The sequence below is a fragment of the Candidatus Rubrimentiphilum sp. genome, from assembly GCA_035710515.1.
GTDB lineage: Bacteria > Vulcanimicrobiota > Vulcanimicrobiia > Vulcanimicrobiales > Vulcanimicrobiaceae > Rubrimentiphilum.
The window spans coordinates 573004-630218 of the sequence record DASTDE010000001.1 but is presented as its reverse complement, the minus strand read 5'-3'; the positions used below and the strand labels follow the sequence as shown (position 1 = coordinate 630218).

At 60.3% G+C, this 57215-nt stretch carries 56 protein-coding genes (2 of these 56 only partly in view); 31 read left to right on the top strand and 25 right to left on the bottom strand.

All coding sequences use genetic code 11. The annotated features are described in order from the left end of the window. From VFO29_03160 to VFO29_03150, 3 genes are all read left to right on the top strand, one after another. Positions 1-634: the 3' portion of a hypothetical protein gene (locus VFO29_03160; protein HET9392515.1), read on the top strand. The gene continues 200 nt to the left of window position 1, outside the view; 634 of the gene's 834 nt are visible here — the last part of the coding sequence; its start codon lies beyond the left edge, outside the window; it ends in the stop codon at positions 632-634. Positions 635-725: 91 nt separating this feature from the next. Continuing rightward, positions 726-1283 carry a hypothetical protein gene (locus tag VFO29_03155; GenBank protein ID HET9392514.1) on the top strand — a complete coding sequence of 186 codons (558 nt, stop codon included), beginning with the start codon at positions 726-728 and terminating at the stop codon, positions 1281-1283. Then, positions 1259-4081: a CHAT domain-containing protein gene (locus VFO29_03150; GenBank protein HET9392513.1), complete on the top strand. Its 2823-nt coding sequence runs from the start codon at positions 1259-1261 to the stop codon at positions 4079-4081. The genes VFO29_03155 and VFO29_03150 overlap by 25 nt, the downstream gene beginning before the upstream one ends. A 5-nt stretch (positions 4082-4086) precedes the next feature. Here the strand turns inward: VFO29_03150 and VFO29_03145 are convergent, their stop codons facing one another. Continuing rightward, positions 4087-4587 carry a lipocalin-like domain-containing protein gene (locus VFO29_03145; protein ID HET9392512.1) on the bottom strand — a complete coding sequence of 167 codons (501 nt, stop codon included), beginning with the start codon at positions 4585-4587 and terminating at the stop codon, positions 4087-4089. Between the two features lie 116 nt (positions 4588-4703). Between VFO29_03145 and VFO29_03140 the strand changes: the two genes are divergently transcribed. Next, the gene (locus VFO29_03140; GenBank protein ID HET9392511.1) at positions 4704-5123 is read left to right on the top strand and encodes a DUF1036 domain-containing protein; all 420 of its coding nucleotides are present in this window, start codon (positions 4704-4706) and stop codon (positions 5121-5123) included. A gap of 7 nt (positions 5124-5130) precedes the next feature. On the opposite strand, the gene VFO29_03135 is transcribed toward VFO29_03140, so the two are convergent. The 3 genes from VFO29_03135 to VFO29_03125 form a co-directional block, all read right to left on the bottom strand. Then, positions 5131-6690, bottom strand: a complete 1560-nt coding sequence (locus VFO29_03135) for a serine hydrolase (protein ID HET9392510.1) — start codon at positions 6688-6690, stop codon at positions 5131-5133. A gap of 46 nt (positions 6691-6736) precedes the next feature. Then, positions 6737-9871 carry a hypothetical protein gene (locus tag VFO29_03130; protein HET9392509.1) on the bottom strand — a complete coding sequence of 1045 codons (3135 nt, stop codon included), beginning with the start codon at positions 9869-9871 and terminating at the stop codon, positions 6737-6739. 226 nt (positions 9872-10097) lie between these two features. Next, the gene (locus VFO29_03125; GenBank protein ID HET9392508.1) at positions 10098-10289 is read right to left on the bottom strand and encodes a hypothetical protein; all 192 of its coding nucleotides are present in this window, start codon (positions 10287-10289) and stop codon (positions 10098-10100) included. 81 nt (positions 10290-10370) lie between these two features. On the opposite strand from VFO29_03125, the gene VFO29_03120 reads away from it, so the two are divergent. Both VFO29_03120 and VFO29_03115 read left to right on the top strand, forming a co-directional pair. Then, positions 10371-10970: a TMEM175 family protein gene (locus VFO29_03120; protein ID HET9392507.1), complete on the top strand. Its 600-nt coding sequence runs from the start codon at positions 10371-10373 to the stop codon at positions 10968-10970. A gap of 190 nt (positions 10971-11160) precedes the next feature. Further along, entirely contained in the window at positions 11161-11592 is a 432-nt protein-coding gene (locus tag VFO29_03115) for a DUF5069 domain-containing protein (protein ID HET9392506.1), read from the top strand. Here VFO29_03115 and VFO29_03110 read toward each other — a convergent pair. The 5 genes from VFO29_03110 to VFO29_03090 all read right to left on the bottom strand — a co-directional run bounded on the left by VFO29_03110 (position 11589) and on the right by VFO29_03090 (position 18408). Then, the gene (locus tag VFO29_03110; GenBank protein HET9392505.1) at positions 11589-13433 is read right to left on the bottom strand and encodes an adenylate/guanylate cyclase domain-containing protein; all 1845 of its coding nucleotides are present in this window, start codon (positions 13431-13433) and stop codon (positions 11589-11591) included. The two genes, VFO29_03115 and VFO29_03110, sit on opposite strands and share 4 nt — an antisense overlap. An 11-nt stretch (positions 13434-13444) precedes the next feature. Next, entirely contained in the window at positions 13445-14347 is a 903-nt protein-coding gene (locus VFO29_03105) for a FecR family protein (protein HET9392504.1), read from the bottom strand. 46 nt (positions 14348-14393) lie between these two features. Beyond that, the gene (locus VFO29_03100) at positions 14394-14975 is read right to left on the bottom strand and encodes a DUF4760 domain-containing protein (GenBank protein HET9392503.1); all 582 of its coding nucleotides are present in this window, start codon (positions 14973-14975) and stop codon (positions 14394-14396) included. A 53-nt stretch (positions 14976-15028) separates the two neighbouring features. Next, on the bottom strand, positions 15029-17356 hold the full coding sequence (locus VFO29_03095) for a glycoside hydrolase family 88 protein (protein ID HET9392502.1): 2328 nt from the start codon (positions 17354-17356) through the stop codon (positions 15029-15031). A 71-nt stretch (positions 17357-17427) separates the two neighbouring features. Next, positions 17428-18408, bottom strand: coding sequence for an alginate lyase family protein (locus VFO29_03090; protein ID HET9392501.1), 981 nt, complete (start codon positions 18406-18408; stop codon positions 17428-17430). 109 nt (positions 18409-18517) lie between these two features. Between VFO29_03090 and VFO29_03085 the strand changes: the two genes are divergently transcribed. Then, positions 18518-19276 (top strand): NAD(P)-dependent oxidoreductase, encoded by a 759-nt coding sequence (locus VFO29_03085; GenBank protein HET9392500.1) that lies wholly within the window; start codon positions 18518-18520, stop codon positions 19274-19276. Between the two features lie 6 nt (positions 19277-19282). Here VFO29_03085 and VFO29_03080 read toward each other — a convergent pair whose 3' ends face one another. Continuing rightward, the gene (locus VFO29_03080; protein HET9392499.1) at positions 19283-20749 is read right to left on the bottom strand and encodes an aldehyde dehydrogenase family protein; all 1467 of its coding nucleotides are present in this window, start codon (positions 20747-20749) and stop codon (positions 19283-19285) included. Then, positions 20746-21483, bottom strand: a complete 738-nt coding sequence (locus VFO29_03075) for a FadR/GntR family transcriptional regulator (GenBank protein HET9392498.1) — start codon at positions 21481-21483, stop codon at positions 20746-20748. The genes VFO29_03080 and VFO29_03075 overlap by 4 nt, the downstream gene beginning before the upstream one ends. A 141-nt stretch (positions 21484-21624) precedes the next feature. Between VFO29_03075 and VFO29_03070 the strand changes: the two genes are divergently transcribed. From VFO29_03070 to VFO29_03015, 12 genes are read left to right on the top strand one after another with little or no spacing between them, the layout of a single operon-like run. Continuing rightward, a complete protein-coding gene (locus VFO29_03070) occupies positions 21625-22926 on the top strand; it encodes an enolase C-terminal domain-like protein (GenBank protein HET9392497.1) in 1302 nt (433 codons plus the stop codon). A gap of 50 nt (positions 22927-22976) precedes the next feature. Beyond that, a complete protein-coding gene (locus tag VFO29_03065) occupies positions 22977-26279 on the top strand; it encodes a TonB-dependent receptor (GenBank protein ID HET9392496.1) in 3303 nt (1100 codons plus the stop codon). After that, positions 26280-26921, top strand: a complete 642-nt coding sequence (locus tag VFO29_03060) for a dienelactone hydrolase family protein (GenBank protein ID HET9392495.1) — start codon at positions 26280-26282, stop codon at positions 26919-26921. It begins immediately after the preceding gene. A 3-nt stretch (positions 26922-26924) separates the two neighbouring features. Beyond that, positions 26925-28085, top strand: coding sequence for a Gfo/Idh/MocA family oxidoreductase (locus tag VFO29_03055; GenBank protein ID HET9392494.1), 1161 nt, complete (start codon positions 26925-26927; stop codon positions 28083-28085). Continuing rightward, positions 28082-29287 carry a dihydrodipicolinate synthase family protein gene (locus VFO29_03050; GenBank protein HET9392493.1) on the top strand — a complete coding sequence of 402 codons (1206 nt, stop codon included), beginning with the start codon at positions 28082-28084 and terminating at the stop codon, positions 29285-29287. The genes VFO29_03055 and VFO29_03050 overlap by 4 nt, the downstream gene beginning before the upstream one ends. Continuing rightward, complete coding sequence (locus VFO29_03045) at positions 29284-30117, top strand: sugar phosphate isomerase/epimerase family protein (GenBank protein ID HET9392492.1); 834 nt, start codon at positions 29284-29286, stop codon at positions 30115-30117. The genes VFO29_03050 and VFO29_03045 overlap by 4 nt, the downstream gene beginning before the upstream one ends. Then, the gene (locus VFO29_03040) at positions 30114-31358 is read left to right on the top strand and encodes an MFS transporter (protein HET9392491.1); all 1245 of its coding nucleotides are present in this window, start codon (positions 30114-30116) and stop codon (positions 31356-31358) included. The genes VFO29_03045 and VFO29_03040 overlap by 4 nt, the downstream gene beginning before the upstream one ends. After that, positions 31358-32275 (top strand): dihydrodipicolinate synthase family protein, encoded by a 918-nt coding sequence (locus VFO29_03035; protein ID HET9392490.1) that lies wholly within the window; start codon positions 31358-31360, stop codon positions 32273-32275. The genes VFO29_03040 and VFO29_03035 overlap by 1 nt, the downstream gene beginning before the upstream one ends. A 35-nt stretch (positions 32276-32310) precedes the next feature. Next, positions 32311-33291: an EamA family transporter gene (locus VFO29_03030; GenBank protein HET9392489.1), complete on the top strand. Its 981-nt coding sequence runs from the start codon at positions 32311-32313 to the stop codon at positions 33289-33291. Beyond that, on the top strand, positions 33288-34301 hold the full coding sequence (locus VFO29_03025) for a hydroxyacid dehydrogenase (GenBank protein ID HET9392488.1): 1014 nt from the start codon (positions 33288-33290) through the stop codon (positions 34299-34301). Before VFO29_03030 ends, VFO29_03025 begins: the two co-directional genes overlap by 4 nt. After that, positions 34301-35077 carry a TIM barrel protein gene (locus VFO29_03020; GenBank protein HET9392487.1) on the top strand — a complete coding sequence of 259 codons (777 nt, stop codon included), beginning with the start codon at positions 34301-34303 and terminating at the stop codon, positions 35075-35077. Before VFO29_03025 ends, VFO29_03020 begins: the two co-directional genes overlap by 1 nt. After that, a complete protein-coding gene (locus VFO29_03015; protein ID HET9392486.1) occupies positions 35077-36213 on the top strand; it encodes a hypothetical protein in 1137 nt (378 codons plus the stop codon). Before VFO29_03020 ends, VFO29_03015 begins: the two co-directional genes overlap by 1 nt. Here the strand turns inward: VFO29_03015 and VFO29_03010 are convergent. From VFO29_03010 to VFO29_02995, 4 genes are read right to left on the bottom strand one after another with little or no spacing between them, the layout of a single operon-like run. Then, positions 36210-38945, bottom strand: a complete 2736-nt coding sequence (locus VFO29_03010; protein ID HET9392485.1) for a molybdopterin-dependent oxidoreductase — start codon at positions 38943-38945, stop codon at positions 36210-36212. The two genes, VFO29_03015 and VFO29_03010, sit on opposite strands and share 4 nt — an antisense overlap. Continuing rightward, complete coding sequence (locus tag VFO29_03005) at positions 38945-39757, bottom strand: FAD binding domain-containing protein (GenBank protein HET9392484.1); 813 nt, start codon at positions 39755-39757, stop codon at positions 38945-38947. The genes VFO29_03010 and VFO29_03005 overlap by 1 nt, the downstream gene beginning before the upstream one ends. Positions 39758-39772: 15 nt before the next feature. Then, positions 39773-40714, bottom strand: a complete 942-nt coding sequence (locus tag VFO29_03000) for an antibiotic biosynthesis monooxygenase (GenBank protein HET9392483.1) — start codon at positions 40712-40714, stop codon at positions 39773-39775. Beyond that, positions 40711-42858 (bottom strand): multicopper oxidase domain-containing protein, encoded by a 2148-nt coding sequence (locus tag VFO29_02995; protein HET9392482.1) that lies wholly within the window; start codon positions 42856-42858, stop codon positions 40711-40713. Before VFO29_02995 ends, VFO29_03000 begins: the two co-directional genes overlap by 4 nt. Before the next feature lie 320 nt (positions 42859-43178). On the opposite strand from VFO29_02995, the gene VFO29_02990 reads away from it, so the two are divergent. The 3 genes from VFO29_02990 (at position 43179) to VFO29_02980 (ending at position 44727) form a co-directional block, all read left to right on the top strand. Then, entirely contained in the window at positions 43179-43481 is a 303-nt protein-coding gene (locus VFO29_02990; GenBank protein HET9392481.1) for a hypothetical protein, read from the top strand. A gap of 71 nt (positions 43482-43552) precedes the next feature. Next, positions 43553-44047: a hypothetical protein gene (locus VFO29_02985; protein ID HET9392480.1), complete on the top strand. Its 495-nt coding sequence runs from the start codon at positions 43553-43555 to the stop codon at positions 44045-44047. Next, a complete protein-coding gene (locus tag VFO29_02980; protein HET9392479.1) occupies positions 44044-44727 on the top strand; it encodes a YkgJ family cysteine cluster protein in 684 nt (227 codons plus the stop codon). The genes VFO29_02985 and VFO29_02980 overlap by 4 nt, the downstream gene beginning before the upstream one ends. A gap of 9 nt (positions 44728-44736) precedes the next feature. On the opposite strand, the gene VFO29_02975 is transcribed toward VFO29_02980, so the two are convergent. Continuing rightward, on the bottom strand, positions 44737-45354 hold the full coding sequence (locus VFO29_02975) for a hypothetical protein (GenBank protein HET9392478.1): 618 nt from the start codon (positions 45352-45354) through the stop codon (positions 44737-44739). 154 nt (positions 45355-45508) lie between these two features. Here VFO29_02975 and VFO29_02970 point away from each other — a divergent pair, with 154 nt between their 5' ends. The 5 genes from VFO29_02970 to VFO29_02950 all read left to right on the top strand — a co-directional run bounded on the left by VFO29_02970 (position 45509) and on the right by VFO29_02950 (position 48340). Then, complete coding sequence (locus tag VFO29_02970; GenBank protein HET9392477.1) at positions 45509-45910, top strand: hypothetical protein; 402 nt, start codon at positions 45509-45511, stop codon at positions 45908-45910. Positions 45911-45960: 50 nt separating this feature from the next. After that, positions 45961-46317: an STAS domain-containing protein gene (locus VFO29_02965; GenBank protein ID HET9392476.1), complete on the top strand. Its 357-nt coding sequence runs from the start codon at positions 45961-45963 to the stop codon at positions 46315-46317. A gap of 20 nt (positions 46318-46337) precedes the next feature. After that, positions 46338-46643, top strand: coding sequence for a cupredoxin family copper-binding protein (locus tag VFO29_02960; GenBank protein HET9392475.1), 306 nt, complete (start codon positions 46338-46340; stop codon positions 46641-46643). A gap of 81 nt (positions 46644-46724) precedes the next feature. Next, a complete protein-coding gene (locus VFO29_02955; GenBank protein ID HET9392474.1) occupies positions 46725-47183 on the top strand; it encodes an OsmC family protein in 459 nt (152 codons plus the stop codon). 35 nt (positions 47184-47218) lie between these two features. Then, positions 47219-48340, top strand: coding sequence for an MFS transporter (locus VFO29_02950; GenBank protein HET9392473.1), 1122 nt, complete (start codon positions 47219-47221; stop codon positions 48338-48340). On the opposite strand, the gene VFO29_02945 is transcribed toward VFO29_02950, so the two are convergent. Next, positions 48337-48813 carry a hypothetical protein gene (locus VFO29_02945; protein ID HET9392472.1) on the bottom strand — a complete coding sequence of 159 codons (477 nt, stop codon included), beginning with the start codon at positions 48811-48813 and terminating at the stop codon, positions 48337-48339. The two genes, VFO29_02950 and VFO29_02945, sit on opposite strands and share 4 nt — an antisense overlap. An 82-nt stretch (positions 48814-48895) precedes the next feature. Between VFO29_02945 and VFO29_02940 the strand changes: the two genes are divergently transcribed. Continuing rightward, a complete protein-coding gene (locus VFO29_02940; protein HET9392471.1) occupies positions 48896-50392 on the top strand; it encodes a retroviral-like aspartic protease family protein in 1497 nt (498 codons plus the stop codon). On the opposite strand, the gene VFO29_02935 is transcribed toward VFO29_02940, so the two are convergent. Continuing rightward, positions 50389-50949 (bottom strand): thymidine kinase, encoded by a 561-nt coding sequence (locus VFO29_02935; GenBank protein ID HET9392470.1) that lies wholly within the window; start codon positions 50947-50949, stop codon positions 50389-50391. The two genes, VFO29_02940 and VFO29_02935, sit on opposite strands and share 4 nt — an antisense overlap. A gap of 116 nt (positions 50950-51065) precedes the next feature. Here VFO29_02935 and VFO29_02930 point away from each other — a divergent pair, with 116 nt between their 5' ends. After that, positions 51066-52013, top strand: a complete 948-nt coding sequence (locus VFO29_02930; GenBank protein HET9392469.1) for a hypothetical protein — start codon at positions 51066-51068, stop codon at positions 52011-52013. Here VFO29_02930 and VFO29_02925 read toward each other — a convergent pair. From VFO29_02925 to VFO29_02915, 3 genes are read right to left on the bottom strand one after another with little or no spacing between them, the layout of a single operon-like run. Next, positions 52010-52585 carry a hypothetical protein gene (locus VFO29_02925; GenBank protein ID HET9392468.1) on the bottom strand — a complete coding sequence of 192 codons (576 nt, stop codon included), beginning with the start codon at positions 52583-52585 and terminating at the stop codon, positions 52010-52012. The two genes, VFO29_02930 and VFO29_02925, sit on opposite strands and share 4 nt — an antisense overlap. Positions 52586-52594: 9 nt before the next feature. After that, entirely contained in the window at positions 52595-53137 is a 543-nt protein-coding gene (locus VFO29_02920; GenBank protein ID HET9392467.1) for a GNAT family N-acetyltransferase, read from the bottom strand. Further along, entirely contained in the window at positions 53134-53313 is a 180-nt protein-coding gene (locus tag VFO29_02915; GenBank protein HET9392466.1) for a hypothetical protein, read from the bottom strand. The genes VFO29_02920 and VFO29_02915 overlap by 4 nt, the downstream gene beginning before the upstream one ends. 64 nt (positions 53314-53377) lie before the next feature. Here VFO29_02915 and VFO29_02910 point away from each other — a divergent pair, with 64 nt between their 5' ends. Together VFO29_02910 and VFO29_02905 are read left to right on the top strand one after the other, a co-directional pair. After that, positions 53378-53833 carry a hypothetical protein gene (locus VFO29_02910; protein ID HET9392465.1) on the top strand — a complete coding sequence of 152 codons (456 nt, stop codon included), beginning with the start codon at positions 53378-53380 and terminating at the stop codon, positions 53831-53833. 58 nt (positions 53834-53891) lie between these two features. Further along, positions 53892-54299, top strand: a complete 408-nt coding sequence (locus tag VFO29_02905; GenBank protein HET9392464.1) for a hypothetical protein — start codon at positions 53892-53894, stop codon at positions 54297-54299. On the opposite strand, the gene VFO29_02900 is transcribed toward VFO29_02905, so the two are convergent. From VFO29_02900 to VFO29_02885, 4 genes are all read right to left on the bottom strand, one after another. Beyond that, positions 54300-55475, bottom strand: a complete 1176-nt coding sequence (locus VFO29_02900) for a hypothetical protein (protein ID HET9392463.1) — start codon at positions 55473-55475, stop codon at positions 54300-54302. It abuts the gene before it with no gap. Between the two features lie 14 nt (positions 55476-55489). Further along, entirely contained in the window at positions 55490-55831 is a 342-nt protein-coding gene (locus tag VFO29_02895; GenBank protein HET9392462.1) for a cupredoxin domain-containing protein, read from the bottom strand. 77 nt (positions 55832-55908) lie between these two features. Continuing rightward, complete coding sequence (locus VFO29_02890) at positions 55909-57117, bottom strand: hypothetical protein (protein ID HET9392461.1); 1209 nt, start codon at positions 57115-57117, stop codon at positions 55909-55911. After that, positions 57117-57215 carry the end of a cupredoxin domain-containing protein gene (locus VFO29_02885; GenBank protein HET9392460.1) on the bottom strand. Its footprint extends 276 nt past the window's final position, so 99 of the gene's 375 nt are visible here — the last part of the coding sequence; the start codon falls outside the window, past its right edge — the gene reads right to left on this strand; the stop codon is at positions 57117-57119. The genes VFO29_02890 and VFO29_02885 overlap by 1 nt, the downstream gene beginning before the upstream one ends.

The following is a 57215-nucleotide window of genomic DNA, read 5'->3' as shown; positions in this document are numbered from 1 at the left end:
ACCCCTGTGCATTGCGCAGGCATCGCCCGGATGTAAAGTTATCGCACCCGCGCGGAGCGCGCCGAACGCAATCGTCACCGCTTGGCGCAACATCTTCGCGTCGATCGCGTCGCTCTTGCGTACCGCAAAAGACGATCAAGATACCGGCAGCCGGGTCGCTTCTGTCGGACGTCCCGCGGGGCCGGTTTCACCTCCGCCGCTGCTCCAACTGGCCGGCGGTGTTGAGGCGGCGCGCATTGACGGCAAAGGTTTTGCGATCGCTTGGAGCGGCGGCCGCGCCCCGTTCAGCGTGCGAATCATTTCTGCCGGTGGAACGCTCGTTTCCAGTGCCACAAGCAACGAACGCGCGGTCGTCATGAGGGCGCTTACGCTGCCGCCTGGTGCGTACACCGTGAAAATCGTGGATGCGAATGGCGCGTTTGATGATGGACAAGTCGCCGTTGTCGGTCCGCGGTCCATTCCCGCCGTCGCCTGCCCGCCGGACGTCGACCAAACTCTTTGTCCAGTTGTCGAAGCCGCACAGCTTGCGAAACAAGGCAAGCGTTGGTATCTGGCCGCGTATGAAAAACTCGCTCTCGCCCCGCAATTAGGCGACGTGGGCCGGCGGCTCATGCGCTGGCTTGCAAAGGGGTGATGTTCGTAAGACCGAATCGATCGATCGCTTGGAGGTGATTCCTATCACTGCTCGTCCAGTATTGTCTTTATTCATCGCATTTATCGTAGCATTGCTACTCCCCACTCCCGCGCACGGCGCTGCAACACCCGACGTTCCATTCCTCGGCGACATCTACGAATTACAAGCGCCGACCCAACAGGTGCTGGCGACTGCTCACAAGCGTGTTCCGGACAAGGATGTGGTCCAGTCTCTCGATGACGATTACAACGACCTGCGCGCCTCAGTCAACGGATTGCTCGAGCGAATCGCTTCGGACGTTGAGAACAACTCCATGCATCAGGACGTGTGGCAGCAACGCGCTACCACCGTGATCCAGGAAGCGCGCGACTTTTACAACCACGCCAAGAACGCCGGCCGGGGCCGCCGCCAAAGCGGCAGCCGTCCCGTCGACATAAAGTGTCCGACCGGAATACACGGCTGTTCGTTTGAGGTGAACTACGACTTTGAAAAAATGATCCAGGACGGGCACACGCTGCGGATCGATCAGCTCAAGGTTGACGATGCGCAGCGGCAGGCATACGCGGCCAGGGTTCGCGCGCATTTTTGGCCGCGGCTCTGCGAGATCGGGCTTGAAAAACCGGCATGCCCGGCGCCTTCAAAAACCTAGGCCTTTCGACTCTCGCGCTCAGCGCGCTGCTCTTCGTCAGCGCAACGAACGCTCCACCGGCCGAACGCACCACGGCAAGTGCGTTGCAAAATTACGCGGACGGGTTTCATGCGTTTGAAACCGGCGAGTTCGTTCGCGCCACAATCGCCTGGGAAGACTCGTTTTCGGACGCACGAAACCACAAGGGCGCACCGAGTTTGCTGGCTTGGCTCAACTACGCAACCGCAGCCGCGGATTTTCAACTCGGCGATTATTCGATTGCAAGTGATGAGGTCAAGAGCGCGATCCTACTGCACGAACGCCTGCATTACACGCGTTCGCTCGTCGGCGATTACATCGTTCAGGCGCGCGCCGCGTCGGCTCTGGGCAATTACGAGGAGGCGCTCGATGCACTGAGATTGGCCGAAGCCGCCGCGCGCGACGCCCGCCGGCCGTTACAGAATCACTGCGACACGTTCTCCTCGCCCCATGCGGTTTTGGCGCTCGTCGAACTCACGCGCGCGAGCGTGGAGACCAGCCTCGGTGACGACGCGGCGGCCAAGCGCGATTTGGCGAAGGCGTCGCGAAGCGCCGGCGGCGGCGATCCGGTCGCCGGTTTTGCAGCGGAGCTCGCATCGGCGTATTTTACGCAAGCCTCGCGCGAAGATCCGTCGGGCGAAAGACGAGGGAGTGCCTTACGGGAGGCGCAGGCTCAAGCAACCGTAGCCGTCGGGCTCTACCGCAAACCGCAATCCGCCACAGCGCGCTTCGCCGGCATTATCGACGCGTGCACGCAACCCGGCAGGACGCATATTGTTCCGGACCGTTTCACGGCGGAGCTGCTTGAGGATCCACTTTGGGGTCACACCACCGCGCTGGCGGCAGCTCTATTTACGCGCGGTCAGGCGGAGCTCGATCTTGGCGATGACAAAGAAGCCGCGAAAGACCTTTCCGAATCCAACGATCTGCTCGAGCACCCGGGTCTGGCCGCCGCGGATCTCGGCTGGGAAGTCGCCAGCCTGAAAGCACTTGCCGACGCGCGCGCGACTGCCGGCGATCCGGCCGCCCGCCCGCACATGCTTCAAGTATTGGAAAACGTAAGCTACGGAATCAACGAAGCTCCGTCTCCGAATGCCCGGTGGAAAGGCGCTTATAATATCGCTCGCGCCTATGCGGCATTGAGCGACGCACCGCACGCGGTGGCCGAGTACGAGAACGCGATCGCAACCATCGAAACGTTGCGCGGGCGATTGACGCTGAATCACCGCGAGGCATTTCTTGAAGACAAAGTGCGCGTCTACGACGACTACATCGAGTACTTGCTGCAGCTGTACAAGACCGGAAACGCCGCCCGTTACGACTGGCGCGCCTTTGACGTCCTTCAATCCCGGATCGCTCGCAGCACCCTCGATCTCATGCGCAAGGCACAGCTCGACCGGCTCGTAGTCGGCGCATCCCCCAACATGCTGGCCGACATCCGCATACAGCGGCAGCTCGACCGGGACGCAGATCGCTATGCCGCGCTACAGATCGCGGGAGCGGCGAAATCAGACGAAGCCGCCAATCTATGGCCGCAGATCGTCGCGCTTCAGCGGCAGTCCGAAGCAATCGCGGCGCGGCTCGCCTCCGGCACCGGCTCCGATAGGCGCTACTATCAGATCTTTCATTCACCGCCGGTTGACATCGCAACGCTTCGCAACAACGTCCTGCATCGCGGTGAAACGATGCTCGTCTATGCTTGGCTGCCACATACCATCGCGGTCTGGACGATCGCCAAAGACGCTTACAAGGTTACCGTTATTCCGCGCGCCGGAACCGGCGGCGAACCGGATGTCGAGCGCATGATACGTCACGCATTCGTTGACTCGATCGCGGATCGCGATCAGGCCTCGTTTAAGGCGTGGAGCACGCTCCTCTACCGGAAGCTCTTTAGCGACGTCGTTATTCCGCCTTCAACCCGCTCGCTGATCATTGTGCCGTCCGGTCCGCTTTACAACGTGGCGTGGGAAGCACTCGTTACCGGCAAACCCGAGCCGCATTGTTCGGCGGGCTATTTAATCTGTACGTGGCCGATATCGTACAGCGGCTCGCCGCAGCTTCTGCAGGTCGCGCGCGCTCTTCCCGCCGCGGCTAGCGCACACCCGTTCTTGGCGTTCGCGCAGCCCGCGTTCGGCAAGGGCGTTAAACGGAACGCCGCCGTGGAAAACGCGTTGAAGTCGGTCGATCTGCAAAACCTGGAACCGTTGCCTAACTCGCTGCGCGAAGCGACTCTCTCCGCGCAAGCGTTTCACGTGCCGTCCGGCGCGACGGTCAAGACCGGAAACAACGCGTCCTGGCAGACGCTGATCTCGCTCGATCGATCCGGCGCGCTCCAGCGCTATGGCGCCATCCTTTTTTCGACGCACGGCGCGCTTCCAAGCAATGGCGTCGAGCCGGCGATCGTGCTGGCGCACCCGGAGATCGATGGGTGGATCACGGCTTCAAAGATATCGACGCTTCATTTAAATGCTCGCGCCGTGCTGCTTTCCGCATGCTGGACAGGAGCTTATTCGGCTTCCGGAGAGCGTCCGTCGGGCGACGGCATTTCCGCGCTCACTCGCGCCTTTCTCTACGCCGGCGCGCATTCGGTCGGGGTCACGTTATGGCCGGTTACCGATGCCGCAGCTCCGATGATGGTGCCGTATTTTTTTGCCAATCTTCACGGGGGCGAATCCGCGGCTAAAGCGCTTCAAGAGGCAAAAAAACATATGATTGCCAGCCCCGCAATGAGCCAGCCGTATTACTGGGCTCCGAGCGTTCTTTACGGCGACGCCAATTAACGAGATCAGCTCCGGCGCCAGACAAGCATACTTTGAGTGCCCCAAACGTATGGGGGCAGCGTGCGGATAACGAGTTTGTCGCCGCTGAGTTGAAAGCCGCGCTTCAGCGTCACGCCGACAAGGTTCGTGAACACGCTGGTTTCGATCGTATGAAAAACGGTCGACCCTTTAATCTCGTAGGTGCCGGCGTACGCCAAGAAATCATGCACGGACTCATTGCAGTGCGCCGCCGCAGCTGATGTATCGCCTGACGTGAGCGCCTGGCGGTGTATACCGGAAAGCGTGGCCGACACGCGACCGCTGGCAGTGTAGATCAGGTAACCAACCGGATTAGGCCCAAAGCGAGGTTTAAACGAACCATCTGCGACACGCTCGTTAAAGCTTTCAAGTTTCCATGCACCGACGACTGCGCTCTGCGCCGCCCTTCCGGCGAATTCGGTCGCCGTGGCCAAACCAATAGATGCGACGCCGCCGAGCAGTACCTTACGCGAAATATTCGAGTTCATTTGGCGACCATTCCACGCCACGTCACCCGGCCCTGGACTCCCATTTTGACGTTCGTCCGCGAAGGTCGTAAGATACGTTTATGACTCGCGCGTCTGCTGTATGCTTAGCGCTGGTTTTGCCGTTGCTAGTCTCGACTTCGGCGAGCGCGCAAACCTCAAGCCAGCACGTCCTGCTGACGGCGTGCAACGATACGAGTGCGCCGATTTGGGTTGCCGTCGGCTCGTTTTCTTCACAAGGCTGGTGGAAAATTGAAAGCGGCGCGTGCCGGTACGTGGGCAGTTTCCAAACCTATGGTGTCGGCTTCAACGTGTATGCGCAAGCGTCTGACGGCATCAATTGGAGCGGCAGCACCTACGAGGACGACTGGTACTGCGTCGATGTGAACAACGCGTTTTCGCTTAGCGACGGGTTTAGAAACGATAGCAGCGGGGACTGCCCTTCCGGGTATACGCTCAAGCACTTCCGTTTCATACACACGCCCGATGGTTACGGCAAAGACCAAGATTTTAGTTACACCTACCGCTTCCACATGTAGCGACCGGTTATCGGGTGAACGTGCCTAGGCCGTTCTCGTTCAAGTAATCGATCGTCATTCTCTTCGCGTGCGTCGCGCCGGCTGGAAATGCGAATGTAATGCCGGCGATCCCGTTCGCGTTTTCGCCGGACGGCATATAGGAGAACGTATCGCCGTCCCAGTGCGTAAGTGGAAAGCTTTCGCGCCTCGGACCAATCAACATGACAAGCTGCCCGCTTTGCGCGGCGATCGTCACGGGGCCATAAAAGCGGCTGTTATACGTCCCGGCGTACGCGGCGTTTGCCCGCGCCGGCGCCGGATTTGCCGGCGGTTTCTTATGAGCGAGCGGGCTCGGATTTTCAGACAGCGCTGCAAAGCGCTGAGCGTATGCGGCCAGCCAGTCCCGCTCAGGTTTGCCGAACTCCGCCAGATCGAGGAAACTCGCCGCGATAGCTTCCGGCACGCCGATCGGCGCGCCGTTCGTCAAGACGACGATCCCCAAGTTTTCAGACGGTAACATGAAGACGGTGGTCGCCCCGCCGTTGGAAAATGCCCCCGAATGCGTCAGGCGAAGTCTGCCGGCCGGATCGTAACCGACGTTAATTCCCAAGCCGTAGAAGGTCGCGCGGCTAACCGGCGAGCTCAACGGCGCAAGCATGAGGTTCGGATTGCGCGTCACGAGCAATGCCGCTTCACTCACGACCTGCTTTCCGTTGTATTTGCCGTTAGCCAGCTCAAAGCGCATCCATTGTGCCATGTCGCGCGCGCTGGAACTCACGCCGCCGGCGGGCGATTGCGCGTCCGCGTCACGCGTGTACTTTGCCACCCATGTATTGCCGATACGCACATGAAGAATTGCCTTGTTCTTTGCGTTCCAATAATCAGCGAACCGCGAGCTGGTGGAGTTCATGCCGAGCGGGCGATAGAGCGTGTCGCGCGACAGGTCTTCCCAACTCGTGTGGGCCGCGTTTGCGACCGCTTGCGCCGCGGCGGTTAGACCGAAATTCGTGTAATGATACGTGATCCGAAACGGATCGAGCGGCTCGAACGCCAGGCGTTTAATGACGGCCGCGCGCTTGTAGCCAAGATCTTCAAGCAGATCGCCCGCGTGGTCGGGCAGCCCGCTCCGGTGTGCATACATGTCGGCGATCGTAATGGTGCGCGAAACATATGGATCGGCGAGCGCAAAACCGGGCAGATATTTTCGTAACGGGTCCGTCCATTTGACGACGCCGCGGCCTACGGCTCCGGCGATCACCGCGGCGCCCACCGGTTTTGAAACGGATGCAAGTTCAAAGACGGTGTCGGCGTCAACGCGCTCGTTCGTGCCGGCTTTTCGCACGCCGAATCCTTTTAGGTAAACCACTTTGTCGTTGTGCACGACGGCGATGCTCATTCCGGGGACGCCGGTCTTGCGCTGCATGTTGCGTGCAATCGTATCGAGAGCTGCGACCGCGTGATTGATGCGTTGCGGCGGTATAGTCACCGCGGAAAACGCGGCAGGCGGTAAGCCGGATGCCCAGGCGCTCGATGCACATGGGCCGAGCAAAAATGCAAATATGAGCGTTATCGCAATGCAACGGTTCATTCTTGCGGCTTCTCCGGCCGTGGGGAAAGACCGCCCAACAGCACCGTCATGGCGTCTTGAAATCGACCGACGAGATGCTGCTGCGCGAGTAGTCGCTGACGATCACTTGAATGCGATGCCGGCGCTTGTGCGGATCGACGTATACGGTCGCATGGTCGCCGCTACTCTCGATGACCTGCGCGTCGTACGTTTTGCCGCCGTCGTCCGATACAAAGACGCTGCTCACCGGGCGGTACCCCGTTTGCACACTCGCTTGCCACCGCACGTTGACCGCGCCGTTCACACCGACGCGCACGGAACCGGTGGGCGCGAGAATACGCACGACCGGCGGGCTTGGGCTCATACGCAGCGTTAACCGCCGTCGCTCGCCTTCCAACACAATTGCGGCTGTGCCCGGCAACTGCGGGACGCGATATGCAAAGGGAATCGCTTGGCGCGGCTTGCCGTTTTCGTCGTTCCACACCGGCGTGAAACCGTACGTGCCCAGCGTTTTGCCGCCCGCATCGAGCAGCGCAATGTGCCAGCTGCCGCGTGCGTCGGACTTCAGATCCGCCGCGCCCATGAGCGAGTACGTCGGGCCGAGCAGCGCGGCGTATGTCGAACCCCGCCGCGCCAGAACACCGCGCACCAAGAAGACCGGCGGATCGGGTGGCGTAAGCATTCCATCTTTTAAGTGCCAGTACGTGCACTGCGTCGTGTATGCGTACACGCGCTTGGTCGGAACGATGACGGAGCCGCCCATTAAGTGTATCGTTCCATCGGTGAAAACGCGCTTGCGCACGCCGTTCAGTCGAAGACGCTCGCCCGCAGCGTAGCCGTTCGCGGTCGTACCGGAGCCGTACGGATCCGGTACCACGCCCGTCGTTCCCTTATTGTGATAGGGAAGCTCGCAGGTCGGATCCGGATTCCAGTTCGGCGGCGGGATCGTGTGCGCCACTTCGTGCGCGACCGTGTCGGCGTTCACACCCGCGCGCATCAGCACGGCCTTGTTCCCCAAGTTGAAACTTGCAATCGATGAGCTGCCCATCACGGTATCGTAATTGATCTGTCCCATCACGATCACCATGCGGTTCGCACCGTTGATGTAAGCCGCGAATCCCTGGAAATTGGAAATGCTGGTGGTGAATCGCTCGACCACCGCGAGATTGGCGAAGATGTCGGCTTGATCTTGATCGAACCCCGACAGGACGTAACCCGTCAAGAATTTGGTGGCGTCCCAGAAGTCGTTGTTCTTGATGGCCTCCCATGAAACGAACCAGGAACGTTCGCGCACGGTCGGGAGACTGAACGGCGCGATGGGATAGTAGTCGGGAATCATGCTCGCGCTTTCCGCGCGCAGCGCTTGCGTGATACCGATAATCGGTGCACCTGGTTGCGGCGGCGGCGGCGTAGAGCCGTAGAAGAGAATCATCGGCACGAAGTGCAGCGTCGGCGGATGCGTGACCACCGTATCACCGGTCACTATCACGCTCAGCCCTGTGTCTTCACCCTGCATCGTTACGAGCGTGCCTGTAATGTCGTAACCGCCTTCGTCCAGCGTGAACGGCACGGCCGGTATGCCGGTCCTCAGCGGTAAGTTCAAGACGAAGCGCTTCATCGTACCGTCGGCATTGCGTGGCCCTTCGAGCGGCACGTTGAACACCTGCGAATTCATGATGAGTTTCTTTTGGCCGCGTTGCGAGACGGTGAACGCGATGCGCACGGCTTTGGTTTGCGTGCAGTTCGTCATGATCACGAACGTAATCGCGTGGCGGCTGTTGATATCGACGCGGCTTCCCTGATCCATGTAATGGTTGACGCCCCAAAGCACGGTGTCGCGTCCCTCGATCATGTCGAGTTCCGCCAGAAAGTGCGGCGTCGGATCCAGGTCGTGCAGTCGCGTGAGCTGTTTGCCGGGCATATTCGGAAAGAACGGATCGTCTTGCCACACGCCTTGCGTCGGTTCGAACGCGCCGTCCGCGATCTCGTAGTTGCACGGCGTTGGGGTGGGCGATGGACTGCCGCTCGGCGTCGGGTATGCGGTTGGAGTCGGCGGCGGCGGCGTTGGCGTTGGCTGCGTCGTGGTCTTGGGCCCGGGCGTACGGCGGCCGTAGGGCGGCGGCGTGTACTCGCGCGACGTCGTGTGATCGTTATTGTTCGGCGGCTTCGGCGTGGGCGTCGCCGTCATCTTATGTGTCGGCGTCGGCGAAGGACGCGAAGTCGTGTAATACGGATACGGCGTTGCCGTAGGAACGGGCGTCGACTCTGCGACCTGCTGCCCCCAATACGGTGGAATGTCCACTTGCAAGTGCCAGCGGATCAATGCCGGCCCCGCGCGCGTGCCGCGCACATCCACGCTGGCGCGATCGCCGACTACCGGAACGCTGGTTTGCGATCCACCCCGCGCAAGTTCCGCGCTGCCGCTTACTTCGAAATCCGCGATCGCGCGATCGCCCGGCGGAAGGCCGGTTACCGTGAGCACGGCGGTTTGAATGCCTCCGGTTTCGTGCGAACCTCCAGCTGTTAAAGTCGCATCGATGAAATCTGCCGGAACCGCCTCGCTGCGCTTCGAGCCGGACTGCACGCTGAGTTCGTGACGTCCGAGCGGAGTGCCGGGGTGCACCTGCGCGACGATGCTGCGGTCCGACGCGGCCAGCGTATCGACGTTTTGCGCCGATCCGTCTACCAGAACGCTCGCGGCAGAACCGTCCACGCCGCGCGTCTGCAGTGTCAGTGGTTGACTGCGTTCGAAAACTGAGTTGCCGCCGGTTATCGCCGGCGTATGTGAACTAGCGCGCAACAACTCGCGCGTACCGGCCACGCGTTGCGCCGGATCGCCCGAAACGATACAGCGTGCACCTTCATCCGGATGTCCCTGCGCGTCAAAATGACGGAACACCATAAATGCGGCCACGCCGGCCGGAATAGCAAAGCGATATTTTCCGCGCGCGTCGGTAGTGCTATGGAAATACTTCTGATTGCCTTGCGAGTCGAAAGTGACTACGTAAAAACCCGTTGGCCCGGCGGTATCGCTCTGGACGGTGCCGCTGATCTTCGCGCGCGGCCCCGCGAGCGGTGGCGCGTAAACGCCGGTCTCCGCACCGCTGCCCGCTTCGGACCTTGGCGCAACAGGCGTGAGCGAAGCGGGCGCGGCAGCGACCAGCGCACCCAGCAACACAACGGCAAAGAACGCTCGAACCATAGAGCACCTCCGCGGCTACCGTGGGGTTAGGCGTCGTCGAGGAAAGGCCTATTTGCCAAACCGCGGAGAACCGATTGAAATGGAAGAGATACACATTACCGAGTGTCCGGCGTGCGGCCATCCGATGAGCAGTCACCACGGCCGCCACTGCAAGGATTGCGAGCGGGACGGCGTAGAGTGCGCCGCGCTCGAAGGGGGCGTTGAAAGCCCCGGGGGTTAGCTTCTTTTAGCCGAGCCTGCTACACGAGAAACAGAGTAACGAGCGATCGTTGGTCGCCAGCATCCGTTCGAAACACGGTTCGCAGACCGGCCTGCGCGCTTGCGCCAGCCGCGCGCCCATCGCGATTCTCTCGGCAGTGGCCACTATTGCCCCCGTTGCGTACAGCGTAAGCGACGGCCGTACCCCACGCCAAATCATGCCAAAAGTATACTCAGCCCCTACCTTGGAGAATGGTCAAAATTGCACAGTTTGGGCGGCTGCGTGTCGAATTGACACGACTTGAATAAGAGCAGGTTCGAGGCGTTTTCCGACGGCGTCTTTGCGTTTGCAATCACGCTGCTGATCCTGGGCATCTCGCTGGGCGCGATAGCGGGGCCGCTGAATGAAGCAGCCCTGACGCAACACTTGCTGAGTCTGTGGCCGAACCTGCTGGCATACCTGATGAGCTTCGCCGTCATCGGCCTCATGTGGCAAAACCATCACGCGTTGTTTCGTTTGGTCGACCGCATCGATCGTCGGACGGTATTCCTGAACCTGGCCTTGCTCTGCGTGGTTGTTTTTATTCCATTCGCGACATCAACGCTGGGATCGTACCCGACGCTGAGGCCGGCAGAACTCCTCTACGGATTAACGCTTACCGCATCCGCCACCGCATACAACGGGCTGCTCATGCACTTGGTAAACAGCAAAGCCTTTGCCGCCGGCGTGACCGGCCAAACAATCCGCCCAACGATCGTGGCTTTCCGCATCGGTTGGATAACGTACGCAATTGCAACGCTCGTCGCGCTGGTCTGGCCGATCGCCAGCTTTGCGCTCTACCTTTTAATCATAGGATATTTCTTGGTGCCTCGCGGCGCCGATACGGACCTGGCCACTTAACGGCCTTTCCAAGAAAGGGCCCGCACGCCGAGCTGACCGGCGGCCACTCCCTGGTCGTAGGTCACGAGGGAACCGAGATCAGTTGTGAATTGTGTGACTCGGATCACCACCTCATGCACAGCTCCAACGGACGGGCTCCCAACGAGATAGCAAAAGAGTTAAAAGGACGCAGTAGCGAACGCGGTTGCTGATGGAACCGTTAGATTTAACCAAAGCCCCGCCGCGCAGCCCGCGCGAGAAATTGGACGGCCTCGCAAACCTGCCCCGTTCGATCGACAAGATGCGCTCGCGCCTTCCCGGCGGCAACCCCGGCGTCTATAACATTACCGGCTTCACGATGGTCATGCTGGATGCAATCGGCGTGACCGAGGACCAGTTCCGTGAGGCTGTCGCCCAGGCCAAAACCGACGATGATGTCGCCGCCTGGTTACGCGCGCATGCCAACACCGAGAAGTATGCGGAGTTTAACGAGCGTATTCTCACGCGTCGCGTGGCAGACCTCAAGGCCAGAGATCCGGAAGGGTTTGTGAAGCGATATCCGATCCTTGAGCGGCGGCCGGATATTGAATTAGCGGTCGATATGCTTGAAGCTGACGACGCCGAGATGTTCGCCGCGCGCTAACGCGGGCCGATCACCTCGAAGTTGCGCAGCGGCGCGCTCTTGCCCTTGACGCTGACCGGCTCCAATTCGCGCAGCTCGAAGAAGTCTTTGACTTCATTATATGTTGACTCGCTGACGATGATCTGCCCGCCCGCAGCAACGTTGTAGAGGCGGGCCGCAATATTGACGTCGTCGCCTATCACGGTGTAGTTCATCCGCGACGACGAGCCGAGATTGCCCATCACCACCGCGCCGGTGTTGATGCCCATTCCAACCGTAAACGGCGGCTTGCCTTCGCGCTCCCACCGCTTGCCGAGCTCGCCGATGACGCGCTGCTGCTCCAGCGCTGCCTCAACCGCTTTGCGTGCGTCGCCGGGCGTCGGCTCGGGGGCCGAAAACACGACCATGATGCAGTCGCCGATGAACTTATCCACGTAACCGCCGTATTTGAAGATCACTTCGCACATGGCGTCAAAATACTCGTTGAGCTGATCGTAGATCGCTTCCGCGGTCATCTTCTCGGATGTCGAGGTGAAACCGCGAATGTCCGAATAAAATATCGTCACCTTCGCGCGTTTGCCCGCGAGCGCAAAGGCCGCTTTCGGGTCTTCGCATTTCAGGATGTCGGCAACCACGGCCGGGCTCACGTGGCGGCCAAAGATCTCCGTTACAAACCGCCGCTGCGCGGCCTCGGTCAACACTAAATATGCGATGACGGCGAGCGCGGTGAGCACCATCGCGCCGGCGACGTGCACGAGGTCGAGCCAGTAGAGCCGATAGACAAAAAGCGCGGCGACCAAGCCGGCGTAGGCGAGAATTGCCAGCAACGCAATTGCGATCGCGACGGGCGGACGAAGCTGCGCGAGTCCGGCGGCGAGCAGCACAGGCAGCAATACGATCAGCGCGAGATTCAGCCAGCCCGGCGCGGGGCGCACAAACATTCCCGTCAGCAGCTGATCGATCAGCCGCGCGTGCACGTAGACGCCGGGATAGAGGCCGTTCACCGTGGGAGCGACGTCCGATAAAGCCTGCGCGGTCGCCCCGATGAGCACCAGCCGGCCGCGCGCGAAGATGCGTAGCTGGTCCGGCGGGACGGTCAGCGCGTCAGCAAAGGAGAGACTCTGAGAAACGAAACCGACGTCCACGGCTTGCGCTCCGGCGCGGCCGGTTGTGTCGACATGTCCCGTTTCGTGGAACGGAACGATGAGCAGCGCGCCGTCGAGCGCCGGGATCTCGTTAGCATCGATCCGTTTTCCGCCATAGGTTTGCGCGGCAGCGAGCGCGAGTGAAAGAGCGGCACCGCCCGGCGCTTGCGGCACCGGAACGATGCGCAGCGGCTGACCGATCACGACGCCGCCCGGCGTATCGATCGTCGTAAACCCAAGCCGCATCGCGGAACGCAACGGCGCCGGTGGAATCTCGGCGCCCGGAATGCCGGCCGACGTCGTCGTGACGGTATATCCGATTACCGCCGGAATCCCGCGCGCGGCTGTCGCGAACGCCACGTCTTGCGACGGATCGGCCGACGGTTCCAAGAAATCGATGTCGAACGCAACGGCTTTGGCGCCGGCTTGCGCCAAGCGGCGCAGCAGTTTTCCGTAAACGCTGCGTGGGAATGGCCACGCGCCCAAGCCCGCGCGCGTATTTCCAATCGACTCCTCGTCGATCGTTATCAGCGCCAGCGCATCGTTGGGTTCTTCGTACGCACTCGTATGCGCGAGCACGTCGGCATGCACGCGATAGTCTTCGATCCGGTTAGCGAAGGCGAAACTATGTAAAGGAACGAGATAGAACGCCGCGCCCGCGGCGCTCGCGCATAAAGCCAGCGCGAGCGAGACGCCCAGCCTGCGAAAACGGCGCAATCAGCTCGCCGCTATCGCGCGGATGCGGGTTTCGGTGAGGGCGAGGGCGAGACACACGGCGCGGGCGTCGCAGCTGCTCCGAGCAGTTTGCCGAAATAGTTCGTCTTGCCCGGCGGTGCGGTCACGCACGGCGATGGCGATGGATTCGGCGTTGTTTGCGCTACCGCATGAGAGCGGTGGCCGAATGAGATATGCGGGATCAAACCGCCGATGATCGGCACCTGCGAAACCGCGTTATCCACTGTCTCTTGCGGCAAATTCTGCACCGCAGTGGCCCAATCCGAAACCGGCGCGCCGATCTCCTCGAACTGCGCGACGGCCTGCTCCGTCAAGGTTCCGACGGTTGTTTGAATCTGGCCGTTCACCCAGTTGGCCAGCAACTGTTGACCCGCTTTTAACACGTACTGCTTTCCGTCTTCCGTAGTCACGACGACCGGAAGATTGGGATCGGTTAGGCCGTAGACGTTCACAACGAGATGGTCGCGTCCGTCCACGCCGATGTCGCCTTCGGTTCCGCGCACGGCAATCTGCGCCGTCGGAGTTTGAAAGGTGTAGTTGGCGGGCTTTCCGTTCGGATGCTCGATCTTGAAACGCGTTTTTCCGCCGTAGAGGACGAATTTTGCGGTCGTTCCCTCGAGTTGCGTGAAATATGCCATCTGCACGCGCGTGAGCGACCCCATTGTCACTCGGGAGCTGTCCGGCAACACCACGGCGGCCAGCGATGCGTCGCCGGTGATGGCAAAGTCCTTGTCGACCAAAACGATCGTCGCCGACCGCGCGAGCGGGCGCGTACCTTTTCCGTGCTGGTACGAGACGGAACCCTTTACGCTTTGAAGTTGCTTATCACCGTCCGCGAATACGGCCAGCGGCGCCGCAACGAAAACGGCCAAGACAGCCAATGCAAAAACGCGCATCGTCCTTACCTCGCGGTTCACTTCAGCGCGGGCAGAGCCGGAACCCCTACGAGGCTTCTTCCTCGATCGGATACTTGTTAGCTGCGGCGATTCTTGGGACGCCCGGCGGATAGACGCTGGGGTGATCGCGCATCCACTGACGGCTGAGTACCGTGAGGCATTCGAACGCCTCGAATATGGTTTGGTCCCTTCGCACGGCGCGCATATAGATGATTGCCGGCTCGCAAAGCGTCCAGGCATAATTGACCACGTTCGCGTACGTGTCGCCGACGGCGCGCATCGTGAGGACGTTCTGAAGCACCATGGCGCCTAAAACCTCGTACCAGTTGGCGACGTGCACGTAAGCTCTATACAGTTTCGTCGCAGCGTCCGATGGCGCCGGAGCCCGACGTGCGACGAACGCCCGGAACGATGGGTCTTGCATCGCCGTTGCCAGCGAGCTGCCGCGCAGCACGTCCATCGCGTCGCTGAATTGCGCGTCGCTAAAATTGGAGCGCAAAGTCAGCATCGCGTTAATCGCGTTGCCGGTGCGCAGTTGCCGGATTTGGATGAGTGCCGCGATTGCTGTTGCCGCGATCACTACCGCAGAGACCAGCGACCCGACTGCTGTCCACACTTCCGGCGACATGGACTGTGCATTGCGGCATTTGTCAAGCTTTCCCTCGTACGGCAAAGCGAAGCTTAGAACGAACTCCCGCGTCTGGCTATTGTAACCCGCAGCGGTGCGGCAAGCCGTGCGGCATAGCTGCTAACGTACGAGCTCCAGCTTTGCGCGTCGGGAAAATCGAATGTGCTCCAACCGGCACCAATATAGTAAATGAGCGGCACGCCGGGCTTCGCTCGCGTTGACAGCACTTCGTGCCCTTCGGCGTAGCCGAGCCGCGCGATCGCCGGTGGCGCAAGAATCGCCGCCACGCCGGCCATCCCATTGTCCGGCATTCCTTTCGGCGCCGCAGTCATTCCCTGGAAATCCGCGATCCAGTTCGCACCGTTCACGAACCGTCCACGCAGATCTTCGGGCGGCACATTAACCCGCTGTAAGTTCCGTGGAATTCTAGAGTGCGCGTGACGCCCGGGCCAATCGGAGCTCACGACCGCAATCCCGGCGGTAAGCGGTCCGGTTTGCGGCGACAAGAATGTCTCCTCGATTCGCGTCATGTTCGAGCCTGCGTCGAGAGTAAAATACTTCACTTCGGACACGGTTCGCGTTCCCGCTTGCCACGGCGAGTACGTCAAAGCGAATTCCGCGCGGATCGGGCCGCTCGAGACGAGGCGCCAAGTCGCATAGTTGTTCGACACGTACAGCGTGTCACCCGACCAAATGCCCGACCCGCCATCTCCCCGGCTTGTCCCGTTATCATAAAAATCGCCACCCTCGCCGTGATCGACGTGATACTTAGCGCCCGCGTAAAACTCGTCGACAACAAGATGCCGCACGGATTTCACCCAGACATCAATACCGCTGTTGTTCGTTCCCTCAACTTGTGCGAGCATCGGGCCATAGACCCGGTGCGCGATGCGATCGTTTTCCCACGCAAAGTCCTCCTGACGCTCAGGAACGTAGCGCGCAAACGTTTTCACGATAGGCGCCGGCGTCGCGAGACCGTCGGGTTTGTGAACAACGTAAAACACTTGCGAGCCCTTGGGTGCGATGTCGGTTTGGAAGATCAACGAATTGTGACCGGCGCCCCTATCTTTGCTCGTTAACTGGGAATCGACGACTTGCGCATAGCTTCCGCGCAATACCATGAAGTCTTCCGGCTTATGCAAGCTCGGCCATTCGACCGGTTCATCACGGCACGCGGGGTCGTCGCGGCATTCACGCACCTCGATCGTTTCGCTGAAGCGGTATAATGGCAGCGGATTCGAGACCGTCACCGTAACGGGCAGCGTCTGTCTCAAGAGTTCGTATTTGTACAGTTCGGCGCCGGCGAGCAGCAGTGCGCCGGTTCCGTAGACTTCGCTCTGCGCCGCGGTGGTGTGCTGCGGATCGCGGCCGTGCGGCTGCACGAAACCCAGCATGCCGTCCGCGCCGACGTGCGCTGTCAAAGCATTCCAACCCGCGACGATATGCGACCCATAAACGCGCGCGTCTAAAATGTGCGCGTTCACACCCCACGCGAGGCCGAAATCGATCAAGCCCGTTGCGCTCATCTCAGGCTCGGGATACGCCGAGGGATCAAGCAGACTTGCATGCCACGCGCCGGAGGTATCTTGGAGACTCGCAAGGCGCGCTGCCAGCTCGCGAAAAAGCGCGACGTACTTTGGCCGCGACGGATAGTTGTCCGGCATGGTCTCCAGAGTCCGCGCGATGCCCGCCAGCACCCAGCCATTTCCTCGGCCCCAAAATACCGGTTGGCCGTTAGCTTCGCGTTTTGCGAAATAGTTGTTGTCGCGATAAAAGAGATGCTGCTTTGGATCGTAGAGATAGGCGACGGTCTGCCAGAATTGGCGATCCATCCAATCGATGTAGCGAGTGTCGCCGGTTTGGGCCGTCAGGCGGACCCAGGTTGCCGGCCCCATAAACAACGCGTCGCACCACGACCACTTGTCGGTGCCGCGCGGTGAATCGAGGCGGAGATCTGTTGCGTTCGGAGCCGGGTTTGCTATGATCGTGTCAAACGCGGCGCGCGCGGCCTGCAGCATTGCGGTTTCGTGGTAGCGTTCGTACATGTCGAGATAGCTTTGCGCGATCACATAGTCGTCGGCGAAATATATTCGCTTGCCAAGCTGCCAATTCAATTGCCGCCCCGTCTGGACCATCGTTTGCAGATAGGTGGGGTTTGATGAAATGCCGGCCAGCGCCGTCAGGCCGGCATCGTACACGCCCATCGTCCAATCGGTCGGCGCCCGATCCGCCGGCAAGTGCATCATTTGCCAATGCGCTGCGAGTTGCATGACCGACAAAATACTCTGTGGCAAAAGTTGCTCCGGCGTTTGTGCGGGTGTGGAAGCGCTTGGCAACAGCACGCACGCTGCCACCGCGATCGCGCTAAGCCTACGCTTCATGCACATTTGTGCCGCAGTCCTGAGCGAGCGTAGCGAGTTGAAGGGTCACCATGACACATCGGACACCGCTCCTAACGGGCGTGTGAGTACAATTGTGTCAGATTCCCTCCGAGGCGAGAGTAAATTACCGGGCGGTACGGTTGCAAAATTGCCAGCATTTGCGGCGTCGGAAAGCGAGCCTGATAGGGCTCCATCCATGCAATCTCATCGACCCGCAATTTCCCGCCCGGTTTGATGTCTTGCGCCACGCCGCTTTGTCGCGTGAAGAACGACGGATCTGCGATGCCGGAAACACACCGCTGCGCCAGGCGCGCAATCGCCCCGCCATCCATCGCGTAGAGGTCCTGGCCGTTGGCGCGGCCGATCTCCGCCAAGATCACCAGCGGTTCGATGGCAAAGAGATGATAGTGGAGTGCGCGCGTCCCGCGCTTCATCTCAAGCGGCAGCGTGCCGTCAGATTGAATCTGATCGACGCCGGTTTTATACGTGGCGATTCCCCAATCGTACAGCGCGCCGTCGTTGGCGGCGATTCCGGCGCTGGCGACCGCGACGCCGGCCCAGTAGTCGTGATTGTTCAACTCACCGGACGGCGGATAGTATGGCTCGACCGCGCGCGCCAAGCGTGCAAACCATGCGGTCGTTACTGCCGCATTAGGATCGGCCGCGCCGGTATCGCGAATCTTCAGATACGCCAGTGCCAAACCGCCGAGCGTCCATTCGCGCTCGTACTCGCCCTGATGATTGACTGTACCGTTCATCGCGTCGCCCTGTGCCCAGGCGAAAAGCAAACGAAGGCCGCACGCCGCCGCGTTGCCGTCGCCGCGCGCGGCAGCATCGCTCGCATCGGTAACGCTCTGAAGATAATTTCGGATCGGATTGAGGTTGGCTTCGTTTTGCGCCAGTTTTTTCGGGTCGACGACCGAATGATGCGCGCTATCGATGTAGTAGGAAACGCCGATGATGTTGCGCACCGCTGGCGGGACCGGCGCGCATTGCGGCGTGGCGGGTAGGGCGGCTACGGCCGCAACTAATCCCGCTGACGGGCTCTTCAAGGGTGTAGTCTGCGCCGCCGCGCCAAGCGTCGTGAGTAGAAATGGCGAGAGGGTCAATGCCAAAACCCTATGACGCATAAACATTCCTCTCTGTGGTAGAATCGGCCGTATGAAAAAAATTGCAGTCACCGGTTCCGCGGGCGTGGTCGGCCGCGCACTTTGCGATGATCTTCGGCGCGATCACGAGGTGGTCGCCATCGATCTGCGTGACGCGGACACTATACTGGATGTGCGGGAGTTGGAAGCGCTGACGAAAGCCTTTGCGGGCTGCGACGCGGTGGTTCACCTGGCCGGCTATTCCGACGTGCTCGCCACGTGGGAAAATGTCGCCGCCGTGAATATCGCGGGGACGTATAATGCTTTCGAGGCGGCACGAAAGGCGGGCGTCAAACACGTGATCTTTGCCAGCTCCAATCACGCCGTCGGGATGCACGAAATGGCCGGCGGGCGAGAGTTGTACGAGCCGGGCGCCGGCGTAGTTATTCGCAACGACGAGCCCTTTCGCGCCGACAGTCTGTACGGCGTCGCTAAAGCGTTCGGAGAAGTACTCGGAAAATATTACAGCGAGGCGTTCGGCCTCCATGTTGCCTGCGTGCGCATCGGATCGATTCTCGAAGTGGACTCGCCCACGGATCCGTCGCTCGGCGTTCCGCCCTTCCTGCCGAAACTCAAACCCAGCGACGCGCACGCGCGCTATGCCGCCACGTGGATGTCGAAACGCGATTTTGCGCGGCTGGTACGCGCGATTCTCGACCGCGACGTTCCGTTCGGTGTCGTGTACGGCGTCGGCGACAATCTCACGCGCTTCTGGGATCTCGAACCAGGTCGCGCGCTGTATGGATTTTGGCCGCTCGACGGCGTTCGTTGAAGCGGGTCACGGAAGAATGTAAGCCGTTTTGACAATCGAGTAAAATTCGCGTGCGTAGCTGCCCTGCTCGCGCGGCCCATAGCTCGAACCCTTGCGCCCGCCAAAAGGAACGTGATAGTCAACGCCGGCCGTCGGTAGATTTACCATGACCATGCCGGTTTCCGAATCACGCTTGAAGCGCGCGGCATTCCGCAGCGACGTCGTACAGATTCCGGCGCATAGTCCGAACTCTGTGTCGTTGGCGATGGCGATCGCGTCGTCGTAATCCTTCACGCGAATCACCGCAGCCGCCGGACCGAATATCTCCTCGCGGTTGATGCGCATCTCCGGAGTAGTTTCCGTCCAAAGAACCGGCGAAAGATAGTAGCCCTCGGTGCCGCAGGCGACACGCTCGCCGCCATGAGCGCGGCGGGCGCCTTCGCTTTCCGCGATTTCGAGATACGACACGTCCTGCGCAAGTTGACGCTCGTCTACCACGGGGCCAATATGCGTTCCGGGCTTGAGCGCGTCGTCGACCACGAGCGTCTTCATCTTCTCAATCATCGCCGCCACAAACCGGTCGTGGATCTCTTGCGTCACGATCAGACGGCTGCTCGCCGTGCAGCGCTGGCCCGTAGAATAATACGCACCTTGAACAGCGCAATTCACGGCAACGTCGAGATCCGCATCGTCGAGAACGATGAGCGGATTCTTACCGCCCATCTCCAGCTGAATGCGCAAGAAACGATCTGCGGCCTTGACCGCCAACGACTTGCCCACGGCAACCGACCCGGTAAAACTCAGCGCGTCCACACCCGCCGAGGTTACCAACGCGTCGCCAACCCTCGAGCCGCTGCCCATCACGAGGTTAAACGCTCCCGCGGCCGAGGCGCCGTAGATCTCCGCCAAATTGCGAACGATGATTTCGCTGAGCGCCCAGGCGCAGGCCGGCACGAGCTCGGCGGGTTTAAAAACAACGCAATTGCCATACGCTAGCGCCGGTGCGATTTTCCAAGCGGGAATCGCCAGCGGAAAGTTCCACGGTGTGATCAGTGCCGCGACGCCGGCCGGCTCGCGGGTTATCTCGACGCCGATTCCCGGACGCATCGACGGCACGAGCTCGCCGCTCAGTCGCAAGACTTCGCCCGCAAAGAACTTGAAGATATGGCCGGCCCGCGTCGCTTCGCCGACGCCCTCGGGAAGTGTCTTCCCCTCCTCGCGCGACAGAAGCGTTCCGAGCTCTTGCGCACGCGAGAGAATCTCGCTGCCGATGCGATCGAGCAGATCGAAACGCTGCTGAAGATTGGAGCGCGACCACGCCGGAGATGCGGCTCGCGCCGCCTCTATCGCTTTCTTCGCGTCGTCGCGATCGCCGCGTGTATATTCGCCGACGACGTCGGAAGTATTGGACGGATTGACGCTGCGATACGTCTCAGCGCCGTCGCGCCATTCGCCCCCGATATAATTTCCATGCACGGCCGTCGCGACGCTCATCGTAGTTGTTCTTTGGTGAGTTCGCCCGATGCCGCCAACAAACGCCGGCTAGCCGCGCTGATGTGTTCTTTCATAAACCGGCGCGCGTCGGCAGGATCGTGCCGCGCAAGCGCGTCGTAGACTGCCGTGTGCTCGTCGAGCGAAACGGGCTCGCCGTTCGCGTCGCGCAATATTCGCCTGATCCAGGCTCGCACGACGTGCTGCAGCATCTCGAGCGCGTAATACAAGATGTCGTTGCGGGCAGCGCTAGCGATCGCCAAATGAAAGGTGATGTCGGCGGCGAGATATCGCTCGGTATCGCTGGCAGCGGAGCGCATCTCCACAATACAGCGGCGCAACTCTTCGAGTTCCTCGTCGGTGACGCGCTCCGCGGCCAGCGCAGCAAGTTCGACCTCGATCAATTCGCGCGCTTCAATCGCTTGCCGAATGCTTGACGAGTTCAGAAAGACGGCCCACGAGAGCGGCCGCGAAACAGCTTTCGATCCGCCGCGTCCGACGTACATGCCTCCGCCGGCGACCACTTCGATCGCGCCGACCGCGCACAATGCCTTAATGGCTTCGCGCAGTGATGAACGCCCGACGCGCAACGATTCCATCAACTCGCGCTCCGGCGGAAGCTTTTCGCCGGGCTGCAAGCCGTGCTGCACGATGTACTCGCCTAGGCTCGTGACGAGCTCGTCTACGACGGAACGCCGTTCGATCGGCTCGAGGCCTGTCCGGACCAATCGCTTCAATTGACCACCTTGGGCCTTAGGTCCCATGTAATAGCATTCTATGCCAGCAGGTGATGGATAGGTTGGTTTCTAACCGTCATCTCATCATCCTGTCTGACAAGCAGACAGATTAAGGGGTTGCAGCCTATTCGCATCGTCGCTATGACGGTTACGCCGATCGCCTTTGCCGACCCGCCTCTGCGCAGCTCGTACGGGCTCCACGCCCCTTATGCGCTTCGTTCCATCATTGAACTCCGCAGCGAGGACGGCATCGTCGGCATCGCCGAGACCCACGGAGGCGAGCAAGCCCTCGCCGGTTTCGAGGGAATCCGGGAAACCGTTGTGGGGTCCGACGCCTACGACCTGACGGGGCTCTCCCAGCGGGTCGGCCGCAAGCTGGCCGGGCTGGTCCCGCTCTCGATAAACGGGCCGGTCGACCGCAGCCAAACCTACCATGTCCCGGGCGAAAACCGCCACGACGCGGAGTTGCGAATCTATGCGGCGCTCGAAGTTGCGGCGCTGGACTTAATCGGCAAATCTATCGGGCGGCCGATGTGCGATTTACTCGGCGGGCGCGTACGGGACTCGATTCCGTTCAGCGCCTATCTCTTTTATAAGCATGCCGGCGGCGGCGGCGAGGGCAGCGACGCGCGCGACGATCGGTTCGGCGAATGTATGGCGCCCGGCGACATCGTCGAGCAGGCTAGAACGCTAACCAAGCTCCACGGCTTTCGCACGTACAAACTCAAAGCCGGCGTCTTACCGCCCGACATCGAGATCGAAACCATTCTCCAATTGCGCGATGCGTTTCCGCGCGCGCCGCTGCGCATCGATCCCAACGCCGCGTGGTCCATTCCAACGGCGCTGCAGGTCGCCGGACGGCTGGCGGGCATTCTGGAGTATCTCGAAGATCCGGTTCCCGGAATACCGGGGATGGGTTCCCTGCAGTCGGAGATGCGCGCGGCTAACTGCTCGATTCCGCTGGCGAGCAATGTTGCGATCACAAGTTTTGCGGATATTCCCGCCGCACTGCAGTGCGACGCCGCGCAGATCATCTTGGGCGATCATCATTACTGGGGCGGCCCGCGAGCGATAACACAGCTCGGGCGCATTTGCCAAACGTTCGGGCTCGGATTGTCCATGCATTCGAACAGTCATTTGGGTGTCTCGCTGCTCGCCATGGCTCATACGGCAGCCGCGACGCCGCAGCTAACGTATGCCTGCGACACGCATTATCCGTGGCAAAGCGCAGACGATGAAATCATTGTTGGCGGCCGCGTCCCTATTGTGGACGGTGCCGTTCGCGTACCGGACGCGCCGGGAATCGGCGCTACGCTCGATTACGACCAGCTCGCGCGCGCACGCGAGCGCTATGAAAAGACCCCATACCGCAGGCGCAACGATGCGGATGAAATGCGCAAACACGTCGATCCACAATGGGAGAGAATCGTACCGGCGTGGTGAGTCTTGCACTTCGTACTGGAATTCGCTTATGGTGAAAGGAACCGCTCGTTATGACTAGGTTGGTGACGTTACTGCTCGCGGCAGTGTTTGTATTTACCTCGATTGCTCCGGTGCTTGCTCAGACGAGCACGGCCGGAACGGTCACCGGCGTTGTCAGCAACAGCGACACCGGCGCGCCCATCAGCGGCGCGGCGGTTTCGTTGTCGGGAGTAAGTTCCTATAAGACGACGACCGACGCTCGCGGCTCCTTTACCATCGGCAACGTCGCGCCTGGCGTCTATACACTAGTCGCCACGGCGAACGGGTTCGTCACGCAGCGGATTACGGACTACGTCGTGTTGGCGGGATCGTCATACACTGCGACGGTCGGCTTGCAGCCCGTCACGCTGAACTCTCTCCGCACGATCGCGCAAGTCACCTCCAGCGCGCGCGGTGGACGCGGCAGTTTCAACAATACGGCGGCGTCACAGGTCAGCGTCGGAGCCGATGTTTTCGCGCAGCAGGGCCAAGCGCAGGTCATGCAGGTACTCGACCAACTTCCGGGTTTCTCAACCGCGCACGAGTCGGCGAATAACAACCCTGCTGCGCCGGGCGCAGCTTCGTATCCAAACATTCGCGGAGCACAAACCTACGAAACCGCCTCGATGATCGACGGCCACGCCGTCGCACGCGTGGGCGGCGGATTCCGGTCACAATATCTCAATCCGGCACTCTTCCAGAACGTCGAAATTGTTAAGGGGCCGGGAGCCACGACGCCTTCGATCAATTACGCGATCGCCGGAACCGTGAACTATGTCACGCTCGAACCAACGCTGAAACCCGTAACGACGCTGCGTTTCGGCATCGACACCTGGGGCAGCCAAACATTCAGCATGCGCTCTACCGGTACGGTCGGCCGCCTCTCATATGCAGCCGTCTACGCGAGCAACGGCCAGAACGGCTATCTGCAGAACTTCCGCACGGCGTATCCGCTTGGACAATGGGTGAATGTCGGAACCGCGGGCGCGCGCCAATCAACGGGCGCTGCACCGACCGGCGCTTTCGCGTACGTCGACAACAACGTGAGTCCGGTCGCTCCGCCGGCACCGACTGCAGCCAACCATGGTTTGAACATTCTCAATCCGCTGACGGTCAACCAAAACAACTACGGTGAAACAGGATTGTACGCGTGTTGCGGAACCCCGTCGACGTTCAATAACGAGACGGCGCAACTCCTAAAACTGCGTTACAAACTCTCGGACGCGACATCGCTGACGTATACGTACATGGCGACGCACGGACAAACCGACGAAAACGGCAACCACCTTTGGCAGGCCAACACATTCTTCAACCCCGTGTTGAACATGAACAACGCAACGGCGGCCCAGATCTCGGCCGTGCAGGGTGCTTCGTACAACGTGCCCGTCGGCGGACAGTTCGTGTACGACGACAACTTCCTTATCCCGCAACAGCTCCGCCATCAGGACGAACCGATCAACCAGCTCGATCTGCGCACCTCCATCGGCAAGAATATCACATTCCTTGGGCGAGCCTTCTCGGCCGTCACGACGAATATCGCCGGCAATACGGTCGACTCGCCCGATGGCACGACCACGACATATGCGCAGGTCTATGGATCGTTCGTTCCATGTTATGGCGCTACCGGGATAACCGGGCTGAACGCAGCTTACGGCAATAACTATTCGGCCAGCTGCGGCGGGTCCGGAACAAACAAAGCCAATCCCATCATCTACAACGGTCAGTTGGAACCGATCACGTACGGTCCGGGCCCGCAACAAAGCCCCTACTGTTTGAACCCGAACTTCAATCCGGCCAACCCGTCGGCAAATGGCTACTACATGTCAGCAACGGGAACCGGAGCCACCGGCCTCAACGCTGCCGGGAGGCAAACCGGCGTGGCCTCGTCCACCGTGCTGGGCCTGGCGTGCAATGTCGGCTCGCCCGGGTACGTCGGACTCAAACAGACGGGCATCAGCGGTTGCAACAACTACACCGGCGTACCGAACTGCGCGTACTTCGCCTCCAACGAAAAAGACCGCATCCTCGGCGGAACCCTCGAGTTCTTCTTGACCGCCGGTCCGAACGTGTACACGTTCTCTTACGACTCGAACGAAACGAAAGTTCAGCAGTTTTACTACCAAAATATGCCGGACATTATGCCTGTCCCGCCGGGGGACAAGCAATCCTTCATCTCCTATATGGAGCGTGGGAACTTCCAGCTCTCTCCGAAGTTCAACGCGATTGTAAGCCTATACCAGAACAGATACCTATTCCACATCTCGCTCGACAACGGATTCAGCTTTCAGGACACGGCGAGTTCGCACTTCGATGGACGGATCGGGCTGACGTACCAGCCCAACTCGAGGATGTCGCTGCGGTTCTCGGCCGGCAGTTCGATCGCGCCGCCGTACATCTTCGGCATTCTCAGCAGCGGCTCGCATATTCCGGGAGCCGCGGTTCTGCCTACGTTCGTCAATCAAGGCGCGAACAGTTTCTATACGCAAACCGAAGCTTCACCAAATCTGCAGCCCGAAACGTCGTTCGGATACGACGTCGGCGGAGACTTCCGGCTCTTTGACGGCGGCACAGTGCTCTCGGTCGATGGGTATCTGCAAAACATCTTCAATCAATATCTGATCGGCGCAGGCGGCGGCGGCTTCCTCAACGGAACCGCCGACGACGGCACCAACGGCACATGGCCGCTCTTTATCACAGGTCCGACGAACGTCGCCAAGGCGAAGATGATGGGCGTTGAGTTCTCGCTCGTCCGCGCTCCGTCGCGAGGATGGGGTTACCTACTCAGCGGAGCGCTGCAGCGGTCGTATCCGTATGACATCCCATGCTACGTCTACGGCTTGCCGACGACGACGGCGGGATGCATCAACCCGAGTGGCAACCTGGCGGAGATTCCCGGAGTTAACTACCTGGTTCCCGGTGGCGGAACCGGCGTCAACACCTCGCAAGGCAACGTCACCGGTACGGCGCGCAATGCCATTCCTTACTCGCAGGCGTATGCCGAGTTGAGTTTTACGTCCAGCAACGGCACCAAGTACTGGTTCGGCGATCAATACTACGGCAACAACAACACGTACAACCGTCCGGCATTTTTGGTAGCCAGCGCCGGTCTGACCTATCCCCTGCGAGGCGGCCTACGCGAAGGCTCAATTCAGTTTGCCGCATATAACCTCTTCAACGCCTATCCCAAGGGCTATACCGAACAAGACTTGGGCATCTTGATACCAACCATCGCAGGACAGAATCCGGCACGGCCCACGCTGGCCGGATTGACCAACGGATTAAACATCGGTCCGACGCGATTCGTCATCCAATTCACCAGGAGAATCGGAAACTGAATGCAGACAACGATCCCCGATGTAACGCCGGCACCGGGGATCGTTCTTCTCTCATCTATCTTCGGCGTTGACGACGACATCCGCGAGTTTGCGCGGCGCTATGCGCAGCGCGGCTACGTGGTCGTCGCGCCGGATCTCTTTGCCCGAATACTGCCCGGCGCGCTAAAACGCACGGGCGACGACTACAGCAAAGCGGTCGACCGCAAGAAAAAGGTGGACGTGGATCAACTGCGCCGCGACGTGAAAACCACGATCGCGGAGCTGCGCGCCATGCCTGAGTGCAACGGGAAGGTCGCCGCGCTCGGGATCTGCTTCGGCGGACGCTACGCGCTGCTGGCGGCAATCGACGGTGACGTGGATGCGGCCGGCGCATATCACGCCTCCGAAGCGGGCCAGCACATCGCTGAACTCGAGCACGCTGACGCGCCCATCAGTTTACACTACGGCGACAGCGATTCGGTCGCGCCGATGAGCGAAGTGAACGCAGTGAAACGCGCGCTGCAGAACGACCCGCAGGCCGAAGTCTTCGTCTATCCGGGCGCCGGGCATAATTTTTCCATTCCCACGCATCCGGCGTACGATGCCGTCGCCGCACAAGCGGCGGAGACGAGAGTCTTTTCGATGTTCGACCGCCTGAAGTAAGCGATGGCCACCACAAAACGTCGCACGGTCGGCATCGCCATGAACGGCGTTACCGGCCGCATGGGCCGCAACCAGCATCTGATTCGTTCGATCGTTGCGATTCGTCAAGACGGCGGCGTCGCGTTGCCGGACGGCAGCATCCTGTGGCCCGAGCCAGTGCTGGTGGGACGCAATGAAGCAAAACTGCGCAAACTCGCAGACGATTGCGGCATCGCGCGCGTGAGCACGGATCTCGATGCCGTGCTGGCGGATCCCGATGTCGAGGTGTACTTTGACGCGCTCGTCACGGCGGAGCGTCCGCAGGCAATTCGCGCCGCCATCAAAGCCGGTAAGCACGTCTACAGCGAAAAGCCGATTGCACCGGATCTGGCAACCGCAATGGGGTTAGTGCGCGAAGCCAAGATTGCCGGCATCAAGAACGGCGTCGTTCACGACAAACTGTTTTTACCGGGCTTGATCAAACTGCGGCGTCTTATCGACGCCGGTTTCTTTGGCCGCACACTTTCCGTTCGCGGCGAGTTCGGCTACTGGGTCTTCGAAGGCGACGATCAAACCCCGCAGCGTCCATCGTGGAATTACCGCAAGGAAGACGGCGGGGGCATCATGGTCGACATGTTCTGCCACTGGCGGTATGTGCTCGACAATCTCTTCGGCGAGGTTCGCGCGCTCTCGGCCTACGGCGTGACGCACATTCCTAAGCGCTGGGACGAAGACGGAAAACCATACCCGGCTACGGCCGACGACGAAGCCTTCGGAACGTTCGAACTTGAGGGCGGGGTGGTCGCGCAGATCAATTCGTCGTGGTGCGTGCGCGTCCATCGCGACGAACTGCTAGAGTTTCAGATCGACGGTACTCAGGCTAGCGCAGTTGTAGGCTTGCGCGACGTGGTGGTACAGACGCGCGGCAACACTCCGCGGCCGGTTTGGAATCCCGACGAGCCGAACACGATTCCGTTTCGCGAGGGCTGGCTGCCGGTGTCCGACAAGGAAACCTTTGCCAATGCCTTCCGCGTTCAGTGGGAACTCTTCCTCAAACACATCGCGCTCGACACACCTTTTCCGTGGGACTTTCTCGCCGGCGCCAAAGGCGTACAGCTTGCGGAGATCGCATTGCAGTCTTGGTCGGAACGCCGCTGGCTCGACGTTCCGAAGTTAACAGCGTGAACGCAACCACCCTCGCCGTTAGATTGCCCGACGCCAACGGCACTATAACGAGTTATCGCTTGAGCGGGCGATCGTCTTCCGAGTTTGCGACAGCTCGCAAACTCAAAACGCGTGTTGCATTTGCAGCCGCGCACGTGGTGGCCGATCCGCTGGCGGGCGATCCGCTCGTTGATCCGCGACTCGATTGGGAGCGCACGCTGGCCTTCCGGCATTATCTTTGGTCATTGGGACTCGGCGTCGCCGAAGCGATGGACACCGCGCAACGCGGTATGGGATTGAGCTGGCCGCTCACGCAAGAACTCGTCGATCGTTCGCTGCGTGAAGCGAAAACCGTAGGCGGCCTAATCACGTGCGGCGCCGGCACAGACCAGTTGAATTGTCATCGTGAGGCATCCGGTTGTCATCCTGAGGTATCGAGGGGACTCACACTCGATCGCATTATCGAAGCGTATCTCGAGCAGCTCGACTTCATTGAGTCGCGCGGCGGAAGCGTGATTCTCATGTGCAGCCGCGCGCTGTGCAAAACGGCACAGTCGTCCGAAGACTACGAGATCGTGTACGATCGCGTCATCGCGGCGGCGAAGCGCCCGGTCATTCTGCACTGGCTCGGCGCGATGTTCGATCCGCAGCTCGAGGGGTATTGGGGCTCGCGCGACCTGACGGCCGCAGCTGAGACAGTCAAACGCATTATCGCTCGCCACGCGCCCAAGATCGACGGGATAAAAATCTCTCTGCTCGACGCCTCGTTCGAGGTTGCGTTCCGGCGTGAGATTCCAAAACCCGTACGCGTTTATACGGGCGACGATTTCAATTACCCGGAACTGATCGCGGGTGACGAGCAGGGGCACAGTGACGCATTACTCGGCGTGTTTGCGGCGATCGCACCGGCAGCGAGTGCAGCCCTGGCGGCGCGCGATCGCGGCGACCGAGCCGCATACGACCTCATCTTCGCCCCCACGGTGCCGCTCGCACGCGCCATTTTCGAAGCGCCCACCTACGCCTACAAAGCCGGCATCGTCTTTCTGGCGTATCTCAACGGCCATCAAAATCACTTTCGTATGGTCGGCGGTTTGGAAAGCGCGCGCTCCATCGAACATCTGGCGCGCGTTTTTCAGCTCGCCGATGCGGCCGCGCTTTTGGCGGATCCCGAACGTGCGGTAGCGCGCATGAAGCCCGTGCTCGAACTGGCAGGCTGCCCGTGAGCCTCGAGCGCGCAAGCCTCAACCAGTACACGGTCAAGCCGCTCTCGCTGATCGAAGCGGCCGACGCTTGCGTTCGTCACCACATACCATCGATTGCACTCTGGCGCGACAAGATAGCCGAGACCGGCGCAAAACGCGCGGCCGAGGAGATCGTGGCGCGCGGCTTGCGTGTTTCGAGCATTTGCCGCGGCGGCTTTTTCCCCACCGGCAGCGCCGACGAAAAGAAAGCGCGCTATGACGACAACCTTCGCGCGATCGATGAAGCCGCGATCCTCGCCGCCGACGTGCTGGTGCTGGTGTGCGGTCCGCCGATCGGGCGCGATCTGTCCGGCGCCCGCGCCCAGATCGAGGACGGCATCGCTTCGCTCGTTCCTTATGCGCGCACCGCAAACGTTAAACTCGGCATCGAACCGCTCCATCCCATGCTGCTTGCGAAGCGCAGCGCGATCACGACGTTAAGCGAGGCGAATGATCTAGTCGATGCACTCGGAGCCAAGGACGTCGTTGGCGTCGTCGTTGACGCGTACTGCGTCTTCTGGGATGCACAAGTCGAGCGCGAAATTGCGCGAGCCGGCGAGACGATCTTCAGTTATCAGGTCGCCGACTGGGTAACGCCCGACGGCTATGAAGATGTGGCTGCCGGGCGCGCCATGATGGGCGACGGCTGCATCGACTTCGCGCGCCTGGGCTCAAGTATCGAATCCGCGAGTTACACAGGGCCTATTGAGATCGAGGTTCTTAATTCGCGTCTCTGGACGGAAAATCAAGATAACGTCGTCCGGCTTGCAGTGGAACGCTACAACCAATTCGTTGCGGAGGCGTGCGTATGAAGTCAACGCTGGCGAGCTTGAACCGCCACCGCTGGACGATCTGCGCACTGCTCTTCGTCGCGATGATCATCAACTACATGGATCGCCAGTCGCTGGCGCTCCTCAAGCCGACTTTGACGCAACTGTTTCACTGGAACGACATCGACTATTCCAACATCGTGTTCGCGTTTACGCTCGCCTACGGTTTCGGCGCGATCGCCATGGGGCGCGTGATGGATTACCTCGGCACCAAACGCGGCTTCTCGCTCTCGATCGCCGTTTGGAGTCTGGCCGAGATGGCGCATGCCGCTGTCTCGACCGTCGCCGGTTTCATGGGCGTGAGGGTCGTGCTGGGCATCGGCGAGTCGGCGTCCTTTCCGGCTGCTATTAAAGCCGCCGCCGAATGGTTTCCGGCTCGCGAGCGCGCGTTTGCAACGGGCCTCTTCAACTCCGGAACGGCAATCGGCGCGATCATTACTCCGCTTCTCTTGCCGATCGTCGTGCTGAATTTCGGGTGGCGCGCGGGCTTCATCGGCACTGGACTGCTCGGGTTCATTTGGCTTGCGTTTTGGCTATTTCTGCACCGCAAGCCCGAACGGGAAAAAGCTATTCCGCTCATCCCGACCAAACAAGAGCGCTCGAAGTGGATCGACGTCTTTCCTCACCGCGCGACGTGGGGATTCGCGATCGCGAAGCTCCTGACGGATCCCGTTTGGACGACAATCTATCTGTTTTGGCTGCCGGACTTCTTCAGCCGGACGCGTCAGCTGGATTTGAAGAGCTTCGGCTTGCCGCTGGCGATGATCTACGTCTGCGCGGCTTTGGGCAGCGTCGCGGGAGGCTGGCTTTCGTCAACGCTCATAAAAAATGGCTGGAGCGCGAACCGCGCACGCAAACTAACCATGTTGATCTGCGCGCTCTGCGTACTGCCGATCGCCTTTGCCACGCACATTGCCTCGCTGTGGCTCGTCGTGGGCGTCATCGGTTTGGCAGCCGGCGCGCATCAGGGATTCTCCGCGAATCTGTTCACGCTCACGTCCGATACGTTCGAGACTAAAACCGTCGGCTCGGTCGTCGGCATCGGCCAGCTGGCGGGCTCGCTTGGCGGCCTGCTCGCCGCCAAAGGGATGGGCTTCGTTCTCTTCTATACGAACAGCTACGCGTTTGTCTTTCTATTTCCGGCCGTTGCGTATCTGCTCGCGCTCGGCGTGATTCAAGTCCTGATGCCACGGCTGGACAAAGTGAAGTTAGGAGCGTCGTAATGTTCAACGGTGCCATCGCTTTCCCGGTTACGCCGTTCCAATCCGACGGCAGCGTGGATATTGCCGGCGTTCGATCGAATTTAGAGATGATCGCGTCCAGCGGTGTCGCGTCAATCGTCGCTCCGAGCGGAACGGGCGAATTGTTTTCGCTCACGGAAGCCGAGTGCTCCGCAATTACGAAAGCCTCGGTCGAGGCCGCTAACAAACGCAAGCCCGTGATCGCCTCCGTTGGATTCGGGCCGCGCGCGGCGTCGGAACTCGCCAGGAGTGCCGAGGCGAACGGAGCCGACGGCATACTTGTCCTACCGCCGTACTACCAAAACCCCGATGCAGATGGCCTCTTCAATTATTACATGCAGATTGCACGTTCCACGCCGCTGCCGTTCGCAGTGTATGCGCGCGACGCCGCGTACTTTACGCCCGACCTCGTCGAGCGTCTTGCCAAAGATGCGCCGACCTTCGCTGCCTTCAAGGACGGCCGCGGCGATATCCGCACATTCATGCGCATCCGCGAATATGTCATCGACCGGTTAGGCCCCGGTCGCCTGGCGTGGCTGGGAGGCGTCGGTGACGATTTGCTCGCGCCGTACGCGGCAGCCGGCGCCGAGGGCTTCACATCGTCGATGGCGTGTTTCTGGCCGGAGATCGCGGCCGAGCTGTGGTCGACCGTGAAGAATGACCGCGCGCGCTTTCAAGAAATACATCGAACGGCAATCCGGCCGTTTTACGAGTTGCGCGCGCGCAAGCGCGGCTATGAAGTCTCCGTAATGAAGGCAGCAACGGAGATCCTAGGGTACGCGGCCGGACCGCCGCGTCCGCCCATCACGGCCGTATCACGTTCGGAGTACGAAGAGATCCGCGATCTGCTGAAAAAACTCAACGTCCCTACGATGAAGTCTCGCGGCGCGCTCGCTTGAGCGGAGGCGAACCACTCTCGACCTTCGGCCTGACGATGGCGACGGTCGGAGCCATCGGAAACGTCACCGGCGAGGTCTTCCGCAAGCAGATGATGCTGCGGTACAGCGCAACGGCCGTCACCTTCGCCTACAGGACCATCTCGACGATCCTGATCGCGTTAGTCGGCTGGTGGTTTTTTACGCACGGACATCCCGAGCACATCACCAACATCGGTGTGTTCGCAGCTTATATCCTCGTGCTCACCGCATTTCTAGGCTACGCGTCGTGGGCGCACCTCAAAGCGTTCCAGTTATCGGCCATGTCGACAACCGCACCATTGCTCTCATTCATCCCGGTCTTCACGCTGTTCGTCGCTTGGTTCACGCTGCACGAAGTCCCAATGTACACCAGCCTAATCGGCATCATTCTGGTGGTGGCCGGCACGTTTGCCATTCACGTCGACCTGGTCTCAAGAGGTTGGCTGGAGCCGCTCAAGGCTGTCGTCAAAGATCCGGGAAGCCGCTACATGATGTCGGTCGCGTTGCTGTACGGCATCTCCGGACCAATCGAAAAGAAAATCGTGCTGATGAGCGGACCGTTCACCGAAGGCACCTGGTACGCGTTTGGAACAGCGCTGCTCTTCCTTATTATAGCGCTCGCGCGTAAGGACAATCCGCTGACTCCGTACGTTAAGGCGCCCCTCACGACACTCTGGCTCTCACTCTCAGACTCGATCGTGCTCGTTTCACAATATGCGGCCTATGCCGTCATGCCGGTCGTGATAAACGCGGCGCTGCGCCGAACCGGCACGCTGATCGTCGTGTTGCTGGGATGGCTGGTCTTCAAAGAGCGCGGCGTCGGCCGCAAGCTGCTCGGAAGCGCGATCATGGCGGTCGGCGCCCTCATCATTTATTTGAAAAACCTTTCGATCGAACAGGCGTTGGTGATTGCGTTTGTGGGGCTGGGCATACTCGTGCCGGTCGCGATCCGTATGCGCAACGTTACGCCGCCGCCGGAGGAGATGGCCGGAGCGTGAGCGCATCGCGACGCCCAAAAACACTGCTCGCCTTCTCGCCGGCGCGTAACCCGGACACGATCGCGCCCGAACAGCGCGCTCGCCTCGAATCGCTCGTCACCCTGCAGTTGCCGGATCCGGTCGAGCACTTCGATGACGCGCGCGCCGTGCTAGCGCAAACCGAGGTGCTGATCACCGGCTGGGGCGCGCCGCGCGTCGATCGCGCGACGCTTGAGCGCATGCCGGCGCTGCGCTTGATCGCGCATCTGGCCGGAAGCGTCAAGAACATTCTCGACGCCGCGGTTTGGCAGCGCGGCATTCTCGTGACGAGCGCAGCCGAAGCCAACGCCGATCCGGTCGCCGAGTACACGCTCGCAGCGATCATCTTGATGAACAAGCGGGCGCTCAAACTGCGCGACGCGTATCGCGAGTCTCACGTGTGGCCGCGGCCTTTGCGCGATCATGCGCCGGGCCTCGGAAACTACCGCAAGACAATCGGCATTATCGGCGCGTCGCGCGTGGGGCGCAAAGTGATCGCGTTGCTCAAACAGTTTGCGTTCGATATTCTCTTATACGACCCATACGTAGACAAGGCCGAAGCGGAACGCCTGGGAGCACGCAAGGTAGAGCTGGACGCACTGCTTGCCAAGTCTGATGTCGTTTCAATTCACGCACCGGAAACACACGAGACGTACCGGATGATCGACGCCCGCGGCTTGGCCTCGATGAAATCGGGCGCGATCTTGATCAATACGGCGCGGGGGTCGCTCGTGGATACGGAAGCGCTTGCTGCAGTCCTTTCGCAAGGCCGCATCGATGCGGTGCTCGACGTAACGGATCCCGAACCGCTGCCCGGCGATTCGCCGCTCTACTCGCTGCCGAACGTTTTGCTTACACCGCATATCGCCGGCGCGGCCGGGGCCGAGACCCACCGGCTAACGGAAACGATTCTCGAGGAGATCGATCGCTACGCGCACGGACTGCCGCTCGCACACGGCATTGATGCCGCCGCGCTAGAGCACCTCGCATAATGGCCCTGGAGCTGGGGCTCTGTTCCGTCACGTTCCGCAAACTTGATTATGCGAACGTTCTCGAACTTGCAACCAGCGCCCGCGTGCGCGGCATCGAGTGGGGCGCCGACATTCACGTGCCGGCCGGCGATGCAGAACGCGCGAAAGCAGTTAAAGCTGAAAGCGCCGCCTGCGGAATCACCGTTGCTTCGTATGGGAGCTACGTCGAAGCCGGGGTCACTTCGAACGAAGCGTTCGCGGATGTCCTCGCAACCGCGTCGGCGCTCGGCGCGCCAAACATTCGTATTTGGGCCGGCCGCCGCGGCATTGCTTCCACCGACGTCACTGCCCGAGATCGCGCGAAGTGCGTCGCGGCCTTGCGCGCATTCGCGTTCGCGGCCGCAAAAGCAAGCGTAACGCTTTCGCTCGAGTTTCATCGCGAAACACTCACCGATTCACTCGATTCAACGTTACGGCTGCTGGACGAAACGGCCGATCCGAACGTCTTTACCTATTGGCAGCCCGCTTATTGGCAACCCGAGAGGAACAACACCGCAGCTGCAATTGCGGAGCTCGAAGCGCTTCGGCCGCGCCTTTCGCATCTGCACATCTTCAACTGGGGTCCCGAACGCGAACGCCTGCCGCTACAAGCCGCGGAGACTTTTTGGCAACCGGTGCTCGACCGGGTTTGCGCCTGGAACGACAGTTCCCGATATGCGTTCCTTGAGTTCGTACGAGAGGACGATCCAGCCGCTTTCATTGAAGACGCGGCTACTTTGCGCAACTGGCTCGAATAGTGCAACACTGGGATGAGATATTTCCAGCGATCTTCTTCTTCGCCGGACTTGGTGTTTGCGCTTGGTTCGCGCTTTTTACGTCAAATGCACTGGATGTACTCAGCAGGCAGAAGTGGCCCAGTTACATGTGGCCGGTGGAAAAAGACCGATTCAATTGGTGGTTTTACTTCATCTCGGGCGTACTAGGGATGGGATTCTTCGGTTTCGGCGCTGTCAGCCTGATGATGGACATAATCCTCGCAAAGCCATCCAGACCCGCGGTACCGCAATCATTCACGCGCATGTACGTCGCGCAATGTTTCTCCAATAAAATCTTCATTCTTACGCCACCGTTTAAGCCATCGCAGTCTGCAACCGCTGCGATCGCGCAGCCCTGCAGTAATTCCATTGCGTTCGATGCATCAACGGGCAAACTGGCAGTTGCGTCGGGCGCAGTCTTCGGAAAGCTGTCGATCAGCATCTACAATCCGCCGTTCTCAAGCGCGTCGGCCCCGGCGATAGCGTTCATGCCGCCCGGGCTTCGCCACCCGCGGCAGATCGCGTGGGACGACCTTGGGGACCTTTGGATCACGGACGATCTCGCGGCGAAGGTTTATGAGTTCCGTGCGCCGTTTTCCGGCTCGAGCAAAGCCATTGCTGAAAACACGCATGCTACGCAGCCGGTGGGACTCGCATTCGATATCGTTAACCGCATTATGTTCATCGCCGATGCGGGCGGTGCGCGGAGCTGTGCAGCGACGTTGTGTTACGTAGATGTCGTTCCCGCTCCTTACACTGGGGCGCCGGTTGCGCGAATTGCACTTGGGAAAAACGCACCGACCGCATTGGCGGTAGACCAGCGCAGCCGCCTGTACGTCGGATTCGAACATGGAGCGCTCAAGGGTCAAATCGGGGTCTATCTGCCGCCATTCTTTGCCGGCCAGACCGCGGCGTTCACGTTACATGCCGGCGATGCTCCCATGAGCTTGGCGTTTGATTCGGCGCAGAATCTTTACGCGCAGCTCTATAGCACCGGCGGCGTCGTGCGGTTCGATGGCCCGGTTACGGCGCCGGCGAGGCCAACAACCAAATTCGGCTGCCCCATGAGCGCCCGGTGCGTCCGCAAGAACTGGGCCGGCTTGGCGTTCGGCCCTTAAGCCGGTACGGTTGCCTTCTCGACGTCTTGCAGTTTCGCGAAAATACGGTCTTCCGTAAACGGCAGCGCGGTGAAGCGCACGCCCGTGGCCGCCTTGAGTGCATTGCCGATAGCCGGCGCGACCGGATTGATCGTATTTTCGGCGATCGATTTTGAGCCCAGCGGTCCGATGGCATCGTACGTGTCGGCAAAGAAGACTTCAGTGACCGGAGCGTCGGCAAAGGCCGGAATGCGGTAGTTGCGCAGTTGCGCATTGATCACGCCGCCGTTCTCGTTGTAGACCATCTTCTCTTGAAGCGCGTAGCCGATGCCTTGCACCACGCCGCCGATGCATTGACCGCGCAGCTGGTTCGGATTCATGACGGTGCCGGTGTCCACCGCTTCGGCGCTGAACAAAATCTGAATCTCGCCGGTGATGCGGTGCACTGCTAGCCGCACACCGTACGCCATAAATGCCACCGTCCGCGGAGAGCCGTACGCTTTGCGAAACGCGGAAAGTTCTTCGCCGTCCTTTTCGGCCGACGCATACAACTCCGTGAGCGGCACACGGCGTTTGCCGCACACCACTACCGTGTCCTCGATCCGGCAGTCTTCAGGTTTGGTTTTCGTCGATAGGGCGGCGTATGACACGATCTTGTCGTGCAGCGCGCGCGCGGCGTTTTCCACGGCCTTGGTCGGCACCATCATGCCGACGCTCGCGAACGTGCCGCTGTCGTACGGCGTCTTGTCGGTGTCCGCATTGATGAGCGAGACACGCGAAGCCGGACAATTCATGACCTGCGCCACGACTTGCTGCTGCGCCGTCACCAACCCGTTCCCGATCTCTACCGAACCGACCGTGAAATGATAGCCTCCGTCCGCCAGGAGTGAAACTTCCGAGCCCGATCGCTGCTCGGTCGGCGGCACGCAATCCAGCATGGAGATCGCTGTTCCGCTTCCCTCGAGCCAATCGTCGCCCGCCGGCTTCTTCAGGCCGCGCCCGCTGGCCAACGCCTTTTCGATCGCGTCGATACATTGGTCCAGCCCGTAACTGCCCATCGTGAGGTCGGACGACTCTTTCGAGAACGCCTCCATCTTGTCGGACGGCCCGACGACGTTCTTCCGGCGCATCTCGATCGGATCGATCTTCAAGAGATCGGCGAGTTCGTCCATCGCCGACTCCATCGCAAAGGTCGGCTGCGTCGTGCCGTATCCGCGGAAGCCGCCGCCGCACTGCAGATTCGTATAGACCGCGTAGCCGTCGCCCTTTTTATTCGGGCATCTATAGATAGCCCACGGACCGGACATGCCGTTGGCCAGTGTTTCGCCGCCGTGATTTCCGTACGCGCCTGTGTTGGAGACGATGCGATACTGAATCGCCGTCAGCGTTCCGTCGCTCTTGGCGCCGAGTTTCACGTGAACTTTCATCGGGTGGCGCGTCGTCGCGCCGATGAACTGCTCTTCGCGCGTGAACTCCCATTTCACCGGACGTCCGGTCTTCATCGCGGCAAAGAGCGTGAGATCTTCGCTCATCATGTCTTGCTTGCCGCCAAAGCCGCCGCCCACGCGTTCGGTGAAGACGTGCAGATCCGCCGGCAAGATGCCGAAGAGATAGCAGAGCTTGCCCTTCACGATGAACGGCCCTTGCGAGCTGGTGCGCACGTGTAAGCGTCCGTCTTCGCTGCGCCAGGCCAGCGACTGCATCGTTTCGAGGTGGACGTGCTGCTGACGCGGCGCGTCGTAGTCGCCCTCGTAGATTGCGTCAGCCTGCGCGAAGCCCTCGGCGACGCTGCCGACTTCGCCGTGAATCTCGACAAAAATATTTTTTTCGGGATGCAAGATGTGCGTGTCGCCGCCGCGGTCATGCAGCGCCGGCGCACCGGGAACCATCGCTTCCTCCGGATCAAAAACCGGAGTCAGGACGTCGAAGGTCACCTCGAGTTTGCGGCAGCCTTCTTCGGCCGCGCCTTCCGTTTCAGCGACGACCGCGGCGATCCGCTGACCCGCGAAACGCGCGACGTTGTCGAGCACGTACGTATCGTCGGGATCGACGCGATTATCCTCGTGTATCGCCGTCGTGTACAACTTACGCGGAACGTCTTCCCAGGTATAAACCGCCACGACACCCGGCACGGCCATCGCCTTGCTGCTATCGATCGAAACGATCTTCGCGAACGCGTGCGGCGAACGCAGCACCTTGAGATGCAGCGTTCCCTCGGGCAACGGAAGGTCGGTTGTATAGCGCGCGTGGCCCGTAACGATAGCTTCCGCGAACGGATTGCGCACGCTGGTTCCGCTCGACTTTCCCGCGCCGTCGGTCTCGATGTTCGTCTTCCCGTCAAACGCATCTCGGATCGAGCCGTAACCCGTGCAGCGGCAGAGATTGCCCTTAAGCGCGTGAGGCAGATCTTTTTTCTGCTCGTCCGTCAGGGCCGCACCCGTCATGATCATGCCGGCGGTGCAGTAACCGCACTGAAACGCTTGGGCATCCAGAAACGCCTGCTGCATCGGATGCAGTTTGCCGTCGTGTGCCAGTCCCTCGAGCGTCGTAACGTCGCGCCCGTCCGCGCGGAAAGCCGGATAGAGGCAGCTGTGCACAGGTTTTTCGTCCACCCACACGGTGCACGCGCCGCAGTCGCCCGCATCGCACCCTTTCTTGACGCTGAAGTGGCCAAGGTCGCGCAAGAACATGCGCAGACATTCACCCGGCGCGGGAGAGGCGGAGAACTCTTTGCCGTTGACCTTGAGTTTCATTACTCCAGCTCCTTACGAATCTCTTCACCGAAATGGTAGCTCAAATGCTTGCGGTGCGCCGGCGAACCGTGCACGTCGTCAAACCACAACGAATCGGGAACGCCGGCGTCGATGGCATTGCGGAGTTCGGCTACCGACGGATTGCCTTTGAAGCGCAACTGCACGGGATGTGCGGTCGCGGCGGAAATCGTCAAGATCAAATCGCCGGCCGGCGCGCGCGTTCCAACCAGCAACACCGCCGAACGTCCCAAATGTGTCAACGACGAACGGCGAAATGCGAAACGTTTCGAAAGGGCTTCCGCGGGCAGCCGAATGCTGCGCAGGAGCTCGCCTGGTGCAAGCACGTTGGCGTGATTTCCCGTCACGAAGTTCGATGCAAGCACCTCGCGCGGCGCGCCGTCGCGCGGCCACAGCGTGAGAACTCCCTCGAGCGCAACGGCCAGCGACACCATCGGACTGGCCGGCAGCGACATGCAGATGTTGCCGCCTACTGTGGCTTCATTCCAGATTTTGAACGACGACAAAAACGAGCGGCAACACTCGCCGATCAGCGCGCCTGCCGCCCACTCCTTCGGCGGTTCGAACGCGTACAATTCCGCGATGCGGCAGGTCGCCGCAATCTCGAGCCCGTCTTTCGTGGTGGTAAGCGACGGCCATTGCAGCGTGTGCAGATCGATTAACGTGTCCACATGAATCTGCTGCTCGGAGAAAAGCCAGGTTCCGCCGGCCAGCCACGCAAAGCCGTCGCGCCACTGACGGATTTCATCCGCCGATTTGGGCCGCTTGATATCGTTGACGGTATTGAGGTTCATGGAGAGTTGCTTCCTTTATAGAAGGCGCCAGAACACAGCGAGTTCGATAGCGAAGATAAGCGCTGCCGCGAGCGGTCCCGCAAGGCCCACCCAGCTTGGCCGGCCGTCAGGAAAGAGCCACCAGCGAAACGCCTTGATCGCCAGCGGCATCAACGGATAGGTGACGAGGGCGACACTGATCGAGTTGCCGATCAGCGTTGCGAGGGCAGAGTTCAAAACACGTAAATGCGGCGAAAGAAATTTCAGCTCGAGCATGACGATTGGAAACAGCACCATCACGACAAGGATCGCCGTCTTCCAATCGGGCGGTGATTTTCCGGTAACCGGATCCTTCGGTACCCAACCCGGGAACGACGTGTCGACGCGGTGCACGAGCACGCGGTTGGTGAGGCCCTCGGACTCTTTTAACAGTGCTGCACGCTGCGGCGAGTTGAGCCAGGCGTTGAGTTTGTCGACGGTGTCGAAGCGCAACAGGGTCGTCCACACGTTGTCGCCGGGCTCCGGCGCTTGCACGTAGGAGCCGCGGAAGCCGGGGAACGTGCCTTCCATTTCATCGGTGCGCTTGGCCCAATCGCGATACTCCGCTTCCTTTCCGGGTTTGAGCTCGGTGACGATCACCTCGGTCGCGCTGTTCTGCACGTAGAACTCGGTGGCGGCGCCGCCGACGAGTTGCGTAACGTGGCCGTCTTCAACCAGAGGTTCGGCCTCGGCAATCAGCCCACGGAATGTTTCGGAAGTCCGCCACGCGCGTAACGCATCGACCGATTCGAAGCGCATGGTCGCAACCCACTCTTCTTGGTCGGGCGGCGCCGGCGGCCAAAACTCGCAGCTTAGACCGCCTTTGAACGCCAGCATCGCTTTCTGCAGCCGCGACGCCCATTGCGCAAAGTCGCTTGCGGCGGCCGTGCGCGGCTCTGCGGCTACCAAAAAGTGCGCGCTGCTCTCGCCGCCGTTCACTTCACAACGATCATCGGGCGCATCATCTCATTATCTTCGTGGTCGATAAAATGACAGTGCCAAATGTAACCTGGCCCTTGGGTCGGATCAAATGGGAATTTGTTTTGCCCCGTATAGTCGATGGCTCTCCCGTTGGCAACCGCCGGCAGATCCTGCGGCGTGAAGCGTACGACAACGCGCGTCACGTGACCGCAAGAAGCAATAACGGTGTCTTTCCAGCCACCCTCTTCAAGTCTCGCCGGTCCGTTCGTGCCATCCACGGTGCCGTCGTCCATACAATACGGCAGCGTCCTCTTTAGGAAAAACTTTGTGACGTCAGGATTTCCGCCGAGGGCGCCGGCGCTATTCGGGACATTGTACGGTCTTGGCGGACCGGACTCGGGATTGCACCGGCCGTGTCCAAACGCCGCGTAGTAGGCGGGGCCGTACGCGGCCAGATCGAACGGAATCCGGCCGATGACTTGAAATTGCACCAAGTGCACGTGGATCGGGTGGTCGTCGTTGCTCAAGTCGATGATGTCCCAGACTTCCGTCGATCCCACGCGCGGCTTCTCCGTCGCCTTGGCGCTAAACTTCGTGTTGTTCAGCAGCATGGTGTTGATGACGTCGCCGTTGCCTGCGCCGGGCCAGTGACAGCCGCCCGATCCAAAGATCGGATTCAGCGTCAGTTGACGGTAGACTTGAACCTTCTTTCCGTCCGCAATCGGCGAGCTCAGCGGCAAACCGCCTCTCGTTCCGGGCAACCGGACGATCTTCGCCAGCCCCGGAGCTACGCTGCTGCCCGCACCGCGCAACGGCGCACCGCTAGCCGGATTGTAGCTTACGTCGGCCGCAGCGCTCGGCGAGACGATGAATCGCATCACCTGGCCTTGCAGTGCGGGCGTGAATTTTGCAAACTTGCTGGGATACGGCGTAACGGCGTCGTTGCGGACCGTAATGGCTTTTCCGCGGTACGCGGCAAAATCGACGATTATGTCATACCGTTCGCCGGGCGAAAACAGCAGATGATCGATCTTCACCGGTTTGTCGAGCAGACCGCCATCGTTGCCGATTACGTAGAACGGCGCTTTGGTCTCGCAGGTAGTCACGCAAAACTGCAGGTTGAAGAAACGATCGTTCGCGCCGTCTAAAAGGCGCAGCCGGTAGCGCTTCGCGGCAACGTTGAACTTGGGCCAACTTTTGCCGTTGACCGTGATGACGTCGCCGAAAAATTCCGGCATCCAGTACGGATGCAGCTTCGGATTTTGCAGCGGTCCGTCCAAACCCGAAGGATAGCCGTCCGGGAACAGGAGCTGGCCGTTCGTGTCAAACTGGCGGTCTTGCAGAACGAGTTCGACTTCTTGCCGTCCGGCCGGAAGTTTGCGCGCGCCCGGGACGCCGTCGTCGCCGTTGCCGCGGATCAAATAGAAGGCTTCCATGCCGGCGTAAACATTCAGCCGGGTCGTGCCGAGCGTGTGGTCGTGGAACCACAGCGTCGTCGGTTCTTGGGTGTTGGGATAACCGTAAACGTTGGTGCTAAACCCGGGGCCGCGGGCCTTCACTCCCGGCGTGAACCACGAGTTCGGGTTGCCGTCGAAAGCCGAAGGATCCTCGGCGCCGTGCAAATGCGTGACGGCCGGAATCGCGCCGAGATAAGGCGTGGCGTTTCCCATGCCGCGCGTCGACATCGGCGAGTGTGCCGGGTTCGCCCAATCGATACTTTGATCGATGGTCAGCGTTCGAGCGAGGTTCGAACTCAGGTTGTTCCGGTAATCCGCGAAGGCGCCATGACCTCGCGTTACAACGACGGTGTATCCGGGATACAGGCCCTTGATCGGCGACGCCGGATAGTGCTTCGTACCTTGATCTATTCCGTAGCCGTAGACCGCGGTGCCGCCGGAATACGGCGCCGCCAATGTCGCATAAAATGAAGACGGCAGAATTTTCTGCTGGAACGCTTCAAACCTCACCCGGTAGGGCACGTCGCCGTTCACTCGCCCGAGGACGGAAAAATCCGGCAGGTTCTCAACGAATTGCGGGATTCGCAAGGCGTTCAGCGGTTTCTGGCGGACCAGTTTGCTCGCCGAAACACTCGAACCGGCGACCGCGATCAACGCGACGGTGACTCCCACTGCACGCGCAAAACCAAAAAAAGGCTTGGCCATCAAGAAACCTCCCCGCGCGGTAGGTTGGCCGAACAAAGGAGGCGCCCTCTGTGAAGGCGCACCTCGAGGAGACAGCTACTTCGGTCGGAGGTTTTATGTCCGGTCTCTTCGTTCTATTAGCGTGCCTTGCAATCGCATTCGCAATGGCCGTCCCCAGCGTCGTACGCGCATCCGGGATCTCCGCGAAGCCTCCCGTTACGTCGGTTGTCGCCACAGAAAGCCAACCTATCTTTCTTAAGCTTGACGGGCTGATCAGCCTGAATTACCAGAAGTTTGACTGGACGAACAAAATGACACCGGCCCAGTGCAGAAGCCTCGTCGTGACGGCTCGCTCGGGCGTTGGCGGCTCCGGACCTATCATCGCAAAGACGAACGCGATGCCTGGAAAAGCGCCGGGCACATGCGTCTATTCAATGAAAGTACCGGCCAATCAGGACCTTGCCGTCGGCGTCGAGTCGTTCAGCTGGGGCAGCACGCAGAATAAGTCGGCACGGAGCACAAACGACAAAATGATTGTCGACGTCAAAGGCGAGAGCTCGTTCTACAAGTTCGTCTATAAGCAGCACTTGGGCGCTTCGCAAGCCAACCTGCCGCTCTACGTCAAGTTGGCGCCGAGGCAATAAGCACTGAATCGCGACTAGACCACTGGCTTCGCTGTCCCGACAAGACTTGCTGCTCGTACTACACCGTATTCGTGACCGGAGACGATCTGGCACGAATCGCCCGCACGCTTGCAGTCCCGCCATGGACGTTCACGGCTGCACTCCCATGCGGTATCGGAGAGTTCGGCGCATTCGCGCTTGATAAGAGCGATCAACGGTTCCGTGCCGCGCTGGTGCGTCTTCGCCTGCGCGAAGAAGACTCTCCCTTCTGTACATTTCTGGTGCGCACTCCCGGCGGCGCTGGTCGCTGCGGTTTAGGTGAGGGACGGCCCGCGACGTGCTGCACGTTTCCGGCGCAGCTCGTTGACGACGAGATTCAATTCGAAACATCCGGCTGCACCTGCGATTGGTCCGGCGTCGCCGGCGAGCCGGGAGATCGCGACGCACTGCGCTTACAAGAGGAAGCGCGCCAACGCTACGTAGCCGTTGTGGAATCGTGGAACGAGTACGTGGCGCAGACGACGCAGCCGGGAACAATCACATACGAAGATTTCTGCCGTTATCTGCTGGACACATATTCGTCGTGAGCGACTCTTGCGCGGCCTGTACCGGACTCTGCTGTTATGACGTCGTCGTGCGCGTGACCGGCTACGACGCTTGGCGGATCAAGCGCGCGCAGGCACTGCCTTTTGAGCAATTTTTGGCGATCGGTCCGGACATGCCCGCGGCACCGGGCGCATTTATGCTTGATGGAGAGCGCAGCGCGCTCTATCTCGGAAAGAATTCAGAGAACTCTCGCGCGTGCACGTTCCTGATGCATCTCTCCGGCGGCGTGCAGCGCTGCGGAATTTACGCAAACCGGCCTAGCGTCTGTGCGGTTTATCCGATGACGTTCACCAACGGTTCGGTTGCGCTGCGCAGCGACGTCCGGTGCGACAAGTCAAATTGGAACATGGCCACGATTACGTATCCCCGCTGGAGGCACGCTCTTCTGAAGCATCTCTTCGAGACGCATCTGTACGACCGGGTCGCGGCCGCCTGGAACGAGATCCCGGCGGCAGCGAATCCAAGTCTCGCGAAATACTACGCCTATATCGAACGGTGCTTTGACGCGATCGATACTATGCGCTTAGATGCCGGCGAAAAGAATTTCGACGAGCTCATCCTTCGCTGGCAACAGGCCGGCGGCCAAACTTCCGAGACGCCGGCCGAAGACTTTCTCAAGCAGGTCGATCGCGTCAGCGCAGCAGAGGCCGCAGCGGTATGAAGCGCGTGGTTACGGCCGGAGTACTGCCTCGTCGACGTGCCGTAGTTTAAGCTCACCTTCGATCATCTCGGGCGGCCCGGCGACCAAATGGCCGGCGTTTTCTTGCATGTAAGCGGTGGCACGGCGTGTCGCTTCGTGCGCGCTGTCGCGATCGCGCCACGTGCTCAGCGTCATGAACTCATCCGGCCCGACTTGCGTCATGGACATGTTGACGAACCCGGGCACCCCGGAAACCATCGGCACGAACTTGTCGCGCATAAAGGCGACCATCTCATGAAACTTGCCCGCCTGCACCTTACCGCGGCGCAGCAAGCCGTACGCCGGCTCGCCGGTGCGGCGCTCGTGAAATTGCACTTCGCCTTCCATGATTCGCGGCGGTCCGTCAACTGCCGAAGCCAGGTTCTCCTTAACCCAATCTGCGGCAAGACGAACGGACTCATCGGCGCCGGCGCGATCTTGAAAGAACCCCGTTGTAACGAGATCGCCGTCCGTCGTACGCGCCACGGAGTAGCCGACGTAGCCCGGCGCCTTCGAAACGATTGGTAAGAACCCGTCGCGGACTTGGTCGATCAGCTTGGTGAAGTCTTCAACGGGCTTCATCTTATATTGGCGGACCACACAAAACATTGGGCGGGCTCCTTTCGAGCGGCGAGGGCGTTCAGCGTTCCGCGCCCGGTCGAGGGGTACCCGGTCGAGGGCATTGGTCCGTGGCGGTCTTGGACAGCATGGCGATGGCCTGGTTGGTATTTGGCCTGGGATTCCGGTGGGTATATGGGGTGTCATGAAGGCCTTATCGGAGGAGCACCCGGTCGAGTTCCGGGCCCACGAGCACGCGATGTCCAGCAACATTCGCGACGTAGTTCGCGAGCTCGAAAAGGCGCTCGGCGCCACCATGGTCGCCGCGATCGGCGGCGTCAGCGAGGCACGCGCCGTCAAACAGTGGATGACCGACCGCGAGCCGCAGCGCCCGCACGTGTTGCGATTCGCGCTTCAGTTGGCGTGGATTATCTGCGAAAAGAGCGACCGCCACACTGCGCGAGCCTGGTTCCAGGGCGTCAACCCGCACCTGAACGACGCCGTGCCGCTGCTCCTCTTACGCCAGCGGCCCCTCTACGAGGTGCAAGGTCCGCTGATGGCGGCGGCTCGGGCGTTCAGAGGACATGCCATAACGGAGAGCGCCTAGAATCCCCGCTTGAATCTTGCCGCGCCGGCACTATACTAGTGGTTGGAAAGGTGGGCGCTAGAATCTCGTATCACCCGAACGCGGCATTTATACGCGAAGAGTTTGATGCTGTCATAGTACTGCATGTCTTCGGCGAGCTCGATATCTCCAACGCCAAAGAGTTTGAGACGGCCGTTAAGATTGCCGAAGAGTCGCTCGAGCCGGACAAGCTGCTGGTCATCGACTTGGCGACCTGCACCTTCCTCGATTCCACCGCGCTGCAAGTTGTCGTCAGGGCGCATCAGCGAAACGGCGACCGTCTCTGCGCGGTCGTTCCGGAGGCCAGCGTCATTCACCGGGTCTTTAAAATCACCAGCCTCGACACGAGGATCCCGATCGCGGAGAGCCTGAGTAAGGTTTTGCAGTAGGGCCGCGAATCTGTAGTGCGATGAAGTACGCACTCGCAGTTCTCGCGCTTACCTTGCTTACTGCAGCGGCCCCGAAGCCCGCACTCGTCGTACACCTTACGGATTTTTCATTTAAACCGGCGTCGGCGACCGTCAGCGTGGGCGACACCGTGGAGTTCGTGAACGACGATCCGTTTCCGCATACCGTGACCGCAGCTAACGGCACGTTTGATTCGGGAAATCTCGACGAGCACAAGTCGTGGAGCTACACGTTCAAGAAAGCCGGCACGTACGCACTCGTGTGCACGTATCATCCCAACATGAAGGGCATGATCACGGTACGGTAGCCCTTCGATACGTCAGGGCCCCCTTCGACAGGCTCAGGACTTCGGCACTAAAGGTAGCTCGCGGTCGTTCGATACCTCACGATGACAAAACATCACTTTAAGACCACGACCCGGTGGACCGGCAACCTGGGAAGCGGTACGAACTCGTACCGCGAGTATTCGCGCGATCACGAAATAACGTCAGCGAATAAGATCTCGCAAATCCCCGGATCGAGCGCAAAAGCGTATCGCGGCGATGAGAGCCGCTATAATCCCGAAGAACTCCTCGTCGCCTCGCTCTCCGCCTGTCACATGTTGTGGTTTTTGCATTTGTGCGCGGATGCGAAGATCGTGGTGACCGCCTACGAGGATGAGGCCGAGGGTACCATGCGGGCCAATGCCGACGGCAGCGGCGAGTTTGAAGAAGTCGTTCTCCACCCGCGCGTGCAGCTTGCGGATCCCGAACGTTCGAACGATGCAACAGCCTTGCACGAACGTGCGCACGCGATGTGTTTCATCTCGCGCTCGGTAAATTTCCCCGTTAAGTGTCTTCCACAATAAGCGCGAAGCGCACCGCGTTTCGCTTCGTCTTCTTAATGAGCCTCGTCAGTCTGTTCGCAGACATGACGTACGAAGGCGGCCGCAGCGTCACCGGTCCGTTTTTTGCATTTCTTGGCGCCAGCGGCGCGGTGGTCGGCTTTGTTGCCGGCTTCGGCGAGCTCTTGGGTTTTGGGTTACGCTACTTCTCGGGGATCGCTGCCGATCGCACCGGGAAGTATTGGGGAACGGCGCTGCTCGGATACACGATCAACGTACTCAGCGTTCCGGCCTTGGCCCTCGCGCGCTCGTGGCCCGGTGCTGCCGCGCTGGTCGTCGGCGAGCGCATCGGGCGCGGCGTGCGCAAACCGGCTTCGAACGCGCTGATCTCCTACGCGGGATCCGAGCTCGGGCACGGCTGGGTCTTCGGATTTCGCGAGGCGATGGATCAAACCGGCGCGACGATCGGGCCGATTCTCGTCGCGTTCATCTTGTATTTTCACGGCGGATTCGAGCGCGCATTCGGCGCACTTTTCGTGCCGGCGCTTCTCGCCATCATCGTTTTGATCGTGGCGTGGCGGCAGTTTCCCGTGCCGCGCCACCTCGAGACGAAACCGATCGCGGTCGGCGGCAACCAGCAGCGCTCCTTTTGGCTCTATGCCATCGGCGGCGCGTGTCTGGGAGCGGGCTTTGCCGACTTCGCACTGATCTCGTTTCACTTCAGTAAAATGGGCGTCTTCAAACTGGGGCTTATCCCGATTCTTTATGCGGCTGCGATGCTGGTCGGTGCTATTGGATCACCGCTCTTGGGGAAAGCGTACGATCGCTACGGCAACGCCGTGTTGGTCGGCGCGTTCGGACTCACCGCGATCTTTGCGCCGCTTGCATTCCTGGGAACGTCGTGGGCGGCGTTCGCCGGCGTCTTGCTGTGGGGACTGGGCATGGCCGCGCAGGACACGCTTTTTCCGGCCGTGATCGTTCAACTTGCCGCTGCCGACCGGCGAGCGACGGCCCTTGGAACGTTCGACGCAATCTACGGCGTTGCGTGGTTCTTGGGAAGCAGCGTGATGGGACTGCTGTACGATCGCAGTTTTACCGCGCTCGTCATCTTCTCGCTCGTGCTGCAGGCCGCCGGTTTGCCGCTACTCGTTGTGGCAGGCCGCCGGCTCCGAAGCGCTTAGGTTCTAAACTGCTGTAAGGCGAAGCTGCACGAGTTGAACGTGCTGTCATTCGCCAGAGTCAACTCGGCCGTATATGTGGAGTTAAACTGCAGCGGACCGAACGAGGACTGGTAATAAAAGTCTGAGTCGTACGGGTGCGGACCGTTCGGATACGCCACCGGCTGAAGCGAACCGCCGGGGATGCGATTTCCAAAATCATCGATCAGCGTGACGTTAAACGTCTGATAGCTCCGGCCCAGATAATTGTTGTTGCCGCTCGCGACAATCACGATCTGTCCGATATTTGGATTGACGCCGCTCTGGAACGGAACCGGGTTTGCGAGCTGCACCTGCGTGCCTGGATCGCACGAGCCGCCGCCGAGCGCTCCACCGATACCGCCGCCGCCTAAGATGCCTCCGAGGCCTGCGCCGCCGCAGCTCGCCAACCCAAGCGCGAATACGGAGAGTGTGAAGAATCGGATGATGCGTATCATATCGGAATACCTCACCGGAAAAACGACCGCTTCGAGCGGCGTGTTTCACAGTAAACGTTAAGCGGAAGGCGAAAGCAGGCGAATGATGCGCGTCTTGATGGTTGCTTTACTTTTGTTGCCGACACTGGCGGCCGCTGCGCCGCAGTACGATCCTTCCGCGATGACCGCGCCGGCCTTACTTGAGCGAGCCGACAAGGCAATCGGAACGCTCGCACCCGGAAGTTACGTCAGAACGTACGTCTCCGATGGCGGCGGCCTGCATACCGACGGCACAACCAAAATCTCGGGCGACGACCGCGAGACCGTCGAACACTCGGGGCCGTTCACGAGGGCGTTCGGAACCTACCATGGCCAACAGTGGCGGCAGAACGAAAACGGTGTCGTCATCCGGCAGACCGGTTTTCACGACACCGAGGATCTTGACGCGAATGCCTTGTCGCGCGCGGACAGCTCGACCGCCATCCGTATGCTTGGCGTCACGCATGATGCAGCGCAACAGTATGTTTTGGAAGTGACGCCGCTTGGCGCGCCCCGCGAGTTGCGTTACTACGACGCCCAGACGTACTTGCTCGATCGCATCGAGATCACCGGCGCCGACCGCCGCACGCGAGTCTGGACGTTTTCACGATACCGGCCGGTCTTCGGCGAGCTTATTCCTTACACGGTGCGCTTCACTGACGGCCGGCCCGCCAACGACACCGTCACGACGATTACGTCTTTCGTCGCCTCGTCGATACAAGTGCCGGGAATTCCGCCGAGCCGCAAGCTGATCGACACTTCTCACTCCGCGCCGATACCGATTCCGGCTACCTTCAATTATACCGGCATCGTCGTTCCGGTTACGATCGCAGGCACGTCGTACAATTTTTTGCTGAACAGCGGCGCGGACGGCTTGATGTTGGCGCCGCAGCTCGCCGCGCGGCTGGGATACAAACTCTACGGATTGAGCAGCACCACCATCGGCGATGATCAGGGCGCTTCACAAACGATCGTGCCGGACCTCGCGATCGGCGGGCTTCATTTAAATAACGTCGCCTTCAAGGTCGCTCCGCTGAATGTGCCCGACGATAACGACCATATCGTGGGCGTTCTAGGCCTGGATTTTTGGAGCAGTGCGGTTGTCGGACTCGACTTCAAGAACAAGACGGTCGCGCTCTATCCCGCCAGTACGGCGCCTCCGGACGCAAGCAGCCTGGGCGTTCTGCCGATTGTCATCGACGATGGTGTGCCCCGCGCGGCAGCTTCAATTGAAGGCGTGCAAGGCTTCTTTAAACTCGATACCGGCTCGTCGGGCACAGTTCTGTATCGCCACTATTTCGACCAGCTCCCCACGAAGACGTCGATGGAGATCGTCGTCGAAATACTGTGGATGGGCAGTGCCGTTGACATGGCGGGCTACACTGTGAACGACCTCGCCTTCGGCTCGACGCAGTTCAAACACGCAAATGTCGCCGTGCCGCCCGCCTCAACGCAAGACGATCCGCAGTATGACGGCCTTCTCGGGCGCAACATCATGGAGTACTACACGATGTACTTCGATTACGAGGGGCGCGCGGTCTATTTGAAACCGAATACTTAAGGATTGTAAAAACAGCGCCCGCAGGTCTGGATGTAGCGCGTCTCGCCTTCGATGGCGATCTGCGAACCCTGCGTGATGCGTTTTCCTGTTTCGTCGATGCGAACGTTCATCGTGGCCTTGCGTCCGCAGGCGCAAATTGTCTTTATCTCCTCGATGCTGTCCGCCAGCGTCAACAAGAGCGCCGACCCGGGGAACGCGTTGCCCAGGAAATCGCTGCGAAGGCCGTAGCAAATCACCGGAACGTTGCTCACATGCGCGATGCGATGAAGATCTCGCACTTGCTCGACAGTTAGGAACTGTGCTTCGTCAACAAGCAAGCACGAGAGATCGTGGACATCGCCCAGCGCCTTTGTAAATTCCGTCGCTTCATTGAAGGTTTCGACGTTGCGCTGCGGGCCGAGACGCGACGTGACGATGCCTTTGCCGAAGCGATTATCGATCTCGGCCGTAAAAATGCGAACCTTCCGGCCATGCTCTTCATAGTTGTGCGCGACTTGCAAAAGCGCGGTAGACTTGCCTGCGTTCATCGCGGAATATCGGAAATAGAGTTTGGCCATGGGCGCGGCTCATGGTTCGTTTTAGCTACGTGTCGTCCTGCGCTCAGCGAGGCCTGCAGGCCGCAAGGCCCGCACAGAGTAGCGTGGCGGCGCCGGCTGCGCTACAATGAGGTCGCATGCTCCACCTGGCAGCGATCGGCGCATGCGCAATCGCGCTCCGGCCCACGTCCGCGCCGCCGATCATCTTGAAAGACCCGTACGCTGTCTTTGCCGCGGCGCGAACGCGCTGGGAATCGGCCTCCTATCCCTCGCAACTGTCTTATGTCGTTGCTGTCACCGTCTCGCGGAGCGGAGTCACTTCCGCTGCACACTATCACTCATATTACGACGCCCTCGCGAATCAGGTTAACGTAACGGCGGTTAGCGATGAAGAGCTAGCTCATCCGTACACGCCGCATGGCATCAGCGTCTTCTTCAGTCCTTTTGGCGGCCACGTCCCGCTCAGTGCTCCAGAGCAAACCTTTGACTACCTCGGAGTGCCGGTACTTGCGCCAAATTACTCCTTCGGAATAAGTACGTACCAGCCACGCGCCCCTGATGCCAATAGCGAAGAGCTTGTAGCGGAAATCCGCCGCGAGTTTTGCGATCCCATGCCGGCAAGGCGGCAGCCGTCAACTGACTCGGGACTAAAAACGATCGCAAGCGTTGAAGTTGTGCGGCGATCGTACGTCATCACCATCAACGGTATCGTTATGATGAACGGTCACTCCGATTATCACTTGGGATTGCAGCCTGTGCGCGATCCCGGCCGGTACCGCTTGCGAGAGCTTTGGATCGACACCCGTTCGTTTGCAACGGATCAGCTGGCAACGCAGGGCAACTTTACACAGGGAGGGATGACAGATACCCGTTGGATGGTGTCGTTCCGTCAGATCAATGGCGCACCGTACATCGCAGCGGAGCACACCGATCAGCGATTCGTGCTGGCGCGACGTACCTACGATTCGGCTACGGTCGCTTTCGAAAGCGTGGTCGCGGACCGGATCCCCGCGTACTCCCCGTTGTCAACGTTCGCGTCCAACCAGGAAACGGGCGTGCCGCCGCTGATGGAACCCTCGCTCTAGCGCCGGAACGGTATTCGGATGATGTAAAAGCCCACCGTCGGCGCGTATTGCGCGATGGTGAGTCCAGTTCGGGGAAGCGGGAGTAAGCCGAGCTGCGTGGCGCGCTCTTCGCTGCCGAAACTCACGGTCAGGCAATCGCCGAAGGCCGCGAGGCCCTTCATAAATACATCCGGCTGAGAACCAGAGAGCCCAACCCGGATCACATACGATCCGTTTGGCGACGGCAGGACAGATGCATCGAATCCATATTGGGATTCGCTTAACGGCGCTGTCGTGCTCGCGGCGCTCCATTTTCTTCCGCCGCCTTCTTCTTGCACGAGTTTTGCGACAAGATCTCCCGCCGCGCGCACCATCGCCAATTCTCCCGGATCGCAATCTCTAAAAGAGGCGGGCGGCGGGACTGCACCCCCGTCGAGCGAGACGAGCTGCGGGAATGGCTTAGCATGAAAGGCGGTTCTCACAACCTGCTGCGTGTGGTGCTCCACGACAACATCCTGCGATAGAGCGGGGCGCGTCATCATTGCCAGACCGGCGATGATGAGGACAATTCTACAACATGTTCTTTGAATCATTACACCCTTCTATCTACTTTTGAGTTCGTACAGGTATTCGTCGCCGTCGTTGCCGTGACCCCGCACGACCGCTGCTCGCGTCTCGACGCGCCGAAACCCGAGCGATTCCACGAGGCGAAACGAAGCGTTGTTGCGTGTATCCATCTCCGCGTAAACGCGCTCTACGTCGTGCACGTCAAGCAGATGCGACACCACCGTAGCCACCGCTTCACGCCCGTACCCTTTGCGTTGACAAGCCGCAAATATTCCGTACGCGATGTAAGCGTTGCTTTGATCTGGAAAGATTGTGGCTTGAACCGTGCCGACGAGCCCGCCGCTAATCCGGTTGCGACACGCCCAGTTCTCGCGAACCTCGCCTTTCACATGACCTGGATTCGACCACAAATCGTAAATCGCGCGTAAATGCTCGCACGATTTTGGACGCAAACTCGGGAAGAACGTCCACATTTCCGAATCGTCAAGATGCGGCCACGCTTCATCCGCATGCTTCGGCGTAATGGGCTCTAAATCCAGACGCGCAGTTTGTAGCGCGTGCGCAACGCTGGTCGTCACTCCGGTGGGAATGGGAGGGCGTTTGCGCCGGAAAGCGTGGGCACCCGCGGCGGAATCTTTGCGGGCACGCCCGCCGACCCTTGCGCGTCATCCGGCGGCTGCGGTTTGCGCAGCACGCGGCCTGGCTTCTTTCGCCCGATTCCAAGGAGTTCGCGCAGTTTGGTGAGCAAGGACATGCTCACACTATACTACAGGAACCGCCATATCGCTTAGGGAGGAACGCCCGGCTTAAGGGTAACCATGGCAACGCACGTCTACGAAAGCCATCCCACAAAATGCCCGTATCATCGCGCGCGCGAGTATTTGCACGAATCCCTGGAAGCCGTCGCCAAGGATAACCGCGTTACGACTCTCGGCCTCACCGCAGGAGCGCTGGCGAAACCAGTTTTGGTCACGTACAAGCACGGCAGCGACGCGATGCATTTCGACGAGCCATGGCTCATCCGTTGGACGCCGGAGGGCGGCGGGCCATATCCCGATTTCGACGGCGAGCTCACGGTGCGCGCAGACGATAGTTATCGCAATTCGTTACTCGAATTGCGCGGAGAGTACGTGCCGCCTCTGGGCGCAGTCGGGGAAGTATTCGATTTCGCACTTGGTTCACGTATCGCTGCGACCACCGCGCGCGCACTTCTTCAGCAAATCGCGGATCATATGGAAACGCGGTTCAACGAAGAGGAAGCGGCGAAAAAATAGGAGACCGGGTATGAGGGAAATTCGCGCTACGCGATATTGCGCGTGTCCATTTTCCGCGGTGATTGAATTTGCCGAGAAGGCGATGAACGAGAGCCCCGGGATGCACGTCTCACCGGTGCCGGTCGTTTCGGAAAGCGTGGACGCTCGAACTGCCGTCGTCGACGATCGTAGCGATGAGGTTCGCCTCCACGATGCGCTGCTGCTGGCCTGGAAGCCGCGTCATCGCGGCATGTTTCCGGATTTCCAAGGTGTATTGACGGCGCGGCCCAGCGGCCGCGGCGCCGAATTAAGTCTGCATGGCCGATACAAGCCGCCATTTGGATTTTCCGGTGCAGTTTTCGATGCCGTTGCGGGACAGCAGATAGCTCGAATCACAATGAAAAGAGTGCTCGCCGATTTGTGCGCGCGGATCGAACGAAAGTGGGACGCTGAAAGGGCGAGCAGACGAGGCGGCGTCAGCTCTTAGTCAGCGGCCAAGCGGGGTCGTCCACCAAAGGAACCAGCGCCACGCCGGCGTGTCATTTTCGGTTCCGGAACTCCCCGCAAGTGAGGCTTCGATGTACCCATGCAAGTACTGCACGTGAGGAACCGTGAAGGCGAAGTCGACATTGCCGAAGTGAGTCAGCGTACCTAAACCGTCGTCCGTGTACTCGGTTCGGTAGCCAATCAGGGCATTGTTGTTAAATAGCGGTTCGTAGATCTCCGCGCTGAATGCACGGCTGCGCGCAGCGGCGAGTTGATTTCCGTCTGCGTCAAGTCCCGGATTGCTATCGTTTCCTAACTGGTAGATCGACAAGAAACCGGGGACTCCGTGCGAGTTCGGATCGAGCTGAAAGTATCCGGCGATAGAATTGTACCGGTCGGCGTCGCCGGTCGAGACGATAAAGCTTCCCGAGCTTCCATACAACCCGGCTTCGTACGGACGGTCACCTGATGCATTAGCGAGCTTCCATTGAAACGTCTTGTCTGTTCCGGGCACAGTATCAAAATCGGGAGCACCGGGTAAACCGTTTCCGCTCAACAGCCAACCGCCCTCGACGTCCCATGGACCGTGAACGTAAGCGAGTTTGACGCCCCAGCGGTTTGCGTCCAGCTGATACGTGTGTTCGCCAACGGTGATGCCGGCCGATGAAAAGGCCGAAATATCAAACCATTGACTGAACGGCGACGGCGCAGGCGCTTCAATCTTTCCAACAAACAGGTGGCCGTCGCGATGAAAGAGGTTGTTATAGGTTACCCAGGCGGTATCCAGAGAACCGCCGGTTCGATCGCTTTCAAGCAGCCATTGCTGAACGTGATAGGTGATGTCGGGCGCCAGATAACCCGCGCCGTGGATGGCTACGTTCCCCGCCGAAATCTTGGCAGTGTCCGAATTCCGGCTAACACCGCCGGTACTGTCGCCGTTGATTTGTTCGCCGAGCCAAAACGGCAAGTGATCTTTTAGCACATCGCGATTGAGCGAAGCGTAACCGGTGCGCTGAACGTACCGGCCGTACGCGTTGAGCGCCGGCACCAGCGTGTGGCAGGCGCTGCACTGCAAACCGTAGGCCTTTGCAAAAATAGGCATGGCGATAGCCGGTGCCGGCACCGAAAGGGTAAGGGCAGCAGCGACTAGTCCCGCCGATAGAATGGCGCGTTGCATGCGATCGAACATGACTATTGCACGACCTTTACAATAAGTATCATATTGGGGTGCCCCGCGCCGCAGATGACCGCGCAGTATACCTTATAAGTCCCTAACTTCTTGGGAACGAACGCAACAGTCACAAAGCGTTGCGGGGGGATGATTGTTTTGGGAATGCCCAAGTCGGCCGATTCGATCCCGTGAACTCCTTCGCTCGAAGTCAATCGTAACGTAGTCGGTTCGTTGAGATGAACGGTAATCGTATCGGGCGTAAATTTCCAATTGGACGCTACGACATCGATGCTTGGGTGACTCCACGCGGCAAGTGGGCTCATAAACGCAAGCATGAGGGCGAGGGAGAGAGATTTTTTCATATGATCCGTTCCTTACCGTGCGCGAATTCAGAGCGTGAGGGAAGGAGCGCTATTCGCGCTCCTTCCTCAGGTAGATCTCAGTGGATCTTGAAGGGGTTGTCCCCTATCGGACCGGCCCAGCGCAGTCCGTACTGCCACGTCGGCCTTCCGAACGGCGCGGCCGAGCTTCCGCCGAACGACGCTTCCGCATTGAAGAACAGATACGGAGCGTGCGGGATCCGTGAGGCGAAGTCGATGTTGCCGAACCGCGTTATCGGGCCGAGTCCCGACTGCACGATTTCGAGCGGACGGTATCCGAGCATGATCTGGTCGTTGAAGAACCCTTGGTAGATCTCGAACGCGTAGCTGTGGCTGGTTACCGGAATCGGCAGCGCGTTTTTCGGCGAACCAACCGGCGCGGACCCAGGATTGGAATCGTTCGAGATTTGATAGTAGGCGAAGATTCCGGGGAAACCGCGATACGGATCGCGTTGCGCGTAGAAGCCCGCCAAGCTATAGCGATCCAGAATTTTGTTCGAAACCTCGAACCCGCCCATGGCTCCGTACATGCCGGCTTCGAACGGCTTGCCGGGATTCGCGTACGAAACCGTCCAGTCGAACACCTTATCGGTTCCAGGGTTTACACTGAAGTCTCCCGCTTGCAGTAAGCCGCTTGTGCCGGCTCCCCAAGAGAGCGCGACGGCAAAGTTCTCGGCATCGTAGTCGAAGCGCGCGCCCCAGCGCGGGCTGCTGAACGCATACTTGTGCTTGCCGACGCTGAGTCCGGTGCTGCCGCCGAAGCCGGTGGTGTCTTGCCAGCCGGCCATGAAGGACGGAACGGCGGGATCCAATTTCCCAACCGAGATATGACCGTGACGCTGGAAGATGTTGCTGTAGCCTACCCATGCGCGGCCCATGACGGATCCGCCGATGTTGTTGCTGTAGAGCGACTGCTCGATGCGATAGGTCCATGCCGGACCGAGCGCGCCGACTGCATCGACGGTCACATTACCAGCCGTGGTCTTGAAATTGGGGCGCAAGCGATCCAGACTGCCGGTGCTCTTGCTGCGAAGGCGCTCGCTGATCCAAAATGGCGACGAGCTCCTCAGCACGTGATAATTCAAGCCGGCGTATGCGGTCCTTTGAATATACCGCCCGTACGCGTTAAGCGCCGGGACCATCGTGTGACAAGTGTTGCAGTCAACTCCATAGGATTGTGCGAACGGCGGCATCGCGTTCGCGCGCTGGGCCGAAAGGCCCAGCACGGCGAACGCGCAAACCGCTGTTGCAAGCAGCAGTTTTTTCATTATTCCACTACCTTTACGATGAGCTTCATGTCGGGATGACCGGGTCCGCACGGAAGGTTGCAATGCAGCTCGTACGTGCCGACTTTCTTCGGGGTGAA

Excerpts from the sequence above, each read along its gene's own strand:
- VFO29_02960 (HET9392475.1), top strand. The coding sequence starts at position 46,338 with ATGAAGTACGCACTCGCAGTTCTCGCGCTTACCTTGCTTACTGCAGCG.
- VFO29_03085 (HET9392500.1), top strand. The coding sequence starts at position 18,518 with ATGAAAAAAATTGCAGTCACCGGTTCCGCGGGCGTGGTCGGCCGCGCA.
- VFO29_03105 (HET9392504.1), bottom strand. The coding sequence starts at position 14,347 with ATGCGCGTTTTTGCATTGGCTGTCTTGGCCGTTTTCGTTGCGGCGCCG.
- VFO29_03030 (HET9392489.1), top strand. The coding sequence starts at position 32,311 with ATGGCGACGGTCGGAGCCATCGGAAACGTCACCGGCGAGGTCTTCCGC.
- VFO29_02900 (HET9392463.1), bottom strand. The coding sequence starts at position 55,475 with ATGCAACGCGCCATTCTATCGGCGGGACTAGTCGCTGCTGCCCTTACC.
- VFO29_03060 (HET9392495.1), top strand. The coding sequence starts at position 26,280 with ATGCAGACAACGATCCCCGATGTAACGCCGGCACCGGGGATCGTTCTT.
- VFO29_03130 (HET9392509.1), bottom strand. The coding sequence starts at position 9,871 with ATGGTTCGAGCGTTCTTTGCCGTTGTGTTGCTGGGTGCGCTGGTCGCT.
- VFO29_03095 (HET9392502.1), bottom strand. The coding sequence starts at position 17,356 with ATGAAGCGTAGGCTTAGCGCGATCGCGGTGGCAGCGTGCGTGCTGTTG.
- VFO29_02895 (HET9392462.1), bottom strand. The coding sequence starts at position 55,831 with ATGAAAAAATCTCTCTCCCTCGCCCTCATGCTTGCGTTTATGAGCCCA.
- VFO29_02915 (HET9392466.1), bottom strand. The coding sequence starts at position 53,313 with ATGTCCTTGCTCACCAAACTGCGCGAACTCCTTGGAATCGGGCGAAAG.
- VFO29_03100 (HET9392503.1), bottom strand. The coding sequence starts at position 14,975 with ATGTCGCCGGAAGTGTGGACAGCAGTCGGGTCGCTGGTCTCTGCGGTA.
- VFO29_02955 (HET9392474.1), top strand. The coding sequence starts at position 46,725 with ATGACAAAACATCACTTTAAGACCACGACCCGGTGGACCGGCAACCTG.
- VFO29_03125 (HET9392508.1), bottom strand. The coding sequence starts at position 10,289 with ATGATTTGGCGTGGGGTACGGCCGTCGCTTACGCTGTACGCAACGGGG.
- VFO29_03010 (HET9392485.1), bottom strand. The coding sequence starts at position 38,945 with ATGAAACTCAAGGTCAACGGCAAAGAGTTCTCCGCCTCTCCCGCGCCG.
- VFO29_03070 (HET9392497.1), top strand. The coding sequence starts at position 21,625 with ATGACGGTTACGCCGATCGCCTTTGCCGACCCGCCTCTGCGCAGCTCG.
- VFO29_02940 (HET9392471.1), top strand. The coding sequence starts at position 48,896 with ATGATGCGCGTCTTGATGGTTGCTTTACTTTTGTTGCCGACACTGGCG.
- VFO29_02910 (HET9392465.1), top strand. The coding sequence starts at position 53,378 with ATGGCAACGCACGTCTACGAAAGCCATCCCACAAAATGCCCGTATCAT.
- VFO29_02945 (HET9392472.1), bottom strand. The coding sequence starts at position 48,813 with ATGATACGCATCATCCGATTCTTCACACTCTCCGTATTCGCGCTTGGG.
- VFO29_03020 (HET9392487.1), top strand. The coding sequence starts at position 34,301 with ATGGCCCTGGAGCTGGGGCTCTGTTCCGTCACGTTCCGCAAACTTGAT.
- VFO29_03005 (HET9392484.1), bottom strand. The coding sequence starts at position 39,757 with ATGAACCTCAATACCGTCAACGATATCAAGCGGCCCAAATCGGCGGAT.
- VFO29_02925 (HET9392468.1), bottom strand. The coding sequence starts at position 52,585 with ATGATTCAAAGAACATGTTGTAGAATTGTCCTCATCATCGCCGGTCTG.
- VFO29_03135 (HET9392510.1), bottom strand. The coding sequence starts at position 6,690 with ATGAACCGTTGCATTGCGATAACGCTCATATTTGCATTTTTGCTCGGC.
- VFO29_03115 (HET9392506.1), top strand. The coding sequence starts at position 11,161 with ATGGAACCGTTAGATTTAACCAAAGCCCCGCCGCGCAGCCCGCGCGAG.
- VFO29_02890 (HET9392461.1), bottom strand. The coding sequence starts at position 57,117 with ATGAAAAAACTGCTGCTTGCAACAGCGGTTTGCGCGTTCGCCGTGCTG.
- VFO29_03040 (HET9392491.1), top strand. The coding sequence starts at position 30,114 with ATGAAGTCAACGCTGGCGAGCTTGAACCGCCACCGCTGGACGATCTGC.
- VFO29_03065 (HET9392496.1), top strand. The coding sequence starts at position 22,977 with ATGACTAGGTTGGTGACGTTACTGCTCGCGGCAGTGTTTGTATTTACC.
- VFO29_02970 (HET9392477.1), top strand. The coding sequence starts at position 45,509 with ATGAAGGCCTTATCGGAGGAGCACCCGGTCGAGTTCCGGGCCCACGAG.
- VFO29_03080 (HET9392499.1), bottom strand. The coding sequence starts at position 20,749 with ATGAGCGTCGCGACGGCCGTGCATGGAAATTATATCGGGGGCGAATGG.
- VFO29_02995 (HET9392482.1), bottom strand. The coding sequence starts at position 42,858 with ATGGCCAAGCCTTTTTTTGGTTTTGCGCGTGCAGTGGGAGTCACCGTC.
- VFO29_03150 (HET9392513.1), top strand. The coding sequence starts at position 1,259 with ATGCCCGGCGCCTTCAAAAACCTAGGCCTTTCGACTCTCGCGCTCAGC.
- VFO29_02950 (HET9392473.1), top strand. The coding sequence starts at position 47,219 with ATGAGCCTCGTCAGTCTGTTCGCAGACATGACGTACGAAGGCGGCCGC.
- VFO29_02975 (HET9392478.1), bottom strand. The coding sequence starts at position 45,354 with ATGTTTTGTGTGGTCCGCCAATATAAGATGAAGCCCGTTGAAGACTTC.
- VFO29_03055 (HET9392494.1), top strand. The coding sequence starts at position 26,925 with ATGGCCACCACAAAACGTCGCACGGTCGGCATCGCCATGAACGGCGTT.
- VFO29_02930 (HET9392469.1), top strand. The coding sequence starts at position 51,066 with ATGCTCCACCTGGCAGCGATCGGCGCATGCGCAATCGCGCTCCGGCCC.
- VFO29_03035 (HET9392490.1), top strand. The coding sequence starts at position 31,358 with ATGTTCAACGGTGCCATCGCTTTCCCGGTTACGCCGTTCCAATCCGAC.
- VFO29_02935 (HET9392470.1), bottom strand. The coding sequence starts at position 50,949 with ATGGCCAAACTCTATTTCCGATATTCCGCGATGAACGCAGGCAAGTCT.
- VFO29_03145 (HET9392512.1), bottom strand. The coding sequence starts at position 4,587 with ATGAACTCGAATATTTCGCGTAAGGTACTGCTCGGCGGCGTCGCATCT.